Origin of the sequence: Kitasatospora sp. NPDC056138, from assembly GCF_042264695.1 — a bacterium.
GTDB lineage: Bacteria > Actinomycetota > Actinomycetes > Streptomycetales > Streptomycetaceae > Kitasatospora.
The window spans coordinates 1-54,971 of record NZ_JBHJVK010000006.1 but is presented as its reverse complement, the minus strand read 5'-3'; the positions used below and the strand labels follow the sequence as shown (position 1 = coordinate 54,971).

The 54,971-nt window shown below is 71.5% G+C and carries 54 protein-coding genes and 4 pseudogenes (1 of these 58 running past the window's edge); 27 read left to right on the top strand and 31 right to left on the bottom strand.

Annotated features, from left to right (window positions below; all coding sequences use genetic code 11):
* The 7 genes and pseudogenes from ACFC1R_RS06390 to ACFC1R_RS06360 form a co-directional block, all read right to left on the bottom strand.
* Positions 1–923, bottom strand: partial view of an acyl-protein synthase gene (locus ACFC1R_RS06390; protein ID WP_375933624.1) — the 5' portion only. The gene continues 244 nt to the left of window position 1, outside the view; 923 of the gene's 1,167 nt are visible here — the first part of the coding sequence; the start codon lies at positions 921–923; the stop codon falls past the left edge of the window.
* Positions 920–2,071 (bottom strand): GNAT family N-acetyltransferase, encoded by a 1,152-nt coding sequence (locus ACFC1R_RS06385; protein ID WP_375933621.1) that lies wholly within the window; start codon positions 2,069–2,071, stop codon positions 920–922. The genes ACFC1R_RS06390 and ACFC1R_RS06385 overlap by 4 nt, the downstream gene beginning before the upstream one ends.
* Entirely contained in the window at positions 2,068–2,637 is a 570-nt protein-coding gene (locus ACFC1R_RS06380) for a hypothetical protein (RefSeq protein ID WP_375933971.1), read from the bottom strand. Before ACFC1R_RS06380 ends, ACFC1R_RS06385 begins: the two co-directional genes overlap by 4 nt.
* Before the next feature lie 124 nt (positions 2,638–2,761).
* A pseudogene (locus ACFC1R_RS06375) lies at positions 2,762–3,274 on the bottom strand (MFS transporter); the annotation flags it as partial.
* Positions 3,275–3,375: 101 nt separating this feature from the next.
* Complete coding sequence (locus ACFC1R_RS06370; RefSeq protein ID WP_375933618.1) at positions 3,376–4,638, bottom strand: phenylacetate--CoA ligase family protein; 1,263 nt, start codon at positions 4,636–4,638, stop codon at positions 3,376–3,378.
* Between the two features lie 912 nt (positions 4,639–5,550).
* Positions 5,551–6,558: an NADP-dependent oxidoreductase gene (locus ACFC1R_RS06365; protein WP_375933615.1), complete on the bottom strand. Its 1,008-nt coding sequence runs from the start codon at positions 6,556–6,558 to the stop codon at positions 5,551–5,553.
* Between the two features lie 421 nt (positions 6,559–6,979).
* Positions 6,980–7,456 (bottom strand): peroxiredoxin, encoded by a 477-nt coding sequence (locus ACFC1R_RS06360; protein ID WP_375933612.1) that lies wholly within the window; start codon positions 7,454–7,456, stop codon positions 6,980–6,982.
* A 111-nt stretch (positions 7,457–7,567) separates the two neighbouring features.
* On the opposite strand from ACFC1R_RS06360, the gene ACFC1R_RS06355 reads away from it, so the two are divergent.
* Positions 7,568–8,179, top strand: coding sequence for a TetR/AcrR family transcriptional regulator (locus tag ACFC1R_RS06355; RefSeq protein WP_375933609.1), 612 nt, complete (start codon positions 7,568–7,570; stop codon positions 8,177–8,179).
* Between the two features lie 181 nt (positions 8,180–8,360).
* Here the strand turns inward: ACFC1R_RS06355 and ACFC1R_RS06350 are convergent, their stop codons facing one another.
* Both ACFC1R_RS06350 and ACFC1R_RS06345 read right to left on the bottom strand, forming a co-directional pair.
* Positions 8,361–9,845, bottom strand: coding sequence for an FAD-dependent oxidoreductase (locus ACFC1R_RS06350; RefSeq protein WP_375933606.1), 1,485 nt, complete (start codon positions 9,843–9,845; stop codon positions 8,361–8,363).
* A gap of 370 nt (positions 9,846–10,215) precedes the next feature.
* Positions 10,216–10,527, bottom strand: coding sequence for a hypothetical protein (locus ACFC1R_RS06345; RefSeq protein ID WP_375933603.1), 312 nt, complete (start codon positions 10,525–10,527; stop codon positions 10,216–10,218).
* A 461-nt stretch (positions 10,528–10,988) separates the two neighbouring features.
* On the opposite strand from ACFC1R_RS06345, the gene ACFC1R_RS06340 reads away from it, so the two are divergent.
* Positions 10,989–12,065 (top strand): hypothetical protein, encoded by a 1,077-nt coding sequence (locus ACFC1R_RS06340; protein WP_375933600.1) that lies wholly within the window; start codon positions 10,989–10,991, stop codon positions 12,063–12,065.
* Between the two features lie 297 nt (positions 12,066–12,362).
* On the opposite strand, the gene ACFC1R_RS06335 is transcribed toward ACFC1R_RS06340, so the two are convergent.
* From ACFC1R_RS06335 to ACFC1R_RS06320, 4 genes are all read right to left on the bottom strand, one after another.
* Complete coding sequence (locus ACFC1R_RS06335; RefSeq protein WP_375933597.1) at positions 12,363–12,971, bottom strand: 2'-5' RNA ligase family protein; 609 nt, start codon at positions 12,969–12,971, stop codon at positions 12,363–12,365.
* Positions 12,972–13,307: 336 nt separating this feature from the next.
* Positions 13,308–13,547, bottom strand: coding sequence for a hypothetical protein (locus ACFC1R_RS06330; RefSeq protein ID WP_375933595.1), 240 nt, complete (start codon positions 13,545–13,547; stop codon positions 13,308–13,310).
* The gene (locus ACFC1R_RS06325; RefSeq protein ID WP_375933592.1) at positions 13,534–13,809 is read right to left on the bottom strand and encodes a DUF6400 family protein; all 276 of its coding nucleotides are present in this window, start codon (positions 13,807–13,809) and stop codon (positions 13,534–13,536) included. The genes ACFC1R_RS06330 and ACFC1R_RS06325 overlap by 14 nt, the downstream gene beginning before the upstream one ends.
* Positions 13,810–13,968: 159 nt before the next feature.
* Positions 13,969–14,706: an SDR family oxidoreductase gene (locus ACFC1R_RS06320; protein WP_375933590.1), complete on the bottom strand. Its 738-nt coding sequence runs from the start codon at positions 14,704–14,706 to the stop codon at positions 13,969–13,971.
* Positions 14,707–14,838: 132 nt separating this feature from the next.
* Between ACFC1R_RS06320 and ACFC1R_RS06315 the strand changes: the two genes are divergently transcribed.
* Positions 14,839–15,414: a TetR/AcrR family transcriptional regulator gene (locus tag ACFC1R_RS06315; RefSeq protein WP_375933587.1), complete on the top strand. Its 576-nt coding sequence runs from the start codon at positions 14,839–14,841 to the stop codon at positions 15,412–15,414.
* Between the two features lie 57 nt (positions 15,415–15,471).
* Here ACFC1R_RS06315 and ACFC1R_RS06310 read toward each other — a convergent pair whose 3' ends face one another.
* The 3 genes from ACFC1R_RS06310 to ACFC1R_RS06300 all read right to left on the bottom strand — a co-directional run bounded on the left by ACFC1R_RS06310 (position 15,472) and on the right by ACFC1R_RS06300 (position 17,685).
* Positions 15,472–15,894 carry a pentapeptide repeat-containing protein gene (locus ACFC1R_RS06310; RefSeq protein ID WP_375933584.1) on the bottom strand — a complete coding sequence of 141 codons (423 nt, stop codon included), beginning with the start codon at positions 15,892–15,894 and terminating at the stop codon, positions 15,472–15,474.
* Between the two features lie 323 nt (positions 15,895–16,217).
* Entirely contained in the window at positions 16,218–16,739 is a 522-nt protein-coding gene (locus ACFC1R_RS06305; RefSeq protein ID WP_375933581.1) for an SgcJ/EcaC family oxidoreductase, read from the bottom strand.
* Between the two features lie 454 nt (positions 16,740–17,193).
* The gene (locus tag ACFC1R_RS06300) at positions 17,194–17,685 is read right to left on the bottom strand and encodes an FBP domain-containing protein (RefSeq protein ID WP_375933578.1); all 492 of its coding nucleotides are present in this window, start codon (positions 17,683–17,685) and stop codon (positions 17,194–17,196) included.
* A gap of 71 nt (positions 17,686–17,756) precedes the next feature.
* On the opposite strand from ACFC1R_RS06300, the gene ACFC1R_RS06295 reads away from it, so the two are divergent.
* From ACFC1R_RS06295 to ACFC1R_RS06275, 5 genes are all read left to right on the top strand, one after another.
* Positions 17,757–18,326: a TetR/AcrR family transcriptional regulator gene (locus tag ACFC1R_RS06295; RefSeq protein WP_375933576.1), complete on the top strand. Its 570-nt coding sequence runs from the start codon at positions 17,757–17,759 to the stop codon at positions 18,324–18,326.
* Positions 18,327–18,415: 89 nt separating this feature from the next.
* Positions 18,416–19,618: a GDSL-type esterase/lipase family protein gene (locus tag ACFC1R_RS06290; protein WP_375933573.1), complete on the top strand. Its 1,203-nt coding sequence runs from the start codon at positions 18,416–18,418 to the stop codon at positions 19,616–19,618.
* 436 nt (positions 19,619–20,054) lie between these two features.
* Positions 20,055–21,743, top strand: coding sequence for a GMC oxidoreductase (locus ACFC1R_RS06285; RefSeq protein WP_375933571.1), 1,689 nt, complete (start codon positions 20,055–20,057; stop codon positions 21,741–21,743).
* A 69-nt stretch (positions 21,744–21,812) separates the two neighbouring features.
* Positions 21,813–22,361: a gluconate 2-dehydrogenase subunit 3 family protein gene (locus tag ACFC1R_RS06280; RefSeq protein WP_375933568.1), complete on the top strand. Its 549-nt coding sequence runs from the start codon at positions 21,813–21,815 to the stop codon at positions 22,359–22,361.
* 31 nt (positions 22,362–22,392) lie between these two features.
* Positions 22,393–23,322, top strand: coding sequence for a ferritin-like protein (locus tag ACFC1R_RS06275; RefSeq protein WP_375933565.1), 930 nt, complete (start codon positions 22,393–22,395; stop codon positions 23,320–23,322).
* A gap of 70 nt (positions 23,323–23,392) precedes the next feature.
* On the opposite strand, the gene ACFC1R_RS06270 is transcribed toward ACFC1R_RS06275, so the two are convergent.
* The gene (locus tag ACFC1R_RS06270) at positions 23,393–23,947 is read right to left on the bottom strand and encodes a precorrin-3B C(17)-methyltransferase (protein ID WP_375933562.1); all 555 of its coding nucleotides are present in this window, start codon (positions 23,945–23,947) and stop codon (positions 23,393–23,395) included.
* A gap of 117 nt (positions 23,948–24,064) precedes the next feature.
* Positions 24,065–24,511: a hypothetical protein gene (locus tag ACFC1R_RS06265; RefSeq protein ID WP_375933559.1), complete on the bottom strand. Its 447-nt coding sequence runs from the start codon at positions 24,509–24,511 to the stop codon at positions 24,065–24,067.
* 439 nt (positions 24,512–24,950) lie between these two features.
* On the opposite strand from ACFC1R_RS06265, the gene ACFC1R_RS06260 reads away from it, so the two are divergent.
* The 5 genes from ACFC1R_RS06260 (at position 24,951) to ACFC1R_RS06240 (ending at position 29,287) form a co-directional block, all read left to right on the top strand.
* The gene (locus ACFC1R_RS06260; RefSeq protein WP_375933556.1) at positions 24,951–25,757 is read left to right on the top strand and encodes a serine/threonine protein kinase; all 807 of its coding nucleotides are present in this window, start codon (positions 24,951–24,953) and stop codon (positions 25,755–25,757) included.
* Positions 25,758–25,820: 63 nt separating this feature from the next.
* Positions 25,821–27,365 (top strand): serine/threonine-protein kinase, encoded by a 1,545-nt coding sequence (locus tag ACFC1R_RS06255; protein WP_375933962.1) that lies wholly within the window; start codon positions 25,821–25,823, stop codon positions 27,363–27,365.
* A 91-nt stretch (positions 27,366–27,456) separates the two neighbouring features.
* Positions 27,457–27,738: a hypothetical protein gene (locus ACFC1R_RS06250; RefSeq protein ID WP_375933553.1), complete on the top strand. Its 282-nt coding sequence runs from the start codon at positions 27,457–27,459 to the stop codon at positions 27,736–27,738.
* A gap of 48 nt (positions 27,739–27,786) precedes the next feature.
* Complete coding sequence (locus tag ACFC1R_RS06245) at positions 27,787–28,773, top strand: alpha/beta hydrolase-fold protein (protein ID WP_375933550.1); 987 nt, start codon at positions 27,787–27,789, stop codon at positions 28,771–28,773.
* A 259-nt stretch (positions 28,774–29,032) separates the two neighbouring features.
* Entirely contained in the window at positions 29,033–29,287 is a 255-nt protein-coding gene (locus ACFC1R_RS06240) for a hypothetical protein (RefSeq protein ID WP_375933547.1), read from the top strand.
* Between the two features lie 249 nt (positions 29,288–29,536).
* Here ACFC1R_RS06240 and ACFC1R_RS06235 read toward each other — a convergent pair whose 3' ends face one another.
* Positions 29,537–30,901 carry an FAD-dependent oxidoreductase gene (locus tag ACFC1R_RS06235; RefSeq protein ID WP_375933544.1) on the bottom strand — a complete coding sequence of 455 codons (1,365 nt, stop codon included), beginning with the start codon at positions 30,899–30,901 and terminating at the stop codon, positions 29,537–29,539.
* 277 nt (positions 30,902–31,178) lie between these two features.
* Here ACFC1R_RS06235 and ACFC1R_RS06230 point away from each other — a divergent pair, with 277 nt between their 5' ends.
* Positions 31,179–31,919 carry a TetR/AcrR family transcriptional regulator gene (locus ACFC1R_RS06230; RefSeq protein WP_375933541.1) on the top strand — a complete coding sequence of 247 codons (741 nt, stop codon included), beginning with the start codon at positions 31,179–31,181 and terminating at the stop codon, positions 31,917–31,919.
* 142 nt (positions 31,920–32,061) lie between these two features.
* On the opposite strand, the gene ACFC1R_RS06225 is transcribed toward ACFC1R_RS06230, so the two are convergent.
* Positions 32,062–32,832, bottom strand: coding sequence for a polysaccharide deacetylase family protein (locus ACFC1R_RS06225; protein WP_375933538.1), 771 nt, complete (start codon positions 32,830–32,832; stop codon positions 32,062–32,064).
* A 429-nt stretch (positions 32,833–33,261) separates the two neighbouring features.
* Here ACFC1R_RS06225 and ACFC1R_RS06220 point away from each other — a divergent pair, with 429 nt between their 5' ends.
* The gene (locus tag ACFC1R_RS06220) at positions 33,262–34,053 is read left to right on the top strand and encodes a DUF4037 domain-containing protein (RefSeq protein ID WP_375933959.1); all 792 of its coding nucleotides are present in this window, start codon (positions 33,262–33,264) and stop codon (positions 34,051–34,053) included.
* A 684-nt stretch (positions 34,054–34,737) separates the two neighbouring features.
* On the opposite strand, the gene ACFC1R_RS06215 is transcribed toward ACFC1R_RS06220, so the two are convergent.
* Positions 34,738–35,238: a hypothetical protein gene (locus ACFC1R_RS06215; protein WP_375933535.1), complete on the bottom strand. Its 501-nt coding sequence runs from the start codon at positions 35,236–35,238 to the stop codon at positions 34,738–34,740.
* Positions 35,239–36,020: 782 nt separating this feature from the next.
* Here ACFC1R_RS06215 and ACFC1R_RS06210 point away from each other — a divergent pair.
* A complete protein-coding gene (locus tag ACFC1R_RS06210; RefSeq protein ID WP_375933532.1) occupies positions 36,021–36,884 on the top strand; it encodes a hypothetical protein in 864 nt (287 codons plus the stop codon).
* Positions 36,885–37,418: 534 nt separating this feature from the next.
* Here ACFC1R_RS06210 and ACFC1R_RS06205 read toward each other — a convergent pair.
* Positions 37,419–38,315 (bottom strand): DMT family transporter, encoded by an 897-nt coding sequence (locus tag ACFC1R_RS06205; protein ID WP_375933529.1) that lies wholly within the window; start codon positions 38,313–38,315, stop codon positions 37,419–37,421.
* On the opposite strand from ACFC1R_RS06205, the gene ACFC1R_RS06200 reads away from it, so the two are divergent.
* Entirely contained in the window at positions 38,314–39,804 is a 1,491-nt protein-coding gene (locus ACFC1R_RS06200; RefSeq protein ID WP_375933526.1) for a PLP-dependent aminotransferase family protein, read from the top strand. The genes ACFC1R_RS06205 and ACFC1R_RS06200 overlap by 2 nt on opposite strands.
* 183 nt (positions 39,805–39,987) lie before the next feature.
* Here ACFC1R_RS06200 and ACFC1R_RS06195 read toward each other — a convergent pair whose 3' ends face one another.
* The 3 genes from ACFC1R_RS06195 to ACFC1R_RS06185 form a co-directional block, all read right to left on the bottom strand.
* Positions 39,988–40,803, bottom strand: a complete 816-nt coding sequence (locus tag ACFC1R_RS06195) for a hypothetical protein (protein ID WP_375933523.1) — start codon at positions 40,801–40,803, stop codon at positions 39,988–39,990.
* Between the two features lie 543 nt (positions 40,804–41,346).
* Positions 41,347–41,856 (bottom strand): CAP domain-containing protein, encoded by a 510-nt coding sequence (locus ACFC1R_RS06190; RefSeq protein WP_375933520.1) that lies wholly within the window; start codon positions 41,854–41,856, stop codon positions 41,347–41,349.
* A gap of 407 nt (positions 41,857–42,263) precedes the next feature.
* Positions 42,264–42,776 carry a hypothetical protein gene (locus tag ACFC1R_RS06185; protein ID WP_375933518.1) on the bottom strand — a complete coding sequence of 171 codons (513 nt, stop codon included), beginning with the start codon at positions 42,774–42,776 and terminating at the stop codon, positions 42,264–42,266.
* Between the two features lie 378 nt (positions 42,777–43,154).
* Between ACFC1R_RS06185 and ACFC1R_RS06180 the strand changes: the two genes are divergently transcribed.
* From ACFC1R_RS06180 to ACFC1R_RS06165, 4 genes are all read left to right on the top strand, one after another.
* Complete coding sequence (locus ACFC1R_RS06180; RefSeq protein WP_375933515.1) at positions 43,155–44,051, top strand: LysR family transcriptional regulator; 897 nt, start codon at positions 43,155–43,157, stop codon at positions 44,049–44,051.
* A 99-nt stretch (positions 44,052–44,150) separates the two neighbouring features.
* The gene (gene dmpI, locus ACFC1R_RS06175) at positions 44,151–44,333 is read left to right on the top strand and encodes a 4-oxalocrotonate tautomerase DmpI (protein ID WP_375933512.1); all 183 of its coding nucleotides are present in this window, start codon (positions 44,151–44,153) and stop codon (positions 44,331–44,333) included.
* 110 nt (positions 44,334–44,443) lie between these two features.
* Positions 44,444–44,716: a hypothetical protein gene (locus tag ACFC1R_RS06170; protein ID WP_375933509.1), complete on the top strand. Its 273-nt coding sequence runs from the start codon at positions 44,444–44,446 to the stop codon at positions 44,714–44,716.
* A gap of 99 nt (positions 44,717–44,815) precedes the next feature.
* On the top strand, positions 44,816–45,559 hold the full coding sequence (locus tag ACFC1R_RS06165; protein ID WP_375933506.1) for an SDR family oxidoreductase: 744 nt from the start codon (positions 44,816–44,818) through the stop codon (positions 45,557–45,559).
* A gap of 216 nt (positions 45,560–45,775) precedes the next feature.
* On the opposite strand, the gene ACFC1R_RS06160 is transcribed toward ACFC1R_RS06165, so the two are convergent.
* Positions 45,776–46,669 carry a carbon-nitrogen hydrolase family protein gene (locus ACFC1R_RS06160; RefSeq protein ID WP_375933503.1) on the bottom strand — a complete coding sequence of 298 codons (894 nt, stop codon included), beginning with the start codon at positions 46,667–46,669 and terminating at the stop codon, positions 45,776–45,778.
* 283 nt (positions 46,670–46,952) lie between these two features.
* Here ACFC1R_RS06160 and ACFC1R_RS06155 point away from each other — a divergent pair.
* A pseudogene (locus ACFC1R_RS06155) lies at positions 46,953–47,153 on the top strand (transposase); the annotation flags it as partial.
* 338 nt (positions 47,154–47,491) lie between these two features.
* On the opposite strand, the gene ACFC1R_RS06150 reads toward ACFC1R_RS06155, so the two are convergent.
* The 3 genes from ACFC1R_RS06150 to ACFC1R_RS06140 form a co-directional block, all read right to left on the bottom strand.
* Positions 47,492–48,313 (bottom strand): CHAP domain-containing protein, encoded by an 822-nt coding sequence (locus ACFC1R_RS06150; protein ID WP_375933500.1) that lies wholly within the window; start codon positions 48,311–48,313, stop codon positions 47,492–47,494.
* A 67-nt stretch (positions 48,314–48,380) separates the two neighbouring features.
* Positions 48,381–49,271, bottom strand: a complete 891-nt coding sequence (locus tag ACFC1R_RS06145; protein ID WP_375933497.1) for a peptidoglycan-binding protein — start codon at positions 49,269–49,271, stop codon at positions 48,381–48,383.
* 372 nt (positions 49,272–49,643) lie between these two features.
* Complete coding sequence (locus ACFC1R_RS06140) at positions 49,644–49,793, bottom strand: hypothetical protein (RefSeq protein WP_375933494.1); 150 nt, start codon at positions 49,791–49,793, stop codon at positions 49,644–49,646.
* A 363-nt stretch (positions 49,794–50,156) separates the two neighbouring features.
* Between ACFC1R_RS06140 and ACFC1R_RS06135 the strand changes: the two genes are divergently transcribed.
* The 3 genes from ACFC1R_RS06135 to ACFC1R_RS06125 all read left to right on the top strand — a co-directional run bounded on the left by ACFC1R_RS06135 (position 50,157) and on the right by ACFC1R_RS06125 (position 52,259).
* The gene (locus tag ACFC1R_RS06135; RefSeq protein WP_375933491.1) at positions 50,157–50,294 is read left to right on the top strand and encodes a hypothetical protein; all 138 of its coding nucleotides are present in this window, start codon (positions 50,157–50,159) and stop codon (positions 50,292–50,294) included.
* 61 nt (positions 50,295–50,355) lie between these two features.
* A protein-coding gene (locus tag ACFC1R_RS06130) for an IS5 family transposase (protein WP_375933488.1) occupies positions 50,356–51,308 on the top strand; the annotation gives its coding sequence in 2 pieces (ribosomal slippage) (positions 50,356–50,707 and positions 50,707–51,308; 954 coding nt in all).
* Positions 51,309–51,548: 240 nt separating this feature from the next.
* On the top strand, positions 51,549–52,259 hold the full coding sequence (locus ACFC1R_RS06125; RefSeq protein WP_375933485.1) for a hypothetical protein: 711 nt from the start codon (positions 51,549–51,551) through the stop codon (positions 52,257–52,259).
* Between the two features lie 76 nt (positions 52,260–52,335).
* Here ACFC1R_RS06125 and ACFC1R_RS06120 read toward each other — a convergent pair whose 3' ends face one another.
* Positions 52,336–52,524 (bottom strand): hypothetical protein, encoded by a 189-nt coding sequence (locus ACFC1R_RS06120; protein WP_375933482.1) that lies wholly within the window; start codon positions 52,522–52,524, stop codon positions 52,336–52,338.
* A gap of 81 nt (positions 52,525–52,605) precedes the next feature.
* On the opposite strand from ACFC1R_RS06120, the pseudogene ACFC1R_RS06115 reads away from it, so the two are divergent.
* Positions 52,606–53,609, top strand: a pseudogene (locus tag ACFC1R_RS06115) (IS5 family transposase).
* Between the two features lie 295 nt (positions 53,610–53,904).
* Here the strand turns inward: ACFC1R_RS06115 and ACFC1R_RS06110 are convergent.
* Positions 53,905–54,303 carry a hypothetical protein gene (locus tag ACFC1R_RS06110; RefSeq protein ID WP_375933479.1) on the bottom strand — a complete coding sequence of 133 codons (399 nt, stop codon included), beginning with the start codon at positions 54,301–54,303 and terminating at the stop codon, positions 53,905–53,907.
* A gap of 335 nt (positions 54,304–54,638) precedes the next feature.
* Between ACFC1R_RS06110 and ACFC1R_RS06105 the strand changes: the two are divergent.
* Positions 54,639–54,926: pseudogene (locus ACFC1R_RS06105) on the top strand (IS5/IS1182 family transposase); the annotation flags it as partial.
* Positions 54,927–54,971: the final 45 nt, after the last annotated feature.

Here is a 54,971-nt window from a genome sequence, read left to right as displayed (position 1 = left end):
CGGACGGCCGCGCGGGACCAGACCGGTACGTGCAGCCGGTGCTCCTCGCACTCGATGTACGGCACGCAGTGCTCGACGGAACCGAAGGTGTCGCGGATGCGCCCGGACGGGATGCCCAGCTGCTCGGTGACCTCCGCGTAGAAGTCCTCCTTGGCGATCTGCCGGTCGGTGTGGCCCTTCCAGCCGCCGCCCAGCAGCACCAGGGAGCCTTCGGGCAGCCGGAGCGGCGGCATGCCGAGGGCCCGCATCCGCTCCAGGGTGAAGTGCAGGAACGCCGGGAAGCCCAGGATCCGCACCGGCAGCCCCTCCTCGGCGTACCGCTGGAGGGCGCTGATGCAGCCGTGCACGTCGAACTCGTGGCCGCTGCCGGTGTGCCGCAGGGCGTGCGTGGTGTGCCGGGCCGGGGCGAAGTCGCACAGGTAGTTGTCGGTGAACGAGGTGCCCAGCTTCAGCTTCTCGGCCGGCTCGTAGCTGTACAGCAGGTAGTTGACGGGCTGTTCGGGGGTGATCCAGCCGTAGTGGTCGAAGATGCGGGCCACCATGCGCTGCGCGGAGCGGATGGTCCAGGTGTCGAAGAACATCTGCGACTTCTGGCCGGTGGTGCCCGACGAGGTGAGGTGCAGGAAGACCTCCTCGCGGGGGATGGAGAGCACTTCGTGCCGCTTGAAGAAGTTGGCGTGCACCAGCGGGGTGCGCACCGCCTCGCCGACGGTGGGCGCGGGAGTCTCCGGCGGCCCGTCCAGCAGGGAGGCGAAGAACGGTGAGCGCTCGGCGTGCCAGGCGTTGGTCTCGGCCATCGCGGCGGCGAACAGCGCGTCGCTCTCGGGCCCGGCCGCGTACGGCGAGGCCAGGTCGCACAGCTGCTGCACGTGCGGGAGTGCTGCCGGGTCGGGAACCTCGACGGGAGCGAGATGGGGATTCATGGGGCAACCTCGTGAAGGGGCAGATAGGTAGCGGTCCAGGCGGTCAGGTAGGCGCTCAGGTACGGCTGGAGCAGCCCGCTGACGGCGGTGGTCCGGAAGTCGATCTGACGGCTGGTGCGCGAGAGCACCACGTGGTCGTGGAAGCGGTCGCCGATCCGGCGCATCGCCGGGTAGATGGCGCTGGGGATGAACCCCGAGGCCAGGAAGGCGCTCAGCCCCGCGGTGTCGGACAGCGGCAGCAGGGTCTCGACGTAGTCGGCACCTGCCCTGGTGACGGCCGCCATCAGCGGTTCGAGCGCGTGGGTGACCGCCGCCGGTCGGGGGTGCACCGCGACGAGCGAACAGCTCGCCGCGACCGGGTCGAGGTCGGCGTACACCTCGAACGAGCCGTCCGCCGGGGTCAGCACCGTGTTCGGGCTGTGCAGCGGGAAGAAGCGTTCCGCCGGATCGGGGAAGAGCTCCAGGAACCGCCGCCCAACGAAGCCGGGCGCGGTGACGACCTCCAGCTCGGTGGTCGAGGGCATGAGGCGGACGGGCCGCGCTCCCGCGTCCGGAGCGTCGGCCGGTCGCAGGGCGCCGTAACCGATGCCGGTGCTCCTCGCCGCGGCCTCCAGCAGCGGTGCCAGGGCGGCGGGCGTGCGCTCGACCGCCTCCCGGCGGTCCAGGACGCCGTCGGCGTAGCGGGCGAACAGTGCCAGGCTCTCGCACCCCGCCACCTCGACGGCGTTCGGCATCAGGCCGAGCGGCCGGAACCCGTTGCGTGCGAAGACCTGCTGGGGTCCCTGGGTCACCACGCGGACGGTGGCGTAGATCGAGTCGAGGGTGCCGGTGGCGAAGGCGTCCGCGCACACCGCGCTGGTCAGCCGTCCGGCCAGCCCGCCCTGCCGGTGCTCGGGGTGGACCGCCAGGCCGACCAGCTTGCCGACCCGGCTGCCGTGGTCGGTCTGCACCACCACCGATCCGACGGGCTGGCCCGTCTCGGACCGGCGTGCGGTCAGCCAGTGGGTGTGCGGGTCGGCGATCAGCCGCCGCATCTCCGCGGGGTCGCTGCCCAGCGCCACCGGGTAGCCGTGCCCGTAGACGTCGAAGTACAACTGGCGCAGCTGGGCGATGTCCTGGAGGGTCGCGGGGGAGAGGGTCACGGTCACGACTGCGCTCCTGCGGGTACCGGGCCGGCGTCGGGCGCCGCGTCGGGGAGTACGGGCGCGGCGGGGTCCGCGGCCTCGGAGAGGTCCCGGCTGCCGTTGCCGAGCCACCACAGCGCCGCCGCGACCGGCACCAGCCCGACGGCCTGCACCAGGCAGAGCGAGCGCGGTGAGAGCTGGTCGCCGAGGATGCCGAAGAGCAGGGAGGACAGCGGGAAGGTGGCGCCCAGCAGGGCCTGCATCACGGCGAAGAACCCGGGCTTGTCACCGGCGGGCACCAGCCGCTGGAACAGGGCGACGAAACGCACCCCGATGACGCCCACGCACCAGCCCGCGACGGCCATCGCCCCGACGGCGGCGGCCTGCGCGGCCAGCAGCCCGGGAAGGCCCAGCGCGGCGGCCATCAGCGTCAGGCAGCCCGCGCCGACGGCGGTGGGCGAGCCCGGCAGCCGGCCGCCGGTGAACGACCCCGCCAGGGTGCCCACCCCGAGCGCCGCCTCCAGGGCGGCGACGGTCGAGCCGTCGGCGTGCAGCACCGAACGCGTGTACAGCGGCATGACGACGAACACGGCGGTGGTGAACAGGTTCGCCGCGGCGAAGCAGAGCAGTACCCGGCGGACGAAGGGTACGTCGGCCAGGATCTGACGCAGCGTCCGCCGGGGGGGTGGCGGCCTGGTCGGCCCCGGGCTCGGCGGCCGGGGCGGGGAAGCGGGTCGCGCCGATGAACGCGGCCGCCAGCAGGTACGCGCCCGCGCAGCCTGCCACGATGCCCGCCAGGCCCCAGGCGTCGACCACCAGCGGGCCCAGCAGTCCGCCCGCCAGCCCGGCCAGGGACTGGGTCGCGAGTTCGAAGCCGGTCGCGGCCTCGATGTCGGCGTCGTCGACCAGTTCGGGGATGGAGGTGGTCAGGCAGGGGTCGAAGACGGCCTGGCAGCCGGCCAGCAGCAGCGCCGCCCCGTACGCCACGCCCATCGGGAGCGCCGCGGCGTAGGTCCAGCCGGCCGTGGCGGCCGCGACCAGGCCGGCCAGCGCGGCGGCACCGCCCAGGACCGTCCGGTGCGGGCAGCGGGCGATGAGCGAGGCCACCAGTGGCGCCAGGGCCACCGCGGGCAGGGTGCTGACCGCGAGGAACGCCCCGGAGGCGAGGCCGCGATCGCTGCCGGCCGCGTATCCGACCAGCCACCAGACCACGCCGACCTGGAACATCCGGCCCGCGGCCTGGGTCAGGACCTGTGCGGCCCACACCGCGCCGAAGGCGCGGTTGCGCAGCACGACGGGGAGCTTCCGGGGTGCCCCGGAGGCGGCCGTCACGAGTGCGGCCGTTCGTCGATGACGCGGATCAGCTTGCCCGAACGCGTGTTGACGGCGAGTTCCCGCCGTCGCACCCACTGGACGGACAGCTGGTTGACGTGCCCGGCGGCCACGGCCTCGGCGTAGAGCGGCCGGCCGGTCAGGACCTGGTCGGTGACGGCGGCCGCCAGCTCCGGCAGTCCCGCCTCGTTCCCGTCGCAGGCCAGGCGCAGCAGCAGGCCGTCGCGCCCGTCCCAGCGGCGCACCACCAGCTGCACACCGGTCACCCGGCGCTGCGGATCGGCGGCCGTGACCAGGTCGAGCACGTCCTGCGTGTACAGCGACACCGGACCGACCCGGACGCCTTCCTCGGCCCGGCCGAGGATGCGGAAGTGCCCTGCGGCGGCGTCGGTCCACTCGGCGCGGTCGCCGACGGGGTAGCGCAGGACCGGCATCAGCCGCCGCCGGAGGTCGGTCACCACGACCCGGCCCGGGACGCCGTTGCGGGTGATCGGTTCGCCGGTGTGGTCGTCGAGGATCTCCACCACGGTGTGCGGGGTGAAGGCCCGGTGTACCCGCGGGTCCGCTCCGGGCACCGCCCGGCCGAGCAGTCCGGCGTCCACCGCGGCGTAACCGATCGAGGAGGTACGGGCGTTGGGGAAGACCTTGGCCAGCAGCGGCTGTTGGTCCTGGTAGAGGCCCTCGCCGCCGAAGAGCAGCAGCTCCACGTGCGGGAGTTCGCGTCCTGAGGCCATCAGGTGGTCGGCCAGCGCGCACAGGGTGGTCGGCGTGCCGGCGATCACCTCGATGTCGAACTGCTCCAGGGTCTGCACGGTCGACTCCAGCGGTGCCGCTCCGCCGATCGGCAGGCGGACGTTGGCGACGGGCGAGCGGTGCAGTGAGTCGAGGATGAAGAGGAAGCTCGCGTACAGGTCCCCGGCGTAGAAGAGGTCGGCGACCCGGTGCCCGGCACGCAGCCCGGCATCGACCAGGCCGGCACCGAACGCGGTGGTGAACTCCCGCCATTCCTCGCGGTCGTAGCAGGAGAACTTCGGGGAACCGGTCGTGCCTCCGCTCTTGAAGACCACCGCGTCGTTCAGCGGTCCGGTCAGGAGGCGGTTGTCACGTGGCGTGTTGGCCTGCCAGAACTCGGTCTGGGGTACGACCGGAAGTTCCGTCAGGTCTGTAATGCGGTCGGGTAGACCGGCGTACAGCTCCGCGTAGAAGGGTGAGTTGTCGCGCGCGAAGCGTATGAGTTCCGTTATCGGTTGAACGGGCATCGATTCCTGCTTTGGGGCATACGAAGGGTGCGGCGATACCGCATGGGCGCGGAATCACCGGATGGGCTGTGGGCGATTGGCGACCGGTGGTCGACGGCAATCGGGATCACGGCGCGACTGGACTGTCACTGGATCGAAAGGGATCAGAGCGGGTCGCCAGCTCTTGAGCCGAAGTGATCGTCGGTCAATTGAACAGATAGACGGATCACTTGGCGCCCCCACCGACAGAACGTAGGCTATCACCCTTCGTGAGCCTTCGGATTCAAGGTGCGTGTATCCGCAGAGTCGGACTGACCATGGTCGAACGCTCTGACATCGGAATCTTCGGCCGGGTTCCTGAATGGCCTGGTGAGCTAGATCTCATGCGATCGGCCGGTCGTGGTCGGTGCACGATGGGCGGTGGCGAATTTGCGCCACGAAAAGGTTGAATTCGAGACAGTTGAGCTCTTGAGCACGTGACTTGAGCGGGTCTCGATCGGATGCGGCGACAGGGGGCCACGCCGTTCGGTCCGATGACGGACATTCAGTTGAACGGTGCACGACCAATCGTGGACATCCCGGCTCGTCACACTGCTGAAATACGCATCACCGGCCGGGCCGTCGGCCGTCGGCCGTGCCGGAGATCCGGCCACGGGTGGCTCCGGACGCCGCAAGGGCGGGATCGGCCGGACCCTGCGTGGTGCCTCGCGACCGGAGGGGGCAGGGCCCGGAGGCGCACAGTGCGAGACGGGTGCGCGTGCTGCCCGGAGGGAGACGCTCCTTCGACGGGCGGCCGGGCCTTCAGGGCGGAGAACGCGTTCGGACCACGGTCCGTCGGTACCGGTGCGGGGGCCGGTACCGACGGGCCGTGGTCCGAACGAGCCGCTGACGGGCTCCGGGCCGACTCCCGGGCGCGCTCTGCGCGCGGGGTCGTCAGGTCAGTTCGAGGACGAGCTTGCCGGTGTTCTCGCCCCGGAAGAGCATCTGCAGGGTGTCCGGGAAGTCGTCCAGGGTGCCCTTGACCACCTGCTCCAGGACCTTGATCCGGCCGTCGGCGATCCAGCCGCCGATCTCCCGGGCTGCCTCGGCGAAGCGCGGCGCGTAGTCGAACACCACAAAGCCCTCCATCCGGGCGCGGCGCACCAGCAGCGACAGGTAGTTCGACGGGCCATGGACGGGTTCGGTGGCGTTGTACTGGCTGACTGCACCGCAGATCACCACCCGGGCGTGCATCGCCAGGCAGGCCAGGGCCGCGTCCAGGATCTCGCCGCCGACGTTGTCGAAGTAGACGTCGATGCCGTCCGGCGCATGGGTGCGCAGGGCCTTCTTCACGTTCTCGGTGCGGTAGTCGACCGCGGCGTCGAAGCCGAGTTCGCCGGTCAGCAGGGCGCACTTCTCGGCGCCGCCGGCGATGCCGACGACCCGGCAGCCCTTGGCCTTGGCGATCTGGCCGACCATGGTGCCGACGGCGCCCGCGGCGCCGGACACCACCACCGTCTCACCCTCCTTGAGGGCCCCGACGTCCAGCAGCCCGAAGTAGGCCGTCATGCCCGTCATGCCGAGCGCGCCCAGGAAGGTCGACGGCGGGGCGGCGGACGGGTCGATCTTCAGCGTGCCCCTGCCGTCGGAGACCACCTGCTCCTGGACGCCGAAGGTGCCGACGACCAGGTCACCCGGCCGGAACTTCGGGTGGTTGGACTCGGTGACCTCGACGACCGACCCGGCCCGCATCACCTCACCGAGGCCGACGGGGGGCAGGTAGGACGGACGGTCGTCCAGCCAGCCGCGCATCGCCGGGTCCAGCGAGATGAAGCGGGTCCGGCCCGCGAACTGGCCTTCGCCGGGCGCTGCGGCCGGCTCGGTGACGTGCTCCCAGTCCTCGGGCCTGACCTCGCCCTCCGGTCGGCGGGCCAGGCGGATCTGACGGTTCGCTGCGGACATGGCGTCTCCCGGCGGTTCGATTCCTGCGCTGTTTTCCGTGCTCTGCGCGGCATGGATCCGTGCTCTGCAACGCAGAGTCTAAGCAAGCGCTTAGTCAGAACGCCAGGCCGGACCCGCCCGGAAACCCCGTGTCGTCGGCGTGACCACTCCATCGGAGGACACGACGGCATCGGCGGACACGACGGCCGGGGCGGCGCCGGGCGGTCCGCTGGAGGTGGCCCGGCGGAGGTGATCTGCTGGCGCTCGTCCGGCGTGCGTCGGCCTCCGCCGCGAATCCCCTTGAAGATGGGCGACTTGGGAGGTGGGGTGGCAGGGGTTCCGCCGTGGCCGGCCTGCGCCGCTGCGGACCCGCCCCCGGCCGCGGCCCGAGTGCGGGCCATGGCCGGGGGCGCAGGCGTCCGTGCCGTTGCCGTCCGTCCCGCTACAGGGCCGCGAGCTGCTCGGTGAGCGTGTCGCTGTCCTGGAACGTCAGGCCGGCCAGTGCGACGTGCTTCCAGCGGACCGTCCCGTCGGCGTCGAGGATGAAGACCGAGCGCCGCAGGCCCAGCCCGGGGACGGCGATACCGAAGGCCTTGGCAACGGCCCGGTCCGTGTCGCTCAGCAGCGGGAAGCCCAGCCGGTGCTTGCGGGCGAAGGCCTCGTGGCTCTCCAGGTCCTGCGGGCTGATGCCCCAGACGGTCGCTCCGAGGTTCTTGAAGCGGTCCAGGTCGGACGTGTAGGAGCAGAGCTGCTTCGTGCAGACGGGAGAGTCGTCGCCCGGGTAGAAGGCCAGCACCAGCGGGTGACCCTGGGCCTCGGCGAGGCGGTACTCGCGGCGCTCGGTGGTGCCGTCGGCGAGCAGCAGGCCGGGCAGGGTGAAGTCGGGGGCGGGAGTGCCGACCTCGGGGGACTTGGCCATGGAGGATCCTTCGCGAGAGTGCGAGACAGAACGTTCGTTCTTCCCGGATCGTAGACCCTCGCGCAGATGTGCGCCAGCGTGGGATCTGTGGCGTGGAGTACGGTCGGGAACGTGAGAACGCCTTCCACCGCCACGTCCGCACCCGCTCCGACGCCGCCCGCCCCGGCTGCTCCCGCCACGTCCGCCGCTCGTGCTCGCGTGCTGGAGACCGCGACCCGGCTCTTCTACGCCGAGGGGATCCACAAGGTCGGGGTGGACCGGATCGTCACCGAAGCCGGCGTCACCCGGGCGACCTTCTACCGGCACTTCCCGGGCAAGGAGGACCTGGTCCGCTCCTACGTCCAGGAGTGGGACGCGCGGATCAGGACCGAGGTGGAGCACGCGGAGGCGCTGGGCCTGACGGCTGATCAGCTGCTCCCGCTGATGATGACCCGGCTGGGCCAGGAGATGTGCGAACCGGGCTTCCGGGGCTGCCCGTTCATCAACGCGGCGGCCGAGTACCCGGACCGAAGCAGCCCGGTGGCGCAGGCGATCGCCGAGCACCGGGCGTGGTTCCGCGCGACGCTGGCCCGCCTGCTGGGCGTCGCCGGCGTGGCCGAGCCGGAGCGGCGGGCGGATGTGGTGGTGCTGCTGCGGGACGGCGCGATGGTCGGCGCGGCGCTGGGCGATCCGGCGGCGGTCGCGGCGGACCTGACCGACGCGGTGGCGGCGCTGCTCTCCTGAGACCCGGAGAGCGGCGGCACGGCGCGGGCCGTCGTGCCGTGCCGCCGCCACGCTGCTCCCGTTGCCGGACCCGCGAGGCAGTCGGCCACCCGGCGGACTCACGGCCCCGGGGAGCATCGGGAGAGCCGGGCCCGGGTCACCGGGGTGAACGTTCCGGGCCCGGCTGAACGCCGGTGACGCCCTACCAGGGGAGCGGGCCCTCGGTCGGTGCCGGGGAGGTGGAAGGTGTCGGCCGGTGGCCGCTCGCGGTGCTCAGGGCGTCCCAGCCGCTCAGTTTGACGCGGTCGCCCCGGCCGAGGTCGGCGGCGATCTCGTGCTCGCGGCGGTCGATGCCGAGCCACTCGGCGTAGGTCACCGGGCGCACGCCGCGAGCGGCCAGCTGTTCGGCCAGCGGTGGTGCGCCGGGGTCCGCGCGGTGTGCGCCGGGCGCACCCGGGGCCTGGTCGGCGAGCAGGGCGCGGACCGTCTGGGTGGCGTCGGCCCGGTTGGTCCCGATCACCCCGGAGGGCCCGCGCTTGAGCCAGCCGACGACGTACTCGCCCGGCCGCGGCCGGCCGTCGGCGCCCAGCACCCGGCCGTCGGCATGGGGGACCACGGCGCGCTGCGCGTCGAACGGCACCCCGGTCAGCGGCACCGACCGGTAGCCGACCGAACGCAGCACCAACTGCACGGGGAGCAACTCGTACGCGCCGGTGCCGGTGACACGGCCCGACTCCTCCAGCGCGGTCCGTTCCAGGCGCAGCGCCGTCACCCGGTCGGTGCCGAGGATCTCGACCGGCCGGCGCCAGAACCGCACGGACACCCGCCTGGGGGCGCCCCGCGGTTCCCGGTCGGCCCAGTCCGCGAGTACGGCCAGGTTGCCCCGCACCCGGCGGTCCGGCGGTTCCGGGCCGCTGCCGTCCCCGGAGGCGGCGCCACCGGACGCGTCGTCGCCGTCGAGTCCGCCGCACGCCGCGTCGACGGTGATGTCGACGTCCGGCAGTTCCCCGAGTTCGCGCAGCTCCTTGGTGGTGAACCGGGCCTGGGCGGGGCCGCGGCGGCTGATGACGTGGACCTCCTCGACCCGGCTGGCCGCCAGCGCCGCGAGCACCGGCTCAGGCACGTCGGTGACGCCGAAGTCGGCGGCCGGCCGGGCCAGCATCCGGGCCACGTCGAGCGCGACGTTGCCGGCGCCGATCACCGCGACGGCCCGGGCGTCGAGGGCGAACATCGCCGGATCGGTGTCCGGGTGCCCGCAGTACCAGCGGACGAAGTCGGCGGCTGCGGCACTGCCCGGCAGCTGTTCGCCGGGCACCCCCAACCTCCGGTCCAGCGGCGCGCCGGTCGCGTACACCACCGCGTCGTAGCAGGAGAGCAGCATCTCGCGGGTCACCTCCCCGCCCAGCCGCAGACCGCCGAGGAAGCGCACCTGCGGGTGTTCGAGGACCCGCCGGAGATAGTCCGCGATCGACCTGATCGACGGATGGTCGGGGGCGACGCCGTAGCGCACCAGCCCGTAGGGAGTGGGCAGCCGGTCGAGTACGTCCACGGTCACCTCGACCCCGACACCGCCGTCGGTCCCAGCGGCGTGTTTGACCAGTGCCTCGGCCGTGTAGAGACCGGCCGGCCCCGAGCCGACCACGGCCACCCGCAGACACGGCGTACCGGGACCGGGTAGGCCGTTCACGGCTCGACCCCGGACGGCGGCGCCTCGGCCGGCGCGGCGAGTGGGGGCGCGGCGGGTGGGGGTGCGCCGTACCGGACTGCCTCTCGGGCGCGAGGGCTGTGGGGCAGGTGCAGGAGAGCTGTCATGGTTCCTCCTCCCACCGCAGGCACCGCAGCCACCGGAGCCACGGACCGCACGGGCGGGCAGGCGGGCGATCGGGCGATCGGGCGATCGGGAGCGGACGGCCCGGGCGGCGGGCGCCGTGGTCTCCATCGTCGCACCTCCTCGCAGGTCCCGAGCCGGGCTGCCCCGGCTCACCCGGCCGGGGCAGCACGCTCCGTGTCGCTGTCCCGGTTCGGCTCGTGCGGCGGGCGGCGGGCGGCGTCCGCCGTCACCCGGTGCCCCCCTTGCGGTGGGCGATGGCGAATCCGGTGAGGACTGCGGCGCACACCACCAGCAAGGCCAGCACCGGGTTGAGGTACGACGGGATGACTGCTTCGACCGTGCGCCCGTCACCGGTGCGGCACCCGAAATGCAACGGCATGAACGACGGGACGTAGCCGGTGAGATGTCCCGTACCGACTGCCGCAGCGCATGCCTGAGCCCGGCCCTGGTCGTCGAGGAAGAACAGGTGCAGCAACCCCCAGGTGTACATGCCGGCCACTGCGGCCCACGCCAGGCCGGCAACCGCCTTGCGGGCCAACGTCGTTGACCCGGACCTCCTGGCTCGGACCAACAGCCTGACCCCGTACAGGACCAACCACGGGGTGGCGACGAGGCCCGCCGGAATCAGCAGGAGGAGGACGACGGAGTTGTGGCCCTCATACGGTTGGTCGCCTGACGGCATGCGCTTCACTTCCTGCTACGGGTTCCCGGAGAGCGAGTTGTGCTTCTCCACGACGCAGTACCGTGTCGGCCGGTTCCTGTCCGCCCCGGGCGGTACCTGCGCACCGAGACCGCTTCTCCCGCTCCCGCGCGCCGTCCGGGCCGCACGCCGTGTGGCGGTCACCGCCCCGACCGGCGGGCAGTCCCATGCGTAGCTTCACCCGTCTCATCCAAGCCGACCTCCGACCGTCCGGTACGGGGGCCCGGCCGGCCGTGGACGGCCGGGCCCGGGGTGCGGTGTCCGACCCGCCGGGTACGGTGCTGCACCGAGGAGGCCCTGTGACGATCCATGCCCGACCGGCCGGAGCAGTCGAACTGCCCGACGCCGCCTCGGTGACCGGCGGCTACGCCCTGCTCGGCCGCCCCGGCGGTGCCCCGCAGGCGCTGCTGCACGACGACGGCGCGATCGTGCTGGTCGACCTGGCCGCCGCCCTCGTGGGCGACCCCGCCGTGCTCGCCACCGTCCCGGACCCGTGGCCCGGATGGCACAACAGCGCCTGCGCGGCGAGCGCCGACGGCAGCCTGATCGCGCTCTCCGGCCAGCGCTCGGTGCTGGCGCTGGAAGCCGACGGCCGAACCCGCTGGGAGTACCGCCACGGTTGCTGGGGCGACGGGCCCCACCGCCACGACGGCACCGAACCGTGCCGCGGCCTGTGGCAGGGATCCTGTCTGGTGAGCGCGGACGGCAGGTTCGTGTGGGCGCACGTCCTGCCGGGCCTCGACCACGATGACCCGGACACCGACACCCACGAGGAGTGGCTGGTCCTCGACGCCGCCGACGGCACGGTGCTCGGCCGCGCCCGCATCGAGGGCGGATCCCAGGGCTCGCACCACCTGCCGCACCCCGACGGCGCGCACGTGCTGCTCGGCACCGGCCAGGGCCAGGACGGATCCCCCGCCTACCTCGGCCACTGGGACGGGGCGGAGCTCACCGTCCGTGAGATCGGCGACGGCTTCCGCGTCCCCGTCGCCGTCCACCCCAGCGGCCGGGCGTTCCTGAGCACCCCGCACAGCCACGACGCGCTCCTGCTCCACCGCTTCCCGGACGGCCGCGTCCTGATGGACCGCGACGCCGGCGACCTCCCAGCCGACCCGACGCAGGAACCGGCCTGGGACTTCGTCGCGGGCTTCGTCGACCACCACACCGTCATCGCCGGCACCTTCGACGCGCGCCAGCACCGGGGCGGCCAACTGCACTGGCTGCTGGACGCCCTGACGCTGCGCCCGCTCGGCCTGGTCGCCTACCCGCACCCGGTCGACGGGTACCCGGTCGCGCTCGGCGACGGCAGCTGGCTCATCCTGGACCAGGGCGGCGCCACGCTGCGCCGTTGGCGCCCGGACCGGAACCCCTCCTGATCGCACAACGGGCAGGGCGGGCAGACGTATTGGTCCCACCCCGACGGCCACCGCAGGCGCTGCGGTGGCCGACCCGTCGGAGCCCGGGAGGCTTCGCCTGCCGCACCCGCACCCGCACCCGCACCCGCACCTGCACCCGCACCTGCACCCGCACCCGCACCCGCACCCGCACCCGCGCCACCACCGCCGCCACCGGCCTCGTCGCCGACGATTTGCTCGCTCGGGCACTGCGCAGCGGATGCATCCGCCTGAATCCGGGCTGCGGCGCTCCGGCCGACTCGCCCTGATCGCCGGCCCCTAGTCCGGATCGGGGTCCGGGAGCCAGCGGAGTTCGCCCGTCCCCAGCGTGATCACGGCTCGGGGCCGCATCGGTCCGGCACCCCGGCGGGAGAGCAGGGTCACCTCCTCGACCCGGGTCGACCGGCTGCCGAGCCTGGCCGCGCACTCGGCGGCGAGCTGCCTCGGATGGCGTGTCCGGCCCAGGGACAGGTGCGGGGTGAAACCCCCGCCGCGACTGCGGCAGTGCGGGAACCGCTCCTGCAGTGCCCGGTGCAGTGCGACCCACGGTGCCGCGCCGGCTGCACCCGGGTCGAGCCAGACCGTCGCGTCCTCACGGTGGTGGAAGAAATGCACCCCGGCCAGCCGGGCGTTGAACGGCGCTTGCCGGGCTGCGGCCTCGGCCAGCAGCGGGGCCGCCCGTTCGAAGTCGGACTCCGGCACGAAGCCGAACAGCAGGTTGACGTGGGGCGGCCACCGCCGGATCTGCCGATCGTGCTCCCAGCGGATGTCCTGGATCGTCGGCCAGAGTTCCGCCGGCGGGATCCACGCGACGGCTGTGCGAGCCGTCGGCGCGGTGTCGATCACACGGGCGGGCTCGGCGCGGTCGGATGCCGGCTTCACTCCCACACAGCCATGGTCCGACACGGACCGTCGATACTCGCCGGTAGGCCGACGCCCGTCCTGGAACCGTCGGCCGGGCACAGGGTGTGCAGCCCGCCCGCTGGCCCGCTGGCCCGCTGGCCCGCTGGCCCGCTGGCCCGCTGGCCCGCTGGCCCGCTGGCCCGCTGGCCCGCTGGCCCGCTCGCCCGTCCGAGCCGGATCCTGTGAGCCCGTCCACCGCGATGGCGTGCTCAGGAGCCCGGGTCCTCGGGTCCTCGGGATAGCGGGTCGGCCTGGCCCGGGAAGCCCGCCGAGGGCAGGTAGCCGCGTCCGCTCAGCGTGTGCGCCTACCTGCGGGCGCTCTCACCAAGCCTTGGCGCCGGGGCCCCGCGTGGCGCCGAAGCCGGTCTCGTGGTCCCAGACGTGCGTGCAACCCGGGCACTGGAGGTGCAGCACGCTGCCGGTGTTGGCAAGCAGGTAGCGCCAGTGGTCGCCGCAGTTGCGCCGTTCCCCGCAGGGGGCGCAGTCGCGGGCGTCGTCGCAGCTCGGACAGGCCACCCAGGCGCGGCGGCCGATGTCCGCCTGCGGATCAATCGGCAGCACGGCGCGGCCCCGCTCCGGGCGCTGCGGGCAGCACGCCGGCCGCCACGAGCTCGGCGTACACCCGCTGCTGCTCCGCGTCGAGTCCGGAGTAGAGCAGTGCGTACGCCTCTTCCTCGCCCTGCAGGACCGCCACCGGATCCCAGTCCGGTCCGAGTGCAGCCACGACCTCGGCCCGGCGGCGGGTCTCCCAGGCGGTCAGGTCGATGTCGAAGGCCGTGAGCTCGGGCGTCGGGTCGGCCGAGGGGGCGGTGTTCGAAGACATGCCCGCCATGGTTAGGCAAGGCTTACTTGCATGTCAATGTGTTCCCGGCCACGCCGCCCACCGTCGCCGGGTTCACGGAGGAAGGCGGGCGGGAGCGCTGCGAGCCGAGCCGCCGTGCTGCCCGGGAGGGGCCGAGGCACGGCGACTGCCTCGCCGCCGTCAGCTCTGCGCGGTGGGGCGTACGACGATCTCGCTCACGTCGACGTCGGCCGGCTGTTCGATGGTGAAGGCGATGGCGCGGGCGATGGCCTCGGGTGCGATGGCCATCCGGTCGCGGGCCGAGGACAGGTGGGCCCGCACCTCGGGGTTGGCGACGCTGTCGATGAAGTCGGTCCTGGTGAAGCCGGGCGAGACGATCGACACGCGCAGCGCGTCGCCGGCCTCCTGGCGCAGGCCCTCGGAGATGGCGCGCACGGCGACCTTGGTGCCGGAGTAGACGGCTTGGTTGGGCACGGTGCGGTAGGCAGCGGTGGAGACGGTGTTGACGAACTGCCCGAAGCCCTGGGTGCGGAAGACGGGCAGGGCGGCGGCGATGCCGTGGAGGACGCCCTTGATGTTGACGTCGATCATGGTGTCCCAGTCGTCGACGCGCAGGTCGTCCAGCGGGGAGACCGGGCCGACCCCGGCGTTGCTGACGAGGACGTCGAGCTTGCCGTACCGCTCGCGGGCCAGGGCGACGAGGGCGGCGAGGTCCTGCCTGCGGGTCACGTCGGTGACCATGCAGGCGGCTTCGCCGCCGGCTGCGGCGATGCGAGTGGCCAGGTCCTCCAGGCGTTCCGGTCGCCGAGCCCCCAGGACGACCTTCGCGCCCCGCTCGGCGAGCAGGAGTGCGGTTGCTTCGCCGATCCCGCTGCTGGCGCCCGTGATGGCGACGACCTTGTGCTCGATGTCCGGCATGATGTCCCTCTTCCTGGCGACGTCGGGGGCGGCGCATGCCCGTACAGTGGAAACGGAGGCGCCGCCGCTTCACCCGGAAGGCTAAGCGGAGGTGCCTCCACTTAGCAACCGGGAGAGAGCAGGAGTGCCGCGATGACCGATGAAACGCCGCGTCCGCTGAGGGCCGATGCCCGGCGGAACCGGGAGAAGATCCTCTCCGCCGCCGTGCGGGTGTTCGCCGAGCAGGGGCTGGACGCCCATCTGGAGCACATCGCCAAGCAGGCGGGCGTGGGCACCGGCACCCTCTACCGGAACTTCCCCACCCGGGAGGACCTGATCGAGGCCGCCTACCGCAACGAGCTGGCCCGGCTCTGCGACGCCGCGCCCGACCTGCTGGCAACGATGCCGCCGCGCGAGGCCCTGCGCGCCTGGATGGGCCGCTTCATCGACTACGCGTCCGCCAAGTTCGGCATGGCCGAAGCCCTTCGTGCCGTCGTCTCGGCCGGGGCCAACCCCTACGCCCGCAGCCACGAGATGATCCTGGCCGCTCTCACGTCCCTCATGGACGCCGCCGGCGACGTCGGGGTCATCCGGTCGGACATCAGCGCGGCCGACATCTTCGCGAGCCTCACCGGCGTCGCGCTCACCTCGGCAAAACCCGAACAGCGCCGACAGGCCGAACGTCTGCTCGACCTCATCATGGACGGACTGAGTGCCGGCCGTACCTGACCCGGGGCGCGGCACGTGGGTGCGGCGCACCATCGCGCAGTCGGGCAGGGTGGCCCGTCAGCGGGCGACGGGCCAGCCGATGACCTGGTCGAGCCGGAGGTCGCGAAGAACGGCGTTGTCCAGCTTTGCGCCGGTGGTGTCGGTCAGTCCGTGGGGCGGGGTGCCGGTGAGAACCCGACTGAGCCGTGCGCCGGTCAGATCCGCACCCCGGAGGTCGGCACCGGTCAGATCGCAGCCTGCCAGCGTGACCCCCCTCATGGAGGCCCCGCGCAGATCGGCCCCGTGAAGATCGCACAGCTTGAAGTGACAGCCGTCGAGGGTGGCTTGACGCAGATCCGTGCCACGGAACGAGCAACGCGTGAACCACAACTGCGGCAAGCGCACCGACGTGAGGTCACCGCCGTCGAAGGACGCCCAGCGGAGAGTCGCGTGCCGACTGCGGGACGCGAGGTCGTCCTTCACCTTCGCCGCTCGGTCCATGGCAGACATCGTGCCAGCTCCGGAGGGCGGCTGTCGTCACCTGGCGGTGAGCCCGTGGCGGAACCGGCCTGCGTCGTATGGACCCGCGTGGGCGTGAAGTGGCGTCCGGGTGCACCGCAGTCCGGGGGAGGGCCGCTCACGAGGGGGTGACGTGTCGCGGACGTGCGGAGGTGCGGGCGCGCGGAGGTGTGGACGTGCGGAGGTGCGGGCGCGCGGAGGTGTGGACGTGCGGAGGTGTGGACGTGCGGAGGTGTGGACGTGCGGAGGTGCGGGCGCGCGGAGGTGCGGGCGCGCGGAGGTGTGGACGTGCGGGCCCAGGAGCCTCAGCCCGAAGGCAGCACCGAGGAGTGGTGGTTGATGATCAGCCAGGTGCCTCCGCGCAGCTCGTAGACGAAGGTGTAGCGCGCGTTGACCTTGGTCGTGCTGCCGTCCTTGTTGGTCAGCGTGAACTGGTAGAGGCCGGTGTCGACGGCATTGGCGCGGTCCAGGATGTTGATGAACCGTTCCTGGATGGTGCCGACGGGCTTGCTCTCCAGGAAGTGCTTGAAGTAGTCGACTATCCCGGCCCGGGTGCTGCGGACCTCGGCGGAGACGGTCGGCAGCAGTACGGCGTCAGGGGCGTAGAGGTCCGCGACACGGTTCGCGTCGCCGGTGGCCAGAGCCGCGTTCCACCGGTCGAACAGGGCCTTGATCTGTCCTTTGGTGGGAAGTTGGGCGGCGGTGCTCGCGGCGCCACCGCGACTGGTGGAGAGCTGGGGGTTCCCGGTCGCGTACGCCGTTCCGGTTCCGGCGAACAGGACAGCGGCGGTGGCGACAGCGGCCCCGGCCGAGTACGTGCGCCTCATGGAGTACCTCCTGGCGCTGTCGGTGGTCGAACTGAGGGATAATTCCAGCTTCCCCCAGGCACGGGCGATCCGGCATGTCGAAGCGGTCGACAGCCGACTCTGAAGTTCCACCCGGTGGTTGGACGCCGAGCCTCCGTGACGCCGAGCCTCCGTGACGTGCGCGAGGCGGACGAGTCGGGTCACGCGGGCGTCGCCCCGGGACCGTTGTCCCGGCTGCGCCTTCCTTCCCCCGGTGGCCCGGGAACTCCTCACGGGCCGGGGGCGCCGGAGCTGCAACAGCCTCGCCCGCCTGCGTGCTCTCGCTCACCGGCACCCCCGCTGCCTCCGCCGCCCCAGCCCCCACCGCCCCCGCCTCACCGGTGAACTCCCGTTCGGAAGAGCGGACTTCACCCCCGTGGGGGAGCGCCACGACGTACGCGGACACCGCCCCGGCCGCCGCACGGGCCGTCGGCGGTCATGCGGTCACCTTGGCGAGGAACGCGGCGACGTTCGCCACGGTCCGCTGGATCTTCTCCTCCAGGGTGAGCGACTCCTGGAGCCGTGCGCCGACCCCCGCGTCCTTCGTGCCCCGCACGTACAGCGAGCAGGCGAGGTCGCTGCAGATGTAGGTGCCGACCGAGTTGCCCTGCCGCCCGGCGGCCCCCGCCTTCGGCGCGACCATCAGGGAGACGCCGCCGGTGTGGGCGGTCAGGCACATCGAGCACATGCTGCGCCGCATCTGCCAGGAGGCGGGGCTGGGGCAGCGCAGTGCGAGGGCCTGCGGGCTGCCGTCCAGCACGGTGACGAGGTAGGCGCGGTCGTACGCCTGCGGATCGCGCCAGCCGAGGAAGTCCAGGTCGTCCCAGGGGCGGTCGGCCAGGTCGCGTGGCACGGACAGGCGCTTGGCCTCGCCCTTGGTGCAGTTCACGAACGCGGCACGGATCTCTTGTTCGGTCAGCGGCTTCATGAACGGTAGGCTAATTTGCCTAAAGGTCTTAGGCAAATGCATAATCGGCTCTATCAAACGGGAGGATGGGTATGGCACGCGCGGGACTGACCACGGAACGCCTGACCCAGGCCGGGGCGGAGCTGGCCGACGAGGTCGGCTTCGACCAGGTGACCGTCTCCGAGCTCGCCAGACGGTTCGACGTCAAGGTCGCGAGCCTGTACTCGCACCTGAAGAACTCCCAGGACCTCAGAACCAGGATCGCCCTGCTCGCCCTGGAGGAACTCGCCGACCGGGCGGCGGACGCCCTGGCCGGCCGGGCCGGCAAGGACGCTCTGACCGCCCTCGCGAACGTCTACCGCGACTACGCCCGCGAGCATCCGGGACGCTACGCCGCGACCCAGCTCAGGCTCGACCCCGAGACGGCGGCCGCCAGCGCCGGCGGCAGGCACGCGCAGATGACACGGGCGATCCTGCGCGGCTACGACCTGACGGAGCCGGACCAGACCCATGCGGTCCGGCTGCTGGGCAGCGTCTTCCACGGCTACGTGACCCTGGAGCTGGGGGGAGGGTTCAGCCACAGCGCCCCCGACACCCAGGAGACCTGGTCGCGGACCATGGACGCCCTCGACGCCCTGCTGCGGAACTGGCCCGCGCCCTGACTCCCGCCCACACCCGCCGCGGGTCGTCGACCGTGCGCCGCGGCGACGAGCCGGAGCAATCCGGAAAATCCGATCGGCAGGCTGACACGATGCACACCCAGTACGACTGGATCACCACACCCATCACCCCGGACCTCCTGCGCGGCGCCCTCGACCTGGAGCGCACCGCGCATGGGCTGCTGCCGCACCGGCTGCCCGCCGGGGCCCGCGCCCAGTGCACCGACGGACAACTCGCGATGGCGGAAGCCCAGCCCTCCGGCGTACGGCTGGTCCTCCGGACCAGGGCCACCGCCGTCGAGCTGGACACGCTCCCCACCAAGCGGGTCTACCCGGGCGCCCCGCCGCGCCCGGACGGCGTGTACGACCTGCTCGTCGACGGCCGCCTGGCCGCCCAGGCCGGGGTGACCGGCGGCAACACCCTGACCATCGACATGACCACCGGGACCGCCGAGCACAGGCCCGGCCCGACCGGAACCCTCCGCTTCACCGGCCTGCCCGACGGCGTCAAGGACGTCGAGATCTGGCTGCCGCACAACGAGACCACCGAACTCGTCGCCCTGCGCACCGACGCCCCCGTCGAGCCCGCACCGGACCGGGGCCGCAGGGTGTGGCTGCACCACGGCAGTTCGATCAGCCACGGCTCCGACGCCGCCAGCCCCAGCACCACCTGGCCCGCACTCGCCGCCTCCCGCGGTGGCGTGGAACTGATCAACCTGGGCCTCGGCGGCAGCGCCCTGCTCGACCCGTTCACCGCCCGTGCCCTGCGGGACACCCCCGCCGACCTGATCAGCGTCAAGATCGGCATCAACCTGGTCAACACCGACCTGATGCGTCTGCGCGCCTTCGGCCCCGCCGTGCACGGCTTCCTCGACACCATCCGCGACGGCCACCCCGCCACACCGCTGCTGGTCGTCTCGCCCATCCTGTGCCCCATCCACGAGGACACGCCCGGCCCCAGCGCCCCGGACCTGACCGCCCTCAGCGCCGGACGACTGCGGTTCCGGGCCGTGGGCGACCCGGCGGAGCGCGCGAGCGGGAAACTGACCCTGAACGTCATCCGGGACGAACTGGCCCGGATCGTGGCGCAGCGCGCGGCCGAGGACCCGAACCTGCACTACCTCGACGGCCGGGACCTCTACGGGCAGGCCGACTCCGCCGGACTGCCGCTGCCCGACGACCTCCACCCGGACGCCGCCACCCACCGCCGCATCGGCGAACGCTTCGCCGACCTGGCCTTCGCAGCCGGTGGCCCCTTCACCGCCGACGGCCCCCGCACGGGTCGCGGCGCCTGACCTTCGCCCTCGGAATCCGCCCCACCCGCCCGCACCGCCGGGCGGCCCCGTCCCTCCTGCCGAGGGCCTCCGTTCCCAACCGGTCATGCCCTGGGCGGCAGGGCGCCTTTCCCCGCCCCGGGCATGACCGGGAGGCGATCGGGGGTGGCGGACCCCGCGAGATCCCGCCGGCCTTGCGGTCGGTCCGGTGGGGCCCGACGGCCTCTCCACCGATCGTCAGCCGACGTCACCCGTCCGGCGGACACGAAACCCGCATTTGGTATCGGTACGAATCGATAGGCTGGGCGCCCTACGGAGCTCGGGTGCCGCGTCCCTCCACGGGGTCCGCGAGAGCCGCTCACGGCTCGGCCGACGGCAACGACAACGGTGCACCGTCCACGGGCCGATGCGTGCGCGGGCGCCGTACAGAAACGTCCCGACAAAAGAGTGGGGCCACGTGTCCGACACCCAGGCTTTTGACGTCATCATCGTCGGCTCCGGGGCCGCCGGTGGAATGGCGGCGCACGAGCTCTCCTCGGCAGGTCTCAGGGTCCTGATGCTGGAGGCCGGCCGGGACTACGACCCCGGTACCGAGACGCCGATGTTCCAGACCCAGGAGGCCGCGCCGCTACGGGGGGCCGTGACGGTGGACAAGCCGGGCGGCTTCTACGACGCCACGGTCGACGGCGGCCCGGAGATCAGCGGTGAGCCCTATACCCAGGCGGCCGGCTCGGACGCGTTCAGCTGGTGGCGGCCTCGGATGCTCGGGGGCCGTACCAACCACTGGGGCCGGGTGGCGCTGCGCTACGGCCCCTACGACTTCAAGCCGAGGACGCGTGACGGCCTGGGCTTCGACTGGCCGATCGAGTACAGCGATCTGGCCCCCTGGTACGACAGGGTCGAACGTCTCATCGGCGTCACCGGCCTGCCGCACGGGATCGAGAACGCGCCCGACGCGCCGCCGGGTGTGCAGCTCCCGCCGCCGCCTCCGCGCGCCCACGAGATCGTCCTCGCCCGGGCGTTCGAGAGCATGGGCATGCAGGTGGCGGCGATCCACGCGGCCATTCTCACCAAGCCGCTGAACGGCCGTGCGGCGTGCCTGTACGCGACGCAGTGCACCCGCGGCTGCTCGAGCCGCTCGAACTTCCAGAGCACGACCGTCCTCATCCCGCCCGCCCGCGCCACCGGGAACCTCTCCGTCATGTGCAACGCCATGGTGTCGCGGGTCGACGTCGACGCGTCCGGGCGGGCGACCGGCGTCAGCTTCAACGACCGCGCGACCGGCGCCGAGTACTCGGTCAGGGGAAGGGTGGTGGCGCTCGCGGCGGGAACCTGCTCGTCGGTGCGCATCCTGCTCAATTCGAGAAGTGCCGCCTTCCCCAACGGAATCGGCAACAGCAGCGGACTCGTCGGCAAGTACCTGATGGACTCGGTCGAGTTCTCGCGGTCGTCGCGGATTCCGCTGCTCGAGAAGGTGCCGCCGCAGAACGACGACGGCATCTTCGCGCCGCACGTCTACGTGCCGTGGTGGCTCCTGGCCGACCAGGCCGCCGGACACCTCGAGTTCCCGCGCGGGTACCACATCGAGCCGCGGGGCGGGCGCCGGATGCCCACCACGGGCGTCGGCGGTTTCGTGGATTCCGGCAGCGCGACCTACGGCGACGCCCTGCGCGAGGAGGTCCGACGGAAGTACGGCACCTTCGTCACCCTCATCGGCGAGGGCGAGATGATCCCGAACGAGGATTCCTTCTGCGATCTCGACCCCACGACCAAGGACAAGTGGGGCGTACCGGTCCTGCGTTTCCACTGGAAATGGGGTGACTCGGAGATCCGGCAGGCCATGCACATGCAGGCCACCTTTAACGAGGTGTTCCGTCGGCTCGGCGGCGCGCCGGACAACACTCCGTTCGCGATGCCGCAGCCCGGCGGGGCGGTGCACGAGGTCGGCGGCGCACGCATGGGGACGTCGCCGGAGAACTCCGTGATCGACGCCCACAACCAGTGCTGGGACGTCAAGAACGTCTTCGTCCTCGACGGAGCCGCGTTCGTGTCGAGCGCGGACAAGAACCCCACGCTCACGATCCTGGCCCTGGCCGCCCGGAGTTCGAACCGCATCCTCGAACTGCTGCGGAGCGGCGGACTCTGACTCTCCCGAGCAGCACGATCACGTGGAAGGGACGGCCCGGTGCCGGACGGTCAGGAACGAGAGGGAGCGATGGAGCAGCACAGTCTTGCCGGAAGCGACGCCCAGGTGCAGGGCTACGGCACCGATCCCAACCTCGTGACACCGCGCACGCCCTGGCCGCGCACGCTCTCGGAGCACGAACGCGCACTCGTCGCGGCCCTCGGCGACCTCGTTCTGCCGGGCACCGCCGAGTATCCGGCCCCCAGCGCGATGGGAATCGTCGACTTCTTCGACGACTGGGTGAGCGCCCCCTACGTGTCACAGCAGCAGCACCGGACCGTCATCACGGCTGGCCTCGCGATGGTCGACGCGGAGGCCGTTCGCCAGTTCGGGGCCGGGTTCCTGGAGCTGGACGCCCCCCGGCAGCGCCGGATCATCGACCAGATCGCGTCGCCCACCGCGGCGGACAGAAGCTTCTTCACCAGGTTCCGATCCATGCTGCTCAACGGCTATTTCACCTCCGACGTCGGATTCAAGGCGATCGGCTACATCGGGAACGTGCCGTTGCAGAGCTTCCCGAGTGTCACTCCCGAGGTCAAGAGCATCATCGACGACGAGCTCCGGAAGCTCGGTCTGTAGTGTCCAACCGACTACCGCAGGGATATTGCACATGAAGACGGTCAGGGAATATGTCGAAGCGGAAACCCTGTCACTGGACGACCTCAAAGGGGCGTTGCAGCTGGCGATGCGCCTTGAATTTGCGACGATCCCGCCGTACCTGTGCGCGCAGTGGTCCGTCAAGAACGACCCCGACCGCACCGAGGGAGTGCTGCACGGAATCGTCAGCCAGGAGATGCAGCACTTCGCCCTGGCCGGAAACCTCCTGACCGCGATCGGCGGTCTGCCGTCGATCGCGAACGCGGCCTTCCTGCCCGCCTACCCGATCAGCGAGCTGCCGGGAGGAATTCCGCAGAAGCTGCCGGTCGACCTCAAGCCGTTGACCAAGGACCAGCTCGCGGTGTTCATGCAGATCGAGTATCCGGAATTCCCTCCCATCGCACTCGCGGTGGAGCAGCGGCCCGCAACGATCGGCGCCTTCTACGACACGATCAGCGCAGCGTTCAAATCGCTCGATCCCGTGATCGTCCAGAACGCCCACGCGGTGGATGTCCCCTTCGCGAACCCGATCAGAAGTGTCACCGACGCAATCGACACGATCGAACGGATCAAGAGCGAAGGAGAAGGATCCCAGGGATCTCCGGACCAGCCGTCGGGGGAGGGCGGCGGACACGCGCACTACTACCTGTTCAAGGAGCTGTTCGTCCAGAAGCGACTGGTCAAGGTCGGCGACCAATGGAGTTTCAGCGGAGACCCCGTCGCACTGCCGGAGGTGTACGAGTTCGCGTCCTCCTCCGCCCAGCCGAGCCCGTCGGTCGAGTTCAGCCGCACCCTGACGAGGCTGCTGATCCATCTGGAGGCGTGCTGGACGGCGGGCGACCCCGTTGACGTGGCGACGATGTTCCAGCTCAAGATCGCCGGACAGGACCTGATCAAACAGGGGATCCGTCCGGAGTTCCGGTGGGACGGCGGGGCGCTCTGAACCACAGCGGTGCCCCGACTCCCCCGGGGGGAAGCTGTTTCCTCGGGAACACGCTTCCCCGCCGGGGTCGTCAGTGGCCGACGGCCGGGACGCAGCCACCGTCCGCGATGAAGCCGGTGATCTCGGCGGCGGCCCGGGGGCCGGCGATGTCGCCGTGCAGGCAGCCGTTCGCCAGCTCCACCACCACCGTCGCATTCACGGGGTCGTTCGGATCGAAGGCCGTCACCGTCACGGCGAACGGCTTGACGCCCGTGGCCGTCGCCACGGCCGCGCGCAGCCGCGTTTCGTCGATCGGCTTGCCGGCCAGCTGTTCAAGTGCGGCCGTCAGGGCCTGGACCCGGGGCTGGGCCGCGGCCTGGACTCCCGTTGCGAGCGGCATCACGCGGGCGTAGGCGTGGTTCTCCGCGAACCGCTGCTCCTGGCTGTAGCTGATGCAGGGCCCCGGCGTCGTGGCACCCTGGGCCTCGGGCGGTGGGCAGAAGCCCTCGGGCGTCGGACTCGCCGATGCGGCGGGCGTGTTCTCCGGTGCGGCTGAGCCGTCAGTTGCCGGCAGGTCGCCGCAGCCGGCCAGTGCGGCGGCCAGCAGCAGTACGGCGCATCCCTTGAGCAGTCCTGTGGAACTCACCTGATCATCGTCTTGCGACGGACCGTCACTTGCTGCTGCATCGGTTCCATCGTGACCGGAACGTTGCGCCCGCCTCCGCCGCTGGTCCTCGGACCGGAGCGGTCGGCGTCCGAGCGCTCAGCCGTGTCGTCGCCTGCGGCCGGGCGCGGCCGTCCGGGCGGTGGTGCGCAGCCCCACCAGGGCGAGGACCAGCAGCACGCCTTCGACGGCGAGGCTGATCAGACCGAGCGGCTCGGTCCAGTTGCCGCGGTCGTCGTCGTAGCCGGGCAGGCCGGGGCCGCGGGAGAGGAGGTAACCGAGCAGGGGCCCGAGCGCGACCGCGGCGGCGAGCAGCCAGGTCAGGGCGGACTGCCGGCGCCGGGCGACACCGGTGAGCAGCAGGGCCGCGCAGAGCACGCCCGCAGCCTCCAGCAGGTAGTACCCGGTCGCCATGTAGCCGGGGGTCTTGTCGCCCGGGAACCCGCCCTGGTCCTGGACGTGGATCCAGGACACGGCCAGGCACAGGGCGGCGGCCGCCAGGCTCAGCTCCGTCTGCCCGGCGCGGGGAGCGGTCGATCTGGACACGGGCCTGCCTCTCTCCTGGTCCCCGTCGGGGTGGGGCGAGGGGGACGAGGGTGCCCCCGGGCCTGCCTGACGGGCGTGGGCCGTGGCCGTGCGGTCAGCCGCGGTGACCTGAGCCCATTCTTGCTCGACGTGTCGGCGCCCGGTGCGACCTTCGGCTGGTGTCGGCCGGGATCCGGATGGTGCAGCCGCCGATGTCGACGCGGACACCGGGGGCGTCGGCGGCGCTGCAGCCGCCGGGGTCGACGAGGAAGGCGCGGTGGACGCAGGCGCCCCCGATCGGACTGCGGCCCTGGCACGGCGTCACGGGACCGGTGAGTGAGCGGGCGCCGAGTGCCGGCTCATTGTGGCCGAAGCCGAGGAGTGAACCCTCGAGCGGGATGGGTAGCGTTCGACGTGCGTGGGTGCGTGACGGCCTCCGACGCGGGGCGAGGAGGGGACAGTGAGCGGGATAGTGATCCATCTGCCGCAGGGGAGCGGTGTCGGCGGCGCACCGTGCGGTGACGCGGTGACGTTGCGGCTCGGCCCGGGGGAGGTGGCGCGATTCGGGCGGGGCTCTGCGACGACCCCGGTCGAACTCCGGCTCGACGATGCGGCGATCTCCCGGCTGGCGGGGGAGATCCGGGTGACCGACGACCACTGGCAGCTCAGCAACCACAGTGCGACCCAGAGCTATCTGGTGGAGAACCCGGAGGGGGCGGGGGAGTACCTGAGGGTGCCGCCACGACGGGCCGGAGCACCCATTCCCTTCGAGTTCTCCCGCGTTGTGCTGCCCACCCGCCGCAACACCGCGGTCGCCTTCCAGGTGTTCGCGCCCGACCACGTCTACCTGGACCCGGACTGCACGGGCGGGCAGTGGGGGAACCGCACCGTCACCGCGTACTCCCTGGACGAGACGGCCACGTACTTCCTGGTGCTGGTCGCGCTCTGCGAACCGCGGCTGCGTGACGAGTCGCCGGTCGCGGTGCCGACCACTCCCGAGATCGTCGAACGGCTCAGGGGCCACGCCGCCTGCGGCCGGCTGACGGCCCGGGCGGTCAGCTCGCACATCGACTACCTCGCCGAGGAGAAGACACGGGTCACTGTCCCGGTCGAGTACGACGAGCCCCGCAGGGGTGCCCGTCGCAACGGCAAACGGGAGGCGATCGTCGGACTCGCACTGCGGTTCGGGCTCGTGCGGGAGGAGCATCTCGCGCTGCTGCCGCCCAGAACCGGAGCGGGTGCCGGCACACGGGAGACGGAGCGATGAGGCGTGGACCTTCGGGAAGCGGCGGCGGGGACCGCTGTGGCCGGCGGACCGGGGGAGGGGACGGTGCCCGGCCCGGTCGACACATCGGGAACTGACCGCACGGAACTGCTCCCGCGTGGCTACCGGGTCGGCTGTTGGGAGGTCACCGAGCCTATCGCGAGCGGTGGTTGGGCCACGGTCTACGCGGGCCGGCGGGCCGACGACGGCGCGGGCGGCTCGGGGCAGGAGGAAGTCGCGCTCAAGTTCCTGCCGACCGCCGGGCTCGCGCCGCGCCAGGCCCGCAAGGTCGCCGAAACCGCCCGGCGCGAGGTCGAACTCGGCCGCCGGGCCGGCCACCCCAGGCTGATCCGCCTGCTGGACTCCTTCGTGCTCAGCGAACCCGACCAGCCGTTCCTGGACGGGGCGATCGTGCTGGTGATGGAGCGGGCCGAGTGCAGTCTGCGGAACCTGCTCGATGCCAAGGTCGCCGATGCCGAAGTCGCCGATGCCGCAGCCGCCTGTGCCGGAGTCACCGAGGCCGAAGGCGCACGGCTGATCGCCGAGGTCTGCGAGGGCCTGGCACATCTGCACCGCGCGGGCTGGGTGCACGGTGACCTCAAGCCGGACAACGCCCTGGTCATGGCGGACGGTTCGGTCAAGCTCTCGGACTTCGGGCTCGCCACGGAACTGACCGGTACCCACGGCACCCACGGGTACGCGCCCCCGATGGGCACCTTCGACTACCTCCCGCCCGAGCGCTGGAAGGCCCCGCTCGGCGAGCAGGGCGTGCAGGTCCGGCCGAGCGCCGACATCTGGGCCCTCGGCATCATGATCCACGAGGTGTTCGCGTCCGGCGCCCCGCCGTTTCCCGGTGCGACGCCGATGGCGCGGAGTGCCGCGGCCCAGGAGTACGCCGACGGGCGCGCACGGCTGCGCATGGACAACGCGGTACCGCCGTTCTGGCGTGCGCTGGCCGCCGACTGCCTGGCCCCGACCCACGCCGCGCGCGCCGTGCACACCGCCGAGAGCCTGCTGGCACGCATCACCGCCGCGCGGGGTACGGCGACGGAGCCCGCCGGGGAGGCCGGGCCGGCCATTGCCGGTGGTGCGGCCCTGCCTCCGGCGGCCCGTAGGCGGCGCAGGACCCGCGCCGCTCTCGTGGCCGTCGTGATGTGCGGGGCCGCGGCGGCGAGTTGGTCGTACGCCGTGCGCGACGGCGGGGCCGCCCCGTCGGACGGTTCCGGCGCGCCGGCCGCGACGGCATCGGCCGGTCCGGTGGCCGATCCCGCAGGCCGGATCCGGGTGTTCAACGCCGAGCAGCGCTGCAGAGTCCGTACGGATCCGGACGCGGACCCGCAGTGCAGTCTCGGCCTGGCGATCGATCCCCTGCAGCCCTACACCATCGACAACGTGGTACCGACCCGGGTGTGGCACGGTGACGTCCTCGCCGTCGACTGCCAGCTCCCCCAAGGGATGCCCATCATCGACGAGGTGGGTGCGGAGTCCACCCAGTGGTTCCGCGTGCGTCTCCCGCCGGGCTCCGCACGGTCCACCGCCTGGCTGCCCGCCGTGCGCACGAAGGACCGTCCCGCGCTCCCCCGGTGCCCGAGCCCCACGCCCGTACGGTGAACCGGGATCGTCGAGCGCTGTCACTCCGGATCGTTCCGGATGCCCGGCCCGGCGTCCCACGGCTACCTTTTGGGCCGTCGGTCCACGGACCGTGCTCACACCTGACACGGCCGGACGATCCCGCGCAGGCGCCCGCGGGCCCAAGGGCCGCCGTCAGTTCTTCGAACAGGGGATGTTCCCGTGGTCGCCGCGGACCGGCGCACACGTGGTCCACGGGGCGATCCACCAGGCGTTCCACGCCTCGGGCCACGAGCGTACGGTGGGCCACTCCGTCGACGACGAGGTGGGCGGCGCGGGCGGCGAGGCCCGGCGTTGCCGGCACGCCGCAGTCCTCCGGGACCCCGACAATGGCACCTGGAACACCGTCGACTGACGAGCCGTGACGCACTTCCGACCAGGAGAACCAGGAGAAGAGGAGATCATGACGAACGAGCACCGCCCCTCCCGCAGGAGTGTCCTGAAGGCCGCCGGTGGGGTCTCCGCGGCAATGGCCCTCGGCGGCGCGGGCGTCCTCGCGGCGGCGTCGCCGGCCGGCGCGGCCGACGACGGCTTCGGGCTTCGCATCGTGGACCGCCTCGAGAACGACCCCCGCATGTGGTACTACCGCTTCGCGACCGACGCGATCGGCTGGCAACCCGCCGTCAACGTCCTGCTCCCCGACGACTACCACACCAGCGGACGCACCTACCCCGTCCTCTACCTGTTCCACGGCGGCGGTACCGACCAGGACTTCATCACCTTCGACCGCCTCGGCATCCGCGCCTGGACCGCCGGCAAGCCGCTCATCGTCGTCATGCCCGACGGCGGACACATGGGCTGGTACTCCAACCCGGTCAGCTCCAACACCGGTCCCCGCAACTGGGAGACCTTCCACATCGCGCAGCTGCTGCCGTGGATCGAGGCGAACTTCCGGACGTACGCCGAGTACGACGGCCGCGCCGTCTCCGGATTCTCGATGGGCGGCTTCGGCGCACTGAAGTACGCGGCCAAGTACTACGGCCACTTCGCCTCGGTGAGTGCGCATTCCGGCCCGGCCAGCCTCCGCCGTGACGGCGGCCTGGTCGTCCACTGGGCCAATGCGACGTCCGCCCTGGACCTGGGCGGTGGCACGGTCTACGGCGTGCCGTGGGACCAGGCGAGGGTCAGCGCCGACAACCCGGTCGAGCGCATCGAGAGCTACCGGAACAAGCGGGTCTTCCTGGTCGCCGGCACCAGTCCCGACCCGGTCGACTGGTTCAGCCAGGTCAACGAGCCCCAGGTGCTCGCCGGCCAGCGGGAGTTCCGCGGCCTCCTCGACAACGCCGGTATCCCGCACGAGTGGCACGAGGAGCCCGGCGGCCACTTCGTCCGCGACTACATGGTCCAGCGCGACCTCGACGGGATCATCGACCGACTCCGCAAAGCGTAGGACGGCCACGCGCGGACGCAGCGGCCCCGCCACCACTGCTCCCTGGCCCCGCGCGGGCAGGGCCTCCGGCCATTGGCGGTCACGGACGGGCCCGCCGACGGCGGGGCGGTGCCCCTGCGTCGTCGGGCCGGGCGGACTCCGGCCGTCCGGCTGCCGCCGGTCGAGCTCGGGTTCCCCCTGGCCCGGCCGGTCGGCGCCGCGCGAACTCCACGGCGCTCCACCGGGGTCGATTCGCCGCCGATGGCCCTACGCTCCATACATGCTGACACAGGATCAGGTACGAGTGGCACTGAGGGCGACGATCGATGCGCTGCCACGTCCCGGTGCCGACGTCGTCGACGTCGACCACAACCGGTTCCGCATCGTCGCGGGCACGGCCGAGACCGCCTTGAGAACGGCGACCGTCTGGACGGACAGAAACCGTTCCTGGCGTGTCCTCGAGGCCGAGGGCAAGGGCGGTGAGCAGTTCACGCTCTGGCTCACCGTGGCACATCCCGACGCCACCACCGCCTGACCGAGGAGCGTGCCGGTGCCGGCGTCCGCGCTGCAGGGGCTTCCGGACACCCCTCGGGGCCGGATTCGCCGGGCACGCAACAGCGCTGCTCCCGGGGATCGTCCCCGCGGTTGCGGGGACGATCCCACCGGTATCCTGCAAGGCCAGCGCCCGCGCCAGGGTCCGGACCGAAGCCCGCGCCCGAGCCGGATCGGCTGTTCTCCGCGCGATCGGGAGCCGGCGCCAGGAGTCGGCGCCGGGCGGCCGCGGTCAGGCGCCGCTGTGGCGGAGCATGTCCTCCCGCTCGACGACCTTGACGCGCTCGCGGCCCTCCGCGGCGCCCAGGTCCCGCTCGTGGGCGTCCAGTTGGTGCCACCCGTCCCACGTGGTGCAGCGGATGCCGCGTTCCGCCAGGAAGGCCGTGACGGCGTCCGGCTCCGGCGCTGCGGCACCGGGCAGGCGGCCCGCGGTGTGGTCGTCGAGGAGGCAGGCGACGGTCTCGTTGGCGTCGCCCTTGGTGTGGCCGATGAGTCCGACGGGACCGCGCTTGATCCAGCCGGTGACGTAGACGGCGCTCTGGTGGCTGTCGTCGGCCGCCAGCACCCGGCCGGCCCGGTTGGGGACCGTGCCGGAGACGGGGTCGAAGGGCAACTTGGGCAGCTCGTCGGAGTAGTAGCCGACTGCCCGGTAGACGGCCTGGACGTCCCAGTCGGTGAAGCGGCCGGTGCCGTGGACGTTGCCGGTGCCGTCGAGCTCGGTGCGTTCGGTGCGCAGGCCGACCACGCGTCCGTCTTCGCCGAGGATCTCCTCGGGGGACTCGAAGAAGTGCAGGTGGAGCCGGTGGGGGCGGGTGCCGGTGTCGCGGATGGCCCAGTTCTCCAGGGTGGAGGCGACCATGTCGGCCTGCTTGTTGCCGCGGCGGTTGGCGATCGATCCCTCGTCGTAGTCGATGTCCTCCGGGTCGACGATGACCTCGATGGTGGGGGAGTGGTCGAGTTCGCGCAGTTCCATCGGGCTGAACTTGGCCTGTGCCGGTCCGCGCCGCCCGAAGACGTGGACCTCGACCGCCTGGTTGCGCCGCAGGCCCGCGTGGACGTTCGGCGGGATTTCGGTGGGCAGGAGCTCGTCGGCGGTCTTGGCCAGGATCCGTGCGACGTCCAGGGCCACGTTGCCCACCCCGAGGACGGCGACCTTCTCCGCCTCCAGGGGCCAGGTGCGGGGGACGTCCGGGTGGCCGTCGTACCAGGAGACGAAGTCCGCCGCGCCGAAGGAGCCGTCCAGGCTGATCCCGGGTATGTCCAGGGCCCGGTCGGCCGTCGCGCCGGTGGCGAAGACCACGGCGTCGTAGAAGCGGTGCAGGTCGTCCAGGGTGATGTCGTTCGGGTAGTCCACGTTGCCGAAGAGGCGTATCTGCGGCTTGTCCAGCACCTGGTGCAGCGCGGTGACGATGCCCTTGATCCGCGGGTGGTCCGGCGCCACGCCGTAGCGGATCAGCCCGAACGGCGCGGGCATCCGCTCGAACAGGTCGATGGACACCCCCGGGTCCTGGGCGGCACCGGACTTCAGCAGCGCGTCAGCGGCGTAGATGCCGGCCGGACCGGCGCCGACGATCGCGACGCGGATGGGACGAGACATACGGGACGTTCCTCCAGGCAGCGCGGACAGACGGTTCGAGACAAGCCCACCCGCTGAGCCTCCGGTAGGCGGCGGCGACCCATGGGCCCATAACCCACGACCATGACCCGCACGTTCCGGTGCACGTGGTGCTCCTGACGGGAGTCGATGCCGCCTCGCCCGCCCGGAGTTGAGCAGGTGTGTCGTCCAGGAGCATATGTCACCTGGTGACAGAATCTTCCGGCTACCCGGCGATCCGGCGCCGCCGATACGCTGTCCAGCCCAGGAGGAACTCCGCATGCACCCGAGCCCGGCCGACCCCAGTCCGGCTGGCCCGAGCCCGGCCGACCCGAGCCCGGCTGGCTCCAGTCCGGCCGACCCCACCGCGCCCGCCGGTCTGCGCGACCGCAAGAAACTCAGGACCCGCGACGCGCTCCGCCACGCCGCCCTTGACCTGTTCGACACCCGCGGCTTCGAGGGCACCACGCTGGACGACATCGCCGCCGTGGTCGACGTCTCGAAGCGCACGGTCCTGCGCTACTTCACCGGCAAGGAAGACGTCCTGCTCGCCGTGTTCCGGGAGATGGCCGCGCTGACCACCCGTGAGCTCGGGCGCAGACCCCCGGGAGAGGCCCCGTTGACCGCCCTGCGCGAAGCCACCCGCCACGCCCTGCGCGAGGTGGCCCGGTCCCTTCCCGAGTACCGCGGCGCGCCGACCTGCCTCGCCGTCCTGCGACTGGCCGTGACCACGCCGGGCATGCTCGCCTCCCTCCACCACGTGCTCCTGCTCCACCAGGACGCACTCGCCAGGACTCTCGCCGCGCGCGAGCACGTCGAAGACCCGGCCGATCCGCGCCCCCAACTCCTGGTGGCCGCGCACGCGGGCGCCATGACGGTTGCCATCCGCTGCTGGCAGGCGAGCGGCGCCCGGGACCTCGACACCCTGCTCGTCACCGTCGACGCGTGCCTCGACAACCTCGGCTCCGCCGTCACCGGCCGCTGGTCGGCACCCGTCCCGCCTGACGGCGACCCCGTCTGACGGCGTGGCCGCTGCCGAGCGGGGCGGGAATCCGGCGAGGTGGCGTTCTGCCGACCGTCACCCTGCCCGTTCGACGGATGTCGTGGCCCGGGCGGCGGAGCGTACGGATCGTGCGTCCTGTGTGGTCACATCCGGGCGGCAGCTACGGGCGGTAGACGGTGCCGGGTTCGGGGGTGGCCGGTGCCAGGAGCTGGCTGACGGTGACGAAGGTGTAGCCCTGGGCGCGGAGTTCGGTGATGATGCCGGGAACGGCGGGGATGGTGCCGGCGTACCGCTCGTGCAGCAGGATGATCCCGTCGCGGTGGGTCTGGTCGAGAACGCGCTGTTTGATCAACGCGGTGTCGGTGGTCTCGTAGTCCTTGGCCGTGACGCTCCAGAGGATCTGCGCCAGGCCCAGCTCCTTCATGATCTTCTTGACGTCGTCGTCGGTGGCGCCGCCCGGGGGCCGCATCAGGGTGGGAGCGCGGCCGGTGATCTTCTTGATGTCCTCCTGGACCGGCTCGATCTCGGCCCGGACCTGCTCCTCGGTTAGCTTGGTGAGGTTCTCGTGCGACCAGGTGTGGTTGGCGATCTCGTGGCCTTCGTCGGCCATCCGGCGCACCGTGTCGGGATAGGTGTCGGTGTGGCCCTTGCCCTGGAGGAAGAAGGTCGCCGGGACCTTCTCCTGCTTGAGGACGTCCAGGAGCTTGGGAGTGGGTGCACTGGGGCCGCCGTCGAAGGTGAGTGCGACGCACTTGGCAGTGCGGCAGTCGACCGGGGCGACGGGCTTCGCGTCCTCGGGTGCGCGGTCGCGGGCGGTGGCGGGTGAGACCACGCCGGTCAGGGTGGAGCAACCGCCGAGGGACAGGGCCGCACCGACGGCGAGCAGCAGTGCCGCTGCCGCCGTCCCGCCCCGGGTGACTGTGGAGTTCACGGTGTGCTCGTCACCGGCCCCGGGCGGCGGCCGTGCCGGTCGTGTGGCGGGCGGGTACCGCGAGAGCTGCGGCGACGGTCGGCACGAGAGGTGGGCGCCGGGTCATGGCAGTTGCCTTCCCAAGGGATCGGAGATGTCCCGAGGCGGCGGGACGCTTCATGTCCTACACGTTAGGAGCGGCCCCCAGGGCTCCGCGTCGGCAGAAAGTCGGAGATTTCACGCTGCCGAAAGGATGGATTTCCCACTGAGCACCTATACCTGAGTATGGGGTGAACTATACCCAGGTATGGGATCGGTGCGGTCCGGAATCAGCGGAGACCGGGCCACCCGGATCCGATGGCACGCCGTCGCATGCCCGGGGGCGGAAACGGCTGGCCCGACACGTGGCCCGACTGCCAGACTCGCTCCGTGCGAGCGATCATCGAGGACATGGCCAGCCGCCTGGCCGAGGTGCCGGGCGTGGTCGGAGTGCTGCTCGGCGGCAGCCGGGCACGCGGAGAGCACCGGCCGGACTCGGACTGGGACCTCGGCGTCTACTACCGTGGCGAGCCCGATCTCGCCGCGTTGCGCGCGCTGGCCGGACCGGGAGTGGAGCTGGCCGGGCCGGGCGGCTGGGGGCCCTGGGTCAACGGTGGCGCGTGGCTGCGGGTCGACGGCGTGGCGGTGGACTGGATCCTGAGGGATCTGGACCGGGTCGCGCAGGTCTGGGCGGACTGCCGTGAAGGCCGGTACGAGGTGGGCGTGCAGGCGGGGCATCCGCTCGGATTCTGGTCCCCCTGCTACGCGGGCGAGGTGGCACTCGGTCAGGTGCTGGCCGATCCGACCGGAGAGTTGACGGACCTTCGGCGACGGACCGAGACCTACCCGGAGCCGCTGCGGGAGGCGCTGACGGCGGGGGCCTGGGAGGCGGAGTTCCTGGTCGGCGCCGCGACGAAGGGTGCGGCCCGGGCGGACACGCTGTACGTATCGCTGTGCCTCTCCCGGGCTGTCGGAGTGCTGGTGCAGGCGCTGTTCGCCGGGGACCGCCGCTGGTGCCTCAACGAGAAGGGCGCACTGGCTGCCGTCGAGATGCTGCCGGGCGCGCCGGCCGGTTTCGGCCACCGCGTCCGCAGCCTGCTGGGGGCGCCGGGCGACACCGCCGAGTCGCTGACGGCGACGGTGGCCCGGGCGCGGGTGCTGGTCGAGGAGACCCTCGCCGCGATGAGGAGGTCCGCCGGGTAGCGGCGGTGCCCGGTGCCTGGGTGCCCGGTCGCTGGGTGCCCGGACTCCTGCGCGTCGCCGAGGCGGCTCAGGGTTCGGGCGGGCGTGCCGCCGGACGTCCTGAACGCGGACGCCCCGAACCTGGGTGGCTGAGCAACCGGACCCGACTCACCGTACCCGGGCCGCACCCGGGCCCGTATCGCGCAGGTGCGGCCGTCCGGACCGCGCCGGACCGCGCCGGACCGCGCCGGACCGCGCCGGACCGCGCCGGACCCCGCCGGGCGCTCGTCCAAGCGCTCGGCGCCGCGCAGCCGTGGTACCGGCCCGCCGTCCGCGCCCGGCTGTCCGGGAGGCCGGCGAGACGTGGACCCGGGGTTCGTCCGGATACTCAGCACTGGGGACGGCGGCCGTGGTTGGCCCCGTGCTTGCAGCGTGACTTCTTCTTGCGGCGCCGCTTCGATGACATGGCCACTCCTCTCGCAGAAGGCGGTCTGTTCGCCTCCTTCCACGGTGGCACACCGGGGCTTCGGCGGCGCGTCGTTCACCGTGGGGTGGGCACCGGAGGCCGACGCCGAGCCGAGCCGTACCGCTAGCCGAGCCGTACCGCTAGCCGGGCCGGAGGCTTGCGGGCCGGGCGTTCGCCACCGGCCCGCGAGGCTCGGTCGCCTGTCTGCCGGACCCCGGTGGAACCGGTGGCCGTCGTTCCTAGGAGCGGCGGTTGGCCAGCCAGCGGAAGTGGTCGTAGAGGTCGTCGTTGTGGCAGGAGTCCATGACCAGCCGGTTGCCCTCGTAGGCGAGGCAGGAGCCGATGGCGAGGTTCTTGAGCCAGTAGCCACCGCCCTGGCTGGCGTACTGGACCTGCCAGGTGTAGTAGGCGGCCGCGCCGTTGGAGCAGTTGCCGGTGCGGATGCTGTGGTTGCCCGGGTCGAAGCACAGGAACCGGCCGGTGGCGGCGTCCTTGACGCTGTAGGCGCCGAGCTGGTCGCTCATCGACCAGGACTGGTAGGCACCGCCGTTGCAGCCCTGTGCGTAGACGCTCCCGGAGGAGTTGGAGTCCAGGCACAGCGGGCCGGCCACCCCGTTGAGCTGCCACTGGATGATGTGGCCGCCCCAGGTGCTGGCGTCCGCGGTGGGCGTCAGCGCCATGGAAGCGGCCAGAGTGAAGGCCGTGACGGCCACCGTCCTGATGACCTTGCTGATGCGCATTGCGCTCCTCGGCTGGGTCTGGAAGGCGCCCGCACGACAGCTGGCGCCGCTATAGAAGCTCGTCCTGTTGGTGAGCACCCGTCAAGGGGCCGAACGGGTGTCGGCCCGGAGGCGGACACCTTGGATACGGGACAGTCCGGTCTCGGGGATCCAGGAACAGTCCGGCCCGATCGGCGTCCGTCGGAGGGCTCCGTGTGGAGCGGCCCGCGCCGTGAGACGGTCGGTCGACTTGACCAGTCGGTAACTGTTCGTCACCCATCTGCGCAGTCCGGCATGACAACAGTGTGACCGGCGGCCCAGACTGAACACCGTCCGATACCGGGCAGACCTGCTGTGTCAGGGATCGTTTGAGCCGAGCAAGGGCTGCCGACGATCCGAGTCGACGACCCGACAGGCAGCAAGGCGCGATCGCTATCCGTAATCGAAGGATGATCGCGCCGGACGATCCCTCGGTCCTCGGCTCGCCGGCTCGGCATCCGTGACCACCCGCCATCGGCGTCGTAGGGGCTCAGGACGGTCTTCGAGGTTGTGCCGCGTCAGGTCGGTTCTCCGACAGGCGAGGCCGACCCCGATGTGCTGTGCCGAGAGTTCCCGTGGCGAGGCCGAAGCGGTCCGGGCAACCTCATGACCCGGACCGGTGTCGACGGAACGAGCGGCCGACTCGGAGGAGCGTTCCGGAGGACTCCTCGTCCGCTCCCACCCGGCCGCCCGGGACACAGCCGCGACCCGCCGGACAACGCAGAGCCCCTTCCATGTCCCCTCCCAAGGAGAACACCCCAATCATGCGCACGTCGTTCGTGAACCTGGCCAAGACGCTCTGCGTCGGTCTCGTCTCCACCACCGGGGCGCTCGTCGCGCCCGCCGCGGCCCACGCACAGACCTCCGTCCCCTGCGACACCGCCGCTCTGGCCGCCGCAATCACGGCCGCCAACGCGGCGACCGGGCCGGTGACGCTCGATCTCGCACCCGGTTGCACCTACGGCCTGACCAGCGCGTTGCCGGACATCCTCGGCGACCTGACCATCCACGGACGCCACAGCACGATCACGCGCACCGTCACGCAGTCGTTCCGCATCCTCACGGTCAGGAAGTCCCTCCGCCTCTGTGACGCCACCATCAGCAACGGCGACGCCGACGGCGACTTCGGCGGGGGCATCGCCAACTTCGGAACGCTTGTCGTCACCGACAGCCGGATCCGCGACAACCGCGGTAACTTCTCCGGAGGCATCGGCGGCGTCGCCGGCACCACGACCACGATCACCGACAGCATGATCACCGGCAATCACGCAGTGCACAACGGCGGCGGTGTGGCCAACGACGGAGACATGACCGTCAGCCGCAGCCGGATCATCGGCAACTCCGCCGACCAGCTGGGCGGTGGCATCGCCAACGACGGCACACTGCGCATCGACGACAGCAACGTCAACGAGAACCAGGCCGGAACCGGCGGTGGTGGGCTCGCGACCTTCGGCAACGTGACGGTCACGGTCGTCCGCAGCAACATCAACAACAACCGGTCCGCCGTTGCCCCTGGCGGTGTCTACAACGACGGCAGTTCCGTGACCCTCACCAGGAGCCGGGTCAACGGGAACACTCCCACCAACTGCGTCGGCAGTCCGACCACGGTGGCCGGCTGCACGGGTTGATCCCCGGCCGTACCCAAGCACCCCGGGCCGATCGCTTCCGGCAGGGCCCGGCCGCCTTGGTGGCCCTCGTCGAGCGCGAGGGCCACGCGAAGGCCCCTCAGCGCCCACGACCGCTGAGGGGCCTTCGCCGGACATCCGGTCGACAATCCTCGAGCCCGGAGGGGCGGGCCCGGCAAGGAGTTGCGAGGGCAGCCAGGGCCTGCAACTGGACCCAGACAGAACCCGGATCGTCTGTCGCAGGGAACCAGCGCGTACGAAAGCAGTCGGAGGACGGTGAGCCGGTCGTGCTCGGCCGCGTACCGCTTCACTCCGATCCGTGCCCCCAGTGCGGGCACCGCACTCACCGCCGCGCCGCTCACCAGGAAGCAGCCTCGCACAGTGATCGAGAGTTCGTCGGCGTCCGACTGCTGTTCGAGGCGTGCGGCGGCATCAGTACCGAATCCACCGGGACGGCCCGGGCCGTATCCAGGCGACACTGCCGACCGTGGCAACTCGGCCCACTGCCATGGTTCGTGCCGGGCCGGGCTCGGCTGGTCAGCTGCGCGCGCGTTGGGTCACCGCGATGCACAGCAGGACGACCAGTGCGGTGAACGGCGTGACGGGCGACACCTGTTCGTCCATGAGCAGCACGGACCAGAGCAGAGTGACGAGCGGTTGGGCGAGTTGGAGCTGGCTGGCCCTGGTGACTCCGATGGCGGCCATGCCGCGGTACCAGACGACGAAGCCCCCGAACTGTGAGACCGCGGCGATGTAGACCAGGCCCGTCACCGCCCTGCCGGTGAGGTGCACGGGCTCGGACGGCCAGGCCAGGACGGTCGTTGCAGCGGTGACCGGCAGTGCCGCCAGCACGCCCCATGCGATGACCTGCCACCCCGGCATGTGACGTGAGAGCCGGCCGCCTTCGGCGTACCCGGCGGCGCACACGAGCAGCGCTCCGAACAGGTAGACGTCGGCGACGGTCGGCCTGCCGTGGCTCTGCAGGAGGGTGAAGCCGATGACGGTGACGGCGCCGGCCACCGCGCCGGACCAGAAGCGCCGGGAGGGCCGCTCGCCGGTGAGCGCGACCGCGATGGCGGCGGTGGCCAGCGGCAGGACGCCGATGACCACGGCGGAGTGGGCGGTCGAGGAGGTCCGCAGCGCGAGGGTGGTCAGCAGTGGAAAGCCGATGACGCATCCCCCGGCGACGGTGAGGAGTCCGGGCCAGTGCCGTCGTTCCGGGACCGGCACGCGGCCGGCGGCCAGGCAGGCCCCTGCCGCGAGGGCGGCGAGAACACCGCGCAGCCCGGTGGCCGTCCAGGGGCCGAAGCCGTCCAGCGCCCAGGCCGTGGCGGGGAAGGTGAAGGAGAAGCCGAGCACTCCCAGGGCGGCGAGGGCGGTGCCGTGGTTCGCTGTTATCCATCGGCGTTGAGTAGCGCTATCCTGTACTGTCATGAATGATGGTAGCAGTATGGCTCATCTCCTCGGCATTCTCCGGGTTGAGCTTGAGCGCTATCCGGAAGGCGCGAAACTTCCCTCAAGTCGGGCCCTCATGGAGCAGTACCGGCTGAGCCCGGTGACGGTGTCGCGGGCGATCGCGGCGCTGGTTGCCGAGGGTCTGGTGATCTCCCGCCCGGGGGCAGGAGTCTTCCGCGCCAGGCCGCAGGCCAGGCACCGGTCACACGGGGACCTCTCCTGGCAGGAGGTCGCACTCGGCACCGGTGCTTCGCCCGGCCCGGGGGGCGAAGCACCGTCCGCCCCCCGGAGCGCGGACGCCTCCGGCGTCCTGGCCACGCTCGCCGTGCCGCCGGCCGGCGCGATCGACCTCAACGGCGGCTACCTGCATCCCTCCCTGCAGCCCGAGCGCGCCCTCGCCGGGGCCCTGGCCAGGGCGGGACGCCGACCCGGCACCTGGGACCGGCCGCCGGTCGAAGGGCTCGCGGACCTCAGGGCCTGGTTCGCCCGGGACATCGCCGGACCGGATTCCGCCCTCAGCAGCACGGACGTCCTCATCACCGCAGGTGGCCAGAGCGCGCTCGGCACCGCGCTGCGCTCCCTGACCGCCCCCGGTGCACCGGTACTCGTCGAGTCGCCCACCTACCCGGGCATGCTCGCCATTGCACGGGCCGCCGGCCTGCGCCCCGTCCCCGTCCCGGTCGATGCGGACGGGGTGCGCACCGATCTGCTGGAGGAAGCGTTCCGGGCCACGGGGGCACGGGTGTTCGTCTGCCAGCCCCTGTTCCACAACCCCACCGGCGTCACGCTGTCCGTCGAGCGGCGCCGCGAGGTGCTGCGGATCGCGCGCGGGGCGGGAGCCTTCGTCGTGGAGGACGACTTCGCCCGCCGCCTGGCCCACACCGACGCCCCGTCACTTCCCCGGCCGCTCGCGGCCGAGGACCCCGACGGCGTGGTGGTGCACGTGCGCTCGCTGACCAAGGCCACCTCGGCCAGCCTGCGCGTCGCGGCGCTCACCGCCCGTGGGCCCGCCATGGGACGGCTGCGGGCCACCCAGGTGGTCGATAACTTCTTCGTCCCCCGGCCCCTGCAGGAGACCGCGCTCGAACTCGTCGGCTCCCCGGCCTGGAAACGCCACCTCCGCTCCCTGGCCGAAGCCCTGCACGACCGACGGACCGCCATGGCCGAAGCCCTGCATCGGGAACTCCCCGCGCTGCGGGTGCAGATCCCGCACGGCGGGTACCACCTGTGGCTGCGCCTGCCGGACGGCACCGACGAAACCGCCCTCGCCGCGGCCGCGCTCCACGCCGGCGTCGCCGTCACCCCCGGCAGGCCCTACTTCCCCGCCGAGGCACCCGCACCGCATCTGCGCCTGAGCTACATCAGCGCCGAGAGCAGCGAACGGCTGCGGGAGGGCATCCACCGGCTACGACAGGCATACGACCAGCTCGACTTCCAGCCCGCCGGGTCGCCGACCGGCCCGGCCTGAGCCCCACGGCGAGCAGCGCGGCCCTTCGTGCGGGTGCCTCGCGCTCACGGAGCGGTCTCCGCCTGCGCGGGGCCGGCCCGTACGCGCAGGGAGCGATCCGTTGGCCGGCGCGGCGGGAGGGTGCGATCCGTTGGCCGGCGCGGCGGGAGGGTGCGGCACTCCCGACGGTGGCGGCGGGGTGGGTCAGCCGCAGTGGCTCCAGCCGCTGGTCCAGGCGTTGCCCTGGTACGAACCGCCCCATTTCACGCAGGTGTTCGAGGCGTGCTCGGTGACCGGGCCCGCGTATTCGGTGAAGGTGCCCGGATCGCTCGCCGCGCCCCCTCCCTGCACGGTCAGGGTCGCGTTCATCGGGACCGGGCCCCGGATCTGGTCCGCGAGCGTGGCGACGCAGTTGGTTCCGGTGGCACTGTTGAAGAGCAGGTACACACTGGCGCCGCCGAGGCTGTGCGAGTCGATCACCTTGTAGCCGCTGCCGCACAGTTGGCCGGCGCTGTACGGGTTGGCGGCGGCCTTGGACGGCGGACTCTTCGGGCTCGGGCTGCCGCTGGAGGCCGGTGCCGGCACCGGCGGTGCCGCCGGAGAGGTGCCGGCCGCCGGGGCCGTCGGCCCGGCGGTGGCGGACCTTGCGGGAGCGGCCGACCGGGCCCGGTCGGCCGAAGCCGACGCGTCGGCGAAGGGCGAGGAGCTTTCACCGGAAGCGGCGCCGGATGCGGTCGGGTCGGGGTCGGCCGAGGCGCTGTGACCGTTGTGGAGACTGGTGGCCGCTGTGGCAGCGGTGTTCGGGGACTTGTGATCCGAGCCGCTGACCTGGATCACGGTGGCGACGATGCCGCCCACGGCGGTGACGGCGACGGCACTTGCCGTCACCACCCGTATCTGTCTGCGCCGCCGGACCTGGTGCTCGTGACGCTCGGCCAGAGCCGCCCAGTCGGGCTGCGATGTCCCGGACACCGGCGGCTCGTGACTCCAGACCGGTCCCGTCCCCCGTGCCTCTGTCATGGGGCGACAGCCTAGTACAACGCCGCAGCGGCCCCGCCGCGCGGGGAACAGGCCCGCGTCACAGAGGCGGTGACTGCCCTTCCGGCCCGCACGGGCCGGGCAGGGCCGTTGATCTGGCATCCCGGTACTTCCTGCACTGACGGTAGCGGTCCGTGTACAGGATCGGGAGTAGCTCGCGCTCCGAGGCGCGGGCGCGGCAGCGTCCCCCGTCCCGGGCCCGCCGCTGCGGGAGTTGCCATTGTGGGTCGCGGCCGTGTGGTGCCCCTTGATCCTGATGGCCCGTCATATCGCTTCCGAGTGCTGACTCCAGAACTTCCACGCCAGTGGTGCCGGCGCGCCGAAGCCCGCTCGCGAGCCTGGTCGACCAGTTGACCGGGCAACTGGTCGACCAGCGCGTCCGACTGCAACGCGTCCGACTGCAACTCCATGCGGCGGACAGCCTCCACGGCATCGGCCGGGACGGTCACGGCTGTCAGCAGGTGCTGCTTCCTCGACCGGGAGTCACACCGTTCTTCCTCGCAGACCTTTCCCTCACCGGGTGAGTCAGCCCGAGTACCGGCACACCGTGACCGATCCGGTGGGCACGTCGCTCCTCGAACCGCAGCCGACCACCCGATAGTTGCTCTGGATCATGTTGTAGTAGTGCCCCCACCTCTGGTACCCGGCGGGGTTGCTGTTGTAGTCGTGGTCGGGATCGGCGTCGTAGGTGCTCTTCTCGCCGGCCCACTGCCCTGTGGCCTGGCTCGGCGAAGAACTCGACATGTTCTCGGCGGCGTTGTTGATGTCCGCGTGGTGCAGCTGGCCGCCCGCAGTGGACGCCGGGTCGTCAGCCCACGCCTGGGCCTCGGCGGCGAGCGCGCTGTCCCAGGTCAGAGGCGGCTGACCGGCCTCCTGGCGCACGCTGTTGGTCTGGGAGACGATGGCCTGTTGCTCGGCGGGGCTGACGTCGGAGACGGCTGCCGAAGCATTCGTCGCCAGCATCGTGCCTCCGCTCATCAGCGCCGCTGCGACGACGGCCGTGGCGCGATGGTGTGCCCGAGTGGGATTTCTCATGTGCGACTCCCTGGTCGCAGGAAAACATCAGCAAAGCAATGGGAAAGCTTGCTGGGAGGTGCCGGCGTGGATCGCGGCCGTCAGGGAAGCGGGCCGCACCGCCGGCTCATGCGATGGCCGGAGGGCCATCGGCGACACAGCGGTCCGGTCGGCGGCCGCACAGCCGCCTCCGGTAGGTCCAGCCTATGCCCGGGGCAGCGGTGCGGCGACCGAAGTCACCTTCGCCTGCTTCACCGGGCCGTGCCGGCCGGGCAAGTGCGGTGCCGGTGTTGGGCGTTGTGACCAACCGCGCCGACTGCCGTCACCGGGCGGCGGCTGCCGTTGGCCCGGTGCTGTGAGAAGGGGGGCACCCGTGGAGAAGACGGATTCCGCCGTCGCATCGCCGAGGTGGTCGGCCTCACCCCGTCCTACGTCGCCCAGTAGGGGATCAGCAGGCCCACGAAGGCCGTCCCCAGAGCGCCGAAGCCCCACAGCGCGGCCCGCCGGAAGTGCCTGCCGTACGAGTCGAGGAGCCAGGTCCGGCGTCCAGCCACCGCGACCAGGATGACGGACAGCCCCCCGCCCGTCATGCCGGCCGTGAGGCACAGCAGCATGGCGTTGCCCAGTGCGGCGTGCGTCCCGGCAGGGATGCAGGTGCCCGTGGGGGTGCAGTCGACCTGTTCGTGACGCCCCTGCCTGTTCTCGGAGACGTTCTTCATGACGACCAGCCCGCCCTCGGCCCTGGGCGCGGCGGAGAGCGGGGTGACGTCGCCGAAGCAGTCGTAGGAGACCGAACGGTGTGTGGGCTTGTTCGCCCAGCACGTCCCGAAGTGCATCCGGCCGCTGCCGCCGGTGAGTCCGGCGGATCTGCGGAAGTCGCCCAGCGCGCCGGTGAACCCGACGCAGCCGCTGCACATGAGCAGCACGCCGAGGACGAACATCGCCAGGAAGCCGAGGAGGCCGATCCGTTCGTCGCGGCGGCGGACCCTTCCGGACCGCGACGGGGTCGGGCCGTGTTTGGTCCTGTCCTTACCGCTTGGCTCGGGTCTCCTATCGGCCGCCATCTCGTTCCCCCCTCGTCTGCTCCGGCTCACCGCCGCCCGACAGGATAGAGCTGCTGCGGAACGGGGGTGGGGCGCGGGTGCCCCGAAGGCGACCCCTGGCGGCGTGTGGAACCCCAGTTCACCGGCGGTCGGCAGGAGCCCCGTCACCGCACGTCCCGGCCGCACCCCTGCCGACTCCCGGCGGCAGGGACGTCGCCGGGACCGCGCCCGGGCCTGCGATCATGGACCCGCCGGCACATCGAGCAGGGGGACCACATGGAGCTACGGCAGCTGCGCTGCTTCGTCGCCGTCGCCGAGGAACTGCACTTCGGCCGGGCCGCCGAGAAGCTGCTGCTCGGACAGCCCGCCGTGAGCCAGCAGGTCCGGCGTCTGGAGCGGGAGTTGAAGGTCGAGTTGTTCGACCGCTCGCCCCGGTACGTCCGGCTGACCCCGGCCGGCGAGCGCTTCCTGGCCGCCGCCAGGGACGTACTGACCGCCGAGGACGCCGCCCGCGCCCTCGCCGCCGATCTGGCCGCACCCGCCGCGCTCCGGCTCGGCACCGTCACCGGGCTCGGCGAGCGGCTCGACCTGATCCTGGACACCTATCAGCGACGGGCCCCCGGCGTGCGCGTCGAACTCCATTCCACCCCGGTACGGGAACGGCTCGCCCGGCTGGCGGACGGCCGCCTCGACGCCGCCTTCGTGCGCGGTGCCGTCGCCGAGAACAGCGCCGATCTTCGCTTCCTGCCCGTCTGGCAGGACGAGTTGGTGATCGCGCTGCCCGCCCGGCACGCCCTCGCCGACCACCCTGAGGTCGATCTCGTGGAACTCGCCGCCCTGCCACTCCGGCTGACCGAACGCCGCAACCACCCGGCGCTGGTGGACCTGGTGATGGACGCCTGCGCGCGGGCCGGCTTCCGACCGGTGCTCGGTCCGGCCCACAGCAACCTGCAGGACACCCTGGCCTCGATCGGCGCCGGAACCCCGATGTGGACGGTGGTGTACGCCGCCAACGCCCGGATGACGAACGCCCACCGGATCGCCTTCCGTCCCTGCCGAACCCCGCTGGCCCTGCCGACCTCGATCGCCGTACGGCGCTCCGCCCCGCTCCCGCGACTGCTCCTGGAAGCCTGCCGCCAGACGCCCCCGAACTGGGACGATCAGGATTCGTGATCGCTGCCGGAGCGATTCGGGTCTGGGTGCGGGCGGCCCGATCGGGTGGACTGTTCTCGGCCGGAAAACCCGGCAGGAGAACTCGGACAGGAGCCGAAGATGCCGATCGTCACCATTCAGCAGGGCCCGCGCGAGGTCGGGCAGAAGCGCGAGCTGGTCAAGAGGATCACCGAGGCCTTCGTGGAGGCACTGGAGGTTCCCGCCGAGAGCGTGTACGTGTGGATCCAGGAGTACCCGGCGGAGAACTGGGGCGCGGCCGGCAAGCTCACCGCGGACCGGTAGCCCGCCAGGGCCTGTCTGACACATGGTCATCCGCCGGTCCGCGGAGCCAGCGGATCGGGGAAGGCCGGACAGCTCCGGCGCGGTAGCGGTCGGCGGGATCGTCGAAGCGCGTGGCGATCGCACGGAACCCGCCCGAGGCGGGCGAAGCACCGGTCGACGACGTTATCTACGACTGCAACCTCACCGACCCGCAGTGGTGGTGCCGCGACGGGCAGGCGCTCGAGGTCAGGATCAGCGGTGTCACCGAGTGCCTCGACGCGGGCGGTGGCGGCTGGACCGACAAGGTCCACGGCATGACCGGCGCTCGTCAGGGGGTGCCCGGCGGCTGCGGCTGTCCGGTGTCAGGCCCGTACACGCCGGTGCGCGCCGGTACACGCCCGTGAGTGCCCCGTCGAGAAAATCACTTGACTGATCGTCAGATCTCGCGAAGTCTTGCCGGCGATCCGGTTCTTGGCGGGGCCGGCACAGGGGAGGGGTTGTTGATGACTTCGTCGCGTTCGCTCGACGGTCAGTACGCCGTCGTCGTGGGTGGCAGTTCCGGTGTCGGGGAGGCGACGGCGGCCCTGCTCGCCGCCGACGGCGCCGAGGTGCTCATCGCCGGACGCGACGAGGGTCGGCTGGAGGCCGCGCTGGGGCGCATCGGCGGCAAGAGCAGCGGGCGTCGGCTGGACGGCTCCGATCCGGAGCAGGTCCGTGCCTTCTTCGCCGCACTGGACCGCGAACTCGACCACCTGGTCCTGGCGTTGAGCGGCGGTGGCGGCTCGGGCCCGATCTCGGCCCTCCACCCGGACGAGCTCGCCGCCGGGTTCGACGGCAAGTTCTGGCCGTTCGTGCACATTCTGCAGGCGGCGCTGACGCGGCTGCGCCCGGACGGTTCGGTCACCTTCGTGACCGCCGCCTCCGCCCGCGCGGCCTTCCCCGGTACCGCCGGCCTGGCGGCGATCAACGGTGCGCTGGCTGCCATGGTCCCGCCGCTGGCGGTGGAGCTGGCCCCGCTGCGCGTCAACGCGGTCTCGCCCGGCGTCATCGACACCCCGTGGTGGGACCAGGTGCCCACCGAGCGCCGCGCGGAGCTCTTCGAGGGCCTGGCCGCGACCACCCCGGTCGGCCGGGTGGGTCGCGCCGAGGACGTCGCCGAGGTGATCCGGTTGCTGGTCGGGAACACCTTCATGACCGGCACGGTGATCGACTGCACGGGCGGGGTCAACCTGCCCACCGGGCGCTGACGGGCCGCGCTTGGCTCGTCGGAAAGGCCCGGTGGCGGTCCGATCCGTCCGTGCCGACCCGCCGTTCCATCCGCTGCGACGGGTGCTGCGGTCGCCGTGTGCGGCGGGCCGCGTCTCGCTGCCACGCGTCTCGCTGCCACGCGTCTCGCTGTTCGCTCCTGCGTTCACCACGGGCGTGGCGCACCGCCCGCCGGGGTCGCCGGCAGGGGGGCGGTCTCAGAAGGCCGTGGCGGTCTCGCTGCGGGGGTCGCCGACGGGGATCCGCTTGTCGTAGAGCCCGGCTCGGGCCGAGCGGCGCCACGGACGGGCACGGCGAACGGCCATGTCGATGTCCGCGTCCTCCGAGTCGAGGTCGATGTCCGCGATCGCCAGGGCGGGACGTCCGTCTGCGGGGCAGCGCGCCAGCCACCGTCCGCCGGGCGCCACGATCCCGGACGGCACCGTGGCGCTGAACTGCGCCGGGACGGAGTAGCCGAGCCAGTAGTTGTAGAGCGTCCCGTACGCCTGGGCGACGCGTGCCCGGGGCGCGTCGTCAGCCATCACCGACAGCAGGACGCAGTCGACGTCCAGGCGTTCGTACTCGGCGAACACCTCCGGGAAGTTGGCCTCGATGCACAGCGCGAAGCCGAACCGGATGCCGTCCACCTCGACGACGAGTGGTTCCCGTCCCGGGGAGTACAGGAAGGAGATCTCGGTGTGTGACAGGATCCGTTTGTCGTACCGGGCGACCAGCTTGCCGTGGTCGGAGACGATGTAGAGGCTGTTGTGCGGCCGGTTCGGCAGCGTGAGCGGGTGGATCGACCCGAATGCCGTCCACAGGCCGAGTTCCCCCGCCAGCGCGGCGATCGACTCCGCTTCCTCACGCAGGACGTCCCATGCTGCCCGGCTCCAGTCGGCCGGGACCGGCTCGCCGGCCGGACCGGCCGCCATCACGTGCTTGCTCGGGTAGGTGATCGCCCCCTCGGGGAACTGCACCAGCCGTGCACCCAGCCCGGCGGCCTCGACCATCAGGGCCCGGATCTCCTCCCCGGCCGCCCGCAGCGCCCCTTCGTCGGTGGGGTCTTCCGGTACGGTGCTCTGCGCGACAGCCAGCCGCAAGGTCCTCACCACGAGGTGGATGCTACGACACACCCGGACCCGTGGCCAGACCACCGGCGGACCCGGGCCGACCTTGGCCGGATGCGAGCAGGCATACGGGTTTGACTGCGCGTCAGGGACATCCGGCGGGCGGCTTGCCCCGCCGTCGCGTAGACAGGCTCCCGGTGTCGAGCGGGGCCGATCTGCCCTGACTGACCGTCACGGCTCCACGGTGGCGACGTATTCGGTGCCGGTGAGCTGCCGCCTGCTCGCGCGGCCCGGTCGGCCTAGGCCGTGTCTCACAATTGATCTTGTGGTGGGTCGAGGAGAGATAACAGATGCGGCGTGGGCCAGGATTGAGCCGTTGCTGCCGCGGCGGGACTGGGAGGGGCGTCCTTGGCGTGATCACCGCCAGGTGGTGAACGGGGTGCTGTGGCGTCTGCGCACGGGCGCCCCGTGGCGTGATCTGCCCGAGCGGTACGGCCCATGGCAGACCGTCTACCAGCGCTTCGCCCGCGCCCGCGACCTTTCCCGCATCCCCGACGACCGTGCCGCAGCCGTCATCCTCCTCGCCCGCGCCGCCGGAACCGCCGGCGCAGCGACCGTGTTCGACGACGCGGTCCACCTACGCCGACGAAACCGCCATCGGCGCCATCCACCCCCTCCAGATCGAATGGGTGCCCGCTCCGAACTCGCCACCAACCCCTGCACCAGCAAACTCCAGCAGGTCATCGACGAACGCCCCGCGCACTGACCCGCGGCACACAGCAACGAGGCCGGGCCCCACCCCCGAAGTTGGAGGATGGGGCCCGGCCGAAGTCCGGTGACGGGCTCACCTGCCCGACGGGTGGTCGCTCAGAAGTGGATCATCCACTGGAAGTCGGACTGCGCGTTGCTGACGTGGACGTGGCTGCGGGTGCCGTAGGCGGTCGGGTTGTTCCAGTTGTACTCCTCGATGTCGAAGGAGCCGTCAGAGTAGACGGCGTTGACGTAGGCGACGTGGCCGAACTTCCCGTGGACGTCGTTGACGGCGATGGCGCCGACGGTGGGGGTGGTGTTGACCGTGAGGCCGGCGCGCCGGGCGGAGTCGTCCCAGGTGTTGGCGTTGAACCAGGAGGTGCCGCCCCAGGAGTTGCCGAAGTCCGAGATGCCGAGACGGGTGGCGACGCGGAAGGCCGCGAAGGCGGTGCACTGGTCGGGGTAGAAGCCGTGGCCGCTGTGGTCGTAGTCGTCGACGGGGGTCTGGTTGCCGCCGGTGCCGCCGAGGAACTGGTGGGAGGCGTTGTTGTTCTTCAGGGTGGCGTTGAGGTTGCCCTTGGCGCCGGGGGCGAAGTCCTGGTAGGCGCCGGCGTAGCCGCTGTTGTAGTGGACGCGGACGGTCTGTCCGGTGCGGTTCCACACCGATGCGGCGTTGTTCTTGACGCAGACGCCCTGGCCGTTGCCGGCGCTCTTGAATTCGTAGCAGGACGGCTGGGTGGTCCCGTAGTCGCCGAGGGAGCCGGTGAAGTCGGAGATCGAGCCGGCCTCGTCGCTGTTGTAGTAGTAGCAGAACTCTCCGGCGTCGCAGACCCCGTCGCGGGACGCGGCGAAGGCGGGGGCGGAGGTGGCGCCGACGAGGGGGACGGCCACGGCCAGTGCGGCGCCGACGACGGTGAGCGTGGTGCGTATGTTCTCCATGGCTCTCTCTTTTCGTGACGTGTCATCGACGGGTGCTTCGGTCGTGCTCGGGTGGTGCCGTGCGCGGTCAGTGGGTTCGCTGGTACTCCTCCCAGGTCTGGATGGGGATGCGGGGGCCGTCGTCGGCGGCGTGGTTGGCCAGGCCGTTGAGGCCGAGGTAGTAGTCACCGGTCTGGTTCTGGGCCTGGGTGGCCAGGTCGGTGTCATTGATCGCGGCGGCGTGGATGTGCCACGGCCAGTTGCCCTGGGTGGGGTTGCGGACCCAGGCGGCGAATCCGACCTGGCGCAGTGCCTGGGCGACGGCGGTGCGGGTGGTGCTGGACATGCCGTTGACGTTGATGTCCACGACGCCGCCGCCGTCGTGGGTGCCGGCGGAGGTGGGATCGCCGCCGGGGTTGTAGGAGCCCTGGTCGAGGGTGAGGTGGAAGCCCAGGAGGCGTTCGGCTTCGGTGAGCATGTTCTGGGTGCGGGTGTTGACGGTGTATCCGTCGCGCTGCAGGTGCGCGCCGGGCCCGATCTGGTGGGTGACGGTGTAGCGGCCCTGCCCGAGCGCGGTGAGGGAGGAGGCGCCGGGCAGCCCGTTGGCGTCCAGGCCGCTGTAGCCGAGGGAGCGTTGGAAGGCGGCGTAGGCGGCGATGGTGGTGGTGCCGAAGTAGCCGTCCACCCAGCGGGCGTCGAGGAGGCCGCGGGCCTGCAGGGCCTGCTCGACGGCCAGGACCGAGTCGTGGGCGCCCGGGGTCTGCGTGCTGTCGGGGCGCCGGGGATCGATCTGCGCGGCCAGGACGGTGGCTTCCATGTCCACCACGGGCAGCGCAGCAGCGGTGGCCGCCGGCGCCTCGGTCAGGGGCGGCGGGGTCGCGGCGTGGGCCTGTGCGGCGCTCAGCACCAGGCCGCTCAGGACGGCGACGGCCGTGAGCAGCCGGGTTGCGGCGTTCCGGGTCTTGATGACGGATGCCATGCGTTGATTCCTTCCGGTTGGATGAAGAGATCGGCCCCGACCCGTCCCGGTGCCCGGCACCAGGCGGGGTCAGGGTTCCGACGGAGGGCTCCCGAACGGGAGCAGCACTCAGCAGCACCGCCGGCCGGTGCGGCCGTCGCTGACGCAGTCGCTGCGGAGAAGGGCCGCGCCGGCACGAGTTCCGGTGACGGCCCGGGAGCCAGTACTTCTCGACGGGCATGACCGTTCGGAGTCCGCCGAACAGTCAGCGACAGCTGTCCCGGGACCCGGCCCGCGGTGCTCGCCGTGAGCCGAACGGTCAGCAGCGGACGTCGGTCTTCACGGGGACGTCGCTGGAGCAGGAGTTCCGATGGAGGCGGGCCGGGCGTTCTCTCATTGCTGCTGGCGGAAGAGCAGTTGGTTCTGGTTGTGGGCGAGCAGCCTGGTCAGTCCGACTTCCGGGCTGACGGCCCGCAGCGCATGGGAGTCGTTCGCTGGCCGCAGGAGCGTCAGTTCCAGGAGTTCGTCGAGTGCTTCGCGCACCTGAGTCACTCGTCAGGTGCAGGACGGCGGCGATCCGTTCGACTCCTCCCCCCGGCTCGGCCAGTAGGGTCCGGTAGACGTTCTCCGTCCGTGCGTTCAGTCCGAGTGCCTGCAACACCGCGCTGCCCTCCCCAGGTCAGTGATCATCATCGGTGCATGGCGGTCGGATTCGCAATGGTTTCGCAGGCGAAATGATCTGGCACGTAGCTGCCGAGTGACTTGATACCGCCTCTGTGGCCAGGACATCGCCTTTCCTGGACGGCAAGATCTTCCTCATCGGTGCGGAAAGAAACGCAAAAATCGGGACGATTTCCGCGAACTACTCACAGGCGCAGCATGGTTACGAAACAGGAGGGAACAGTCGTGGCCCACTCGATACGCATCGTGTGCACCGGCCTGGTCGTCGCATTCACCGTCGGCCTGGGCCCCGGCGCCGCAAGCGGCATCGTCGCTGATCGCCCGGCCCTCCAACTCGGCTTCACCGCCACGGGTTTCGACTGAAACGCCGCTCCTCCCGCACATCCGCGCAGAGTTCACTAGGCCGTTTCTCATAATTGGTCTTGTGGTGGGTCGAGGAGAGACAACGGACGCGGCGTGGGCTCGGATAGAGCCGTTGCTGCCGCAGCGGGACGGGGCCGGGCGCCCTTGGCGTGATCACCGGCAGGTGGTGAACGGGGTGTTGTGGCGGGTGCGCACGGGTGCGCCGTGGCGTGATCTGCCCGAGCGGTACGGTCCGTGGCAGACCGTCTACCGGCGCTTCGCCCGGTGGGAGAAGGACGGCACGTGGGCCGCGCTCCTGCGGGAGGTTCAGGTCCGCAGCGATGCTGTGGGGAGCGTGGAGTGGGCGGTCGCGATCGACTCCACCGTCGCCAGGGCCCACCAGCACGCGGCCGGGGCCCGCAAAAAGGGGACCGGCCCGAGGACGAATCGGATGATCCGGCAGCGGTCGCGCGCCGTGAGGCGCTCGGCCGGTCCCGGGGCGGGCTGACCACCGAGATCCACCTGGCGGTCGACGGCCGGGGCCTGCCGTTGTCGATCCTGCTGAGCACCGGCAACACGGCCGACTGCACGATGCTGCCCGCCGTCCTCGATGCGATACGCGTTCCGCGCACCGGGGGCGGGCGGCCGAGGACCAGGCCCGACCGGGTCGCGGCCGACAAGGCCTATTCCTCCAGGAAGATCCGCCGCCTGCTGCGGCGCCGGCGGATCAAGGCGGCCATCCCCGAACACCGGGACCAGATCGCCGGCCGCGCAAGCCGCGCAAGCCGCGCAAGCCGCGCAAGCCGCGCAAGCCGCGCAAGCCGCGCAAGCCGCGCAAGCCGCGCAAGCCGCGGCGGGCGGCCGCCGGCCTTCGACAGGGCCGCCTACAAGGGGCGGAACGTCGTCGAGCGGTGCTTCGCCAAGCTGAAGCAATTCCGGGCAGTGGCAACCCGGTTCGACAAACTGGCCAACCGCTACCGAGCCGGCGTCGTCCTCGCCTCACTGATCCTCTGGCTGCGAGCCGAGGAACAATGACCGCCACCGTGATCAATTACGAGACGCGGCCTAGTAGTCCACCAGTGGCGCCGACCCTCTCAATTCGGCTGCCGGTGTGCGATCCCCCGTTCGATTGGATCGCTTCCGGCCGGCGGCGCACATCGGCCGCTGTTAGCTGAGATCAAGCCAAACGTGACTTTGCTTCACACCAGCTGATGACAGGGCAGCCTCGGCGATGAGCTAATCGGCCCGTCCGATTCGACGACGAAAGGACAGACCATGAAGGCGTTTCCTCGACTGCTCGCCACTGCGGTGGCCGCCGGTACCATGATTCTCGCCGCCGCGATCCCCGCTTCGGCGACCCCGGCGCAGAGCAACTACTCGGGTGACTCGTACGCCTACTCCAGCCCCGCGGCCGCCAAGCAGGCAGCCGTCAACAACGCGCTGGAGTCGGCTGCGGCGGCCGGGTTCAGCGCCGGTCAGTGCCGCACTCTGGGAGTGCCGCAGGCCTACCCGGACAACCTCAGCGCCGCCCGGACCGCCCTGCGCGCCGCCGCCCCGCAGCAGCTGCCGCCGGGCACCGTGTGGGACGGCTCCGCGCAGGTCCAGTGCATCACCCAGCCGGTCGCCGGTACGGTCGCGCTCGAGCGCTACAACGGCCCGGAGCACCAGAGCGCCACCGGGTCCGCGCCGGCCGGCTACTACCTGGAGGGCAACCTCGGCTGGCTCTACACCAGCCAGGTGTCCGGAACCCACGCGCTCTACCAGTGCAAGGCCTGGAACTCGACGGACACCTTCACCTCGGCGGCCGGGAACTGCGAGGGCCAGCAGTACCTGGGCCAGCTCGGCTTCATCAACGACGCGCCGCCGGCCGGCCTGGCGAGCCGCGTGGTGCGGCGCTGCACGGTCAATGGCGAGCACTTCGACTCGAACGACTACAACTGCGAGGGGCAGGTGGCGGAGGGCATCCTCGGCTACTCGCTGAACTGATCCACCCGCGGCCGACGGGCGGCCCCCTGCCGGGCCCGCCCGTCGGCTCCCCCGTTCGGGCGGACCTGGCGCCGCGTCAGTGGCAGGGGGTGCCGCTGGCCTGCCGGACCACGGCGTTGCCCGCCGAGTCCTGCATGTCGTAGGTGACCACCATGCAGAGGCCGCCGGTGACGGCGGAGGAGGCCGAGACCGGGCCCGCGTAGTAGTAGAAGTGGCCCGCGTCGTAACCGGTCTCGCCGGTGTCCGACTTGAGCTGCACGTCCATCCACTTAGGGCCTGTGTGATGTTGTGATCAGTCTTGTGGTTTCGCGCCCATCCGAGGGCGTGATCCAGTAGGAAGTTACGTGTGACGCGTAGGCAACTCACCGACGAGCAGTGGACGTTCGTCGAGCCCTACCTGCCGGTCGGCAGGTTCGGCCCGTACCCGGAGAGACTGCGGGATCAGTTCGAGGGGGCGATCTGGCGGTTCCGCTCCGGCTCCCAGTGGCGGGAGATGCCTTCCGGGTTCGGTCCCTGGCCGACCGTCTACGGCCGCTTCCGGGTCTGGCGGGACGCGGGCGTCTTCGAGGCTCTGCTGGAGGGTGCGATCGTGCAGGCCGCGGAGCGGGGCGAGATGGACCTGTCGCTGGTCAGCGTCGACTCCACCACCGCCCGGGCCCACCACGACGCTGCCGGGATGCGCCTGGACGAGGATGTCGTCACGGCACTGGAGAAGGCTGCCGCCGAGGAGGAGAAGGCCAGGTCAAAGGGGGCGGCCTCGAAGAACAAAACGGGCAGGACGTCGCGAACGACCCGGAATGGGAAGAGCGACGACGCATCCGACGGCGGCGCAAGCTCCGACTGAAGGCTGCCCTGCTCGGACGCTCCAGGGGCGGGCTGACCAGTAAGGTCCACCTCGCCGCCGACCGCCGGTGCCGTCCCCTGGCTTTCGTCCTGACCGCAGGGCAGGCCGCCGACAGCCCCCAGTTCATCCCTGTCCTCAAGAAGGTCCGGGTCCGCGGGCCCGTCGGCCGCCCCCGCACCCGACCCGACGCGGTCGCCGGGGATAAGGCCTACTCGTCCTGCGGCAACCGCGCCTACCTGCACAGACGCGGGATCAAGGCAGTCATCCCCGAGAAGAAGGACCAGGCCGCCAACCGGAAGAAGAAGGGCCGCAGGGGCGGTCGGCCTGTCAGTCACGACGCCGACCTCTACAAGGAGCGCAACACCGTCGAGCGCCTGATCAACAAGCTGAAGGCCTGGCGCGGCATCGCCACCCGGTACGACAAGACCCCGGGCAGCTACCTCGCCGGCCTCCATCTACGCGCCTCGATGATCTGGATCAAAGACCTCACCCGGACCACCCATTGATCACAACATCACACAGGCCCGTCGACGATCAGTACAGTGATGTCCAGTCCCATGTGAGCACGCTACGGACAGGTGCCTGCCCCAGGCGAGCCGCTGCGCCGCTCCGGGAAGCACCGCCGCTTGAACCCGATCGCAGGTGACGGCGGCCAGGGCTGGTGCGGGTAAGGCGTTTTCGTTCCCATGCGTACCCTCGGTCTACCCAGTATGACCAACCGACAGCTGGCTTGTCTGGAGGGGCTGTCAGGCCCCGGAGTGCTCGCCCGGCGGCCCGACAGTCTGCGGCGTGATCGGGCTGTCAGCGCGTTTCGCCGGCCTGGCAGCTGGTGCTCTGGGAGGTCGAGGTCCGCGCCCCGGTGCTGTCGGTGACCGTGGCGGTCACCAGCACGCCGGTGAGGCTGCGGCCGCAGCTGACGTCCAGCTCGGTGGGGCCCGAGTAGAGAACCGCGTAGTAGTTGCTGACCGACCAGCTGACACTGACCGCGCCGACGCCTGAGGTCTGTAGTGTGCAGTCGACATGACCCAAGCTCTGGGGGCCGCCGATCGGCTCCGAGTAGCAGAACATCGAGGCGGCCACGGCGTGTTGGGCGGGTGCGGCCTGGGCAGCCGGCGCGGCGGCCAGGGCCGCGCCGAGGACCAGCGCGGCGCTGGCGCCGAGCAGGGCGAGACGGCCGGGCCGGGCGGTGTCGGTACGCATGTGAACTCCCGTTGTCGGGCGAGGGGTGACAGGGGGTGTGCGTTTCGCGCGGACTGTGATCAACCCATGGGCTTCTTCCGGCGCGATTCCCGACTCTGACACGTTGTCACCACTTCGTACAGCGTGCCAACCGGCCAATATTTATTTCAGACCGCAATTCATTGGCCAGAATTCATTCTGGCTGATGCCCAGGTTGCCTGCCGCTGTTGCTGACACACGGTCAACCAGTGGTGCGGGCGATCCCCGCACCCGACGGGAACGAGATGCTCGATGAGCAGGTTCCGCCTACGCGCTACCGCCCTAGCCGCAGTCGCCGCCATGGCCCTGGGTGGTGCCGCGGCAACCGCGCCCACCTGCGTCAACGCGCGATCAAGGCAGTGATCCCAGAGAAGAAGGACCAGGCCGCCAACCGGAAGAAGAAGGGCCGCAGGGGCGGTCGGCCCGTCAGTCACGACGCCGACCTCTACAAGGAACGAAACACCATCGAGCGCCTGATCAACAAGCTGAAGGTCTGGCGAGGCATCGCCACCCGCTATGACAAGACACCTGGCAGCTACCTCGCTGGCCTCCACCTCCGCGGCGCGATGATCTGGATCAAAGACCTCACCAGGACGACTCCTTGATCACGACTGCATACGCGCCCTCTAGTCGGGTAGCCGGGTCACGGC

Excerpts from the sequence above, each read along its gene's own strand:
- ACFC1R_RS06370 (WP_375933618.1), bottom strand. The coding sequence starts at position 4,638 with ATGCCCGTTCAACCGATAACGGAACTCATACGCTTCGCGCGCGACAAC.
- ACFC1R_RS06365 (WP_375933615.1), bottom strand. The coding sequence starts at position 6,558 with ATGTCCGCAGCGAACCGTCAGATCCGCCTGGCCCGCCGACCGGAGGGC.
- ACFC1R_RS06360 (WP_375933612.1), bottom strand. The coding sequence starts at position 7,456 with ATGGCCAAGTCCCCCGAGGTCGGCACTCCCGCCCCCGACTTCACCCTG.
- ACFC1R_RS06325 (WP_375933592.1), bottom strand. The coding sequence starts at position 13,809 with ATGTCTTCGAACACCGCCCCCTCGGCCGACCCGACGCCCGAGCTCACG.
- ACFC1R_RS06320 (WP_375933590.1), bottom strand. The coding sequence starts at position 14,706 with ATGCCGGACATCGAGCACAAGGTCGTCGCCATCACGGGCGCCAGCAGC.
- ACFC1R_RS06315 (WP_375933587.1), top strand. The coding sequence starts at position 14,839 with ATGACCGATGAAACGCCGCGTCCGCTGAGGGCCGATGCCCGGCGGAAC.
- ACFC1R_RS06310 (WP_375933584.1), bottom strand. The coding sequence starts at position 15,894 with ATGGACCGAGCGGCGAAGGTGAAGGACGACCTCGCGTCCCGCAGTCGG.
- ACFC1R_RS06305 (WP_375933581.1), bottom strand. The coding sequence starts at position 16,739 with ATGAGGCGCACGTACTCGGCCGGGGCCGCTGTCGCCACCGCCGCTGTC.
- ACFC1R_RS06300 (WP_375933578.1), bottom strand. The coding sequence starts at position 17,685 with ATGAAGCCGCTGACCGAACAAGAGATCCGTGCCGCGTTCGTGAACTGC.
- ACFC1R_RS06295 (WP_375933576.1), top strand. The coding sequence starts at position 17,757 with ATGGCACGCGCGGGACTGACCACGGAACGCCTGACCCAGGCCGGGGCG.
- ACFC1R_RS06290 (WP_375933573.1), top strand. The coding sequence starts at position 18,416 with ATGCACACCCAGTACGACTGGATCACCACACCCATCACCCCGGACCTC.
- ACFC1R_RS06280 (WP_375933568.1), top strand. The coding sequence starts at position 21,813 with ATGGAGCAGCACAGTCTTGCCGGAAGCGACGCCCAGGTGCAGGGCTAC.
- ACFC1R_RS06275 (WP_375933565.1), top strand. The coding sequence starts at position 22,393 with ATGAAGACGGTCAGGGAATATGTCGAAGCGGAAACCCTGTCACTGGAC.
- ACFC1R_RS06245 (WP_375933550.1), top strand. The coding sequence starts at position 27,787 with ATGACGAACGAGCACCGCCCCTCCCGCAGGAGTGTCCTGAAGGCCGCC.
- ACFC1R_RS06240 (WP_375933547.1), top strand. The coding sequence starts at position 29,033 with ATGCTGACACAGGATCAGGTACGAGTGGCACTGAGGGCGACGATCGAT.
- ACFC1R_RS06235 (WP_375933544.1), bottom strand. The coding sequence starts at position 30,901 with ATGTCTCGTCCCATCCGCGTCGCGATCGTCGGCGCCGGTCCGGCCGGC.
- ACFC1R_RS06230 (WP_375933541.1), top strand. The coding sequence starts at position 31,179 with ATGCACCCGAGCCCGGCCGACCCCAGTCCGGCTGGCCCGAGCCCGGCC.
- ACFC1R_RS06220 (WP_375933959.1), top strand. The coding sequence starts at position 33,262 with ATGGCCAGCCGCCTGGCCGAGGTGCCGGGCGTGGTCGGAGTGCTGCTC.
- ACFC1R_RS06215 (WP_375933535.1), bottom strand. The coding sequence starts at position 35,238 with ATGCGCATCAGCAAGGTCATCAGGACGGTGGCCGTCACGGCCTTCACT.
- ACFC1R_RS06210 (WP_375933532.1), top strand. The coding sequence starts at position 36,021 with ATGCGCACGTCGTTCGTGAACCTGGCCAAGACGCTCTGCGTCGGTCTC.
- ACFC1R_RS06200 (WP_375933526.1), top strand. The coding sequence starts at position 38,314 with ATGAATGATGGTAGCAGTATGGCTCATCTCCTCGGCATTCTCCGGGTT.
- ACFC1R_RS06205 (WP_375933529.1), bottom strand. The coding sequence starts at position 38,315 with ATGACAGTACAGGATAGCGCTACTCAACGCCGATGGATAACAGCGAAC.
- ACFC1R_RS06195 (WP_375933523.1), bottom strand. The coding sequence starts at position 40,803 with ATGACAGAGGCACGGGGGACGGGACCGGTCTGGAGTCACGAGCCGCCG.
- ACFC1R_RS06190 (WP_375933520.1), bottom strand. The coding sequence starts at position 41,856 with ATGAGAAATCCCACTCGGGCACACCATCGCGCCACGGCCGTCGTCGCA.
- ACFC1R_RS06185 (WP_375933518.1), bottom strand. The coding sequence starts at position 42,776 with ATGTTCGTCCTCGGCGTGCTGCTCATGTGCAGCGGCTGCGTCGGGTTC.
- ACFC1R_RS06180 (WP_375933515.1), top strand. The coding sequence starts at position 43,155 with ATGGAGCTACGGCAGCTGCGCTGCTTCGTCGCCGTCGCCGAGGAACTG.
- dmpI (WP_375933512.1), top strand. The coding sequence starts at position 44,151 with ATGCCGATCGTCACCATTCAGCAGGGCCCGCGCGAGGTCGGGCAGAAG.
- ACFC1R_RS06165 (WP_375933506.1), top strand. The coding sequence starts at position 44,816 with ATGACTTCGTCGCGTTCGCTCGACGGTCAGTACGCCGTCGTCGTGGGT.
- ACFC1R_RS06150 (WP_375933500.1), bottom strand. The coding sequence starts at position 48,313 with ATGGAGAACATACGCACCACGCTCACCGTCGTCGGCGCCGCACTGGCC.
- ACFC1R_RS06145 (WP_375933497.1), bottom strand. The coding sequence starts at position 49,271 with ATGGCATCCGTCATCAAGACCCGGAACGCCGCAACCCGGCTGCTCACG.
- ACFC1R_RS06125 (WP_375933485.1), top strand. The coding sequence starts at position 51,549 with ATGAAGGCGTTTCCTCGACTGCTCGCCACTGCGGTGGCCGCCGGTACC.
- ACFC1R_RS06120 (WP_375933482.1), bottom strand. The coding sequence starts at position 52,524 with ATGGACGTGCAGCTCAAGTCGGACACCGGCGAGACCGGTTACGACGCG.
- ACFC1R_RS06110 (WP_375933479.1), bottom strand. The coding sequence starts at position 54,303 with ATGCGTACCGACACCGCCCGGCCCGGCCGTCTCGCCCTGCTCGGCGCC.